This is a genomic window from Gottfriedia acidiceleris, assembly GCF_004138285.1.
Taxonomy (GTDB): Bacteria; Bacillota; Bacilli; order Bacillales; family Bacillaceae_G; genus Gottfriedia; species Gottfriedia acidiceleris_A.
On sequence record NZ_SCFN01000018.1, the window covers coordinates 57,672 to 101,937 of the forward strand.

Here is a 44,266-nt window from a genome sequence, read left to right on the forward strand (position 1 = left end):
GTAATCGTACCACTTAATTTTCCCCCACCAGTTTGATTCTTTTTATTCATATTTTTTTGTGTGTTACAACCTACTAAAATGACTGCTACTAAAAAAAATGCAAATATCAGTTTAATATTACGTTTCATCATATACCTCCAAAGTAAAATTAATTAGCCTTCAAACTATTGCAATTTAAAATTACAAAAATAGTTTCTGCCAAATAAAAACTGCTATACAATGTAGATTCATTCTCTCTATATTCACTTTTATTTTTCATAATTTTTATAGTCTCATTTTTATTGGTTTAAGAAATAATGTTTACCTTTTACAAGATAATAAATATTCTCAGCAATATTTGTTGCATAGTCTGCAATTCTTTCTAGATATCTGCAAATAAAAGCCATCTGCATTAAATTTGTAACGTGATCAGGTGAATCGGCAATGCTATTCATTAAAAATTGAACTGTTGCTCCATATAAATCATCTACTTGATCATCTATTTCGCCAATTTCTTTAGCCGCATATAAATCCTCCGTGCGATACGCATCCACTGCTTTAGAAAGCATATCAATTCCTAATTCATGCATTTTTTCAATATTTTCTAATGGTAAATTTTCCTGTCGATCAAGTATCCTAATTGTCGATTTTGCAATATTTACAGCGTAATCGGCAACTCGTTCAAGGTCATGTGAAATTTTTATAGCTGTTAAATTTCTTCTTAAGTCTACAGCTACAGGTTGCTGTCTAGTAATTATTACAACAATTAATTCATTTATCTCTTCTTCTAGTTTATTTATACGATCATCTTCATCAATTACTTCTAAAGCTTTTTCAATATCTTCAGCTCGAAATGCATCCATACTTTTAATTACAGCTTTTTTTGTTTTCTCAGCTAATTCGATGATTAATTCTTGTAAGGTTCTTAAATCTTCTTCAAATTTATGTCTCATCAATGATCACCTCTTGAGCCTTCCATTAACCGAAACGTCCAGTGATATAATCCTCTGTACGTTTATCTTTTGGTGTAGAAAATAATTTATTCGTATCAGAGTATTCAACTACTTCACCACTAAGGAAAAACGCAGTTCGATCAGATACACGAGCAGCTTGTTGCATATTGTGAGTAACGATTATAATACTGAATTCTTTTTTCAAATTATGAATAAGCTCTTCTACTTTTAAGGTAGATATAGGATCTAAAGCAGATGTGGGCTCATCCATTAAAATAACGTCTGGTTCAATTGCTAAACATCGTGCTATACATAGTCGTTGTTGTTGACCTCCTGAAAGACCGAAAGCATTTTCATGTATACGATCCTTCACCTCTTCCCAAATCGCAGCGCCTTTTAAACTTTTCTCAACTATTTGATTTAGCTCTTTTTTATCTTTAATACCTTGAATTTTTGGTCCATAAGCTACATTTTCCCAAATCGATTTAGGAAAGACGTTTGGTTTTTGAAATACCATACCAACAGAGGTTCGTAATTCTTCAACGGGATAATTTTTATCAAAAATATTTTTATCACGATATAAAATACTACCCTCAGTTCTAACAGTTGGTACTAATTCAACCATTCTATTTAAAGTTTTTAAATAGGTGGATTTACCACAACCACTAGGTCCGATGATTGCTGTCACTTCATTTTCATAAATACTTAAATTGATATCTTTTAACGCTTTATCTTGACCATACCAAAGAGATAAATTCTGTGTATCATAAACAATTAATTTTTTTAAATCAGGCTGTTCTTCAATCGTATATTTTATATCGTGTTTTTCTTTAATCATTGTATTAGTCATTTATTTCGATACCCTTCCATTTTGAGTTTAATTACTATTCTTAATCCAACAATTAATTTTCAAATCGCCTCCAGTCATTAAATCCACCTTATTTTTATGTTTATTAACTTCATATTTAGTTCTTACTTAAAGCGTCAATTCTACATACCTTTAAATCTTAGTTAGATTCCCCTATTAACGAAGTATCATACTAGTCAGAATTGTAAAGAAAAACTCACTCTACTAGTTGTTACAGGCAGCACAAAAAGGCAGCTCTATATTCGATCAAGCTGCCAATTTCATTATAAAAAAACAAAAATAGCAATGCTCGTTCTATTCAAGAATTGCATTGCTATTTTATATATTTTTATAACTTATGGTCCACCCAAAGGTTTGCCAGTACATAATGTTCAAATACGAGGTATCTGCATCGTGATCAAGGACGAATCTCTTTCAGCTTTAATCCTCTTCGGGAACTAGTAGGGTAATTATTTCTACTTCCTTCGCGTCAAACGGATGAATCATTCTAGAATTATGATGTTAACAAAAAGAGGGATTAATTTCCCTCCCTTTAGTACATTTCAATTTATTACGTTTATTCATACTTTTTCAACACATTCAGTGAATTATGGCCTAAAAAGCCAAAGGAATTGGATATTACAACAGTTTGTAATCGGCAAAAGTATACATTAATATTTAATTGAATTAAGGTTTGTATTTTCAGAAAAAATTTGAACAGCTGAGCTAGTACCAATTCTTGTTGCCCCTGCTTCAACCATAGCTTTTATATCCTTAATGCTGCGAACACCACCAGACGCTTTTACTCCTACAGATTCTCCAACAGTTTCTCTCATTAGGGCAACATCTTTAAGTGTTGCTCCATGTAAAGAGAAGCCAGTCGATGTCTTTACATAGTCAGCCCCTGCTTTTACTGATAATTCACATGCTAATTGAATCTCTTGCTCTGTTAAAAGACATGCCTCAATTATCACTTTAACTAATGCTGTTCCATTCGCAGCTTCTACTACTGCGTTAATATCTTTTTCGACTAAATCATAATTTTCACTTTTTAAAGCACCTATATTTATGACCATATCTACTTCTGTAGCCCCATTTTCAATTGCATTTTTAGTTTCAAATACTTTTGTTTCGATTGTATTAGCACCTAATGGAAATCCGATAACAGTACATACATTAACATCAGATTGTCTCACAAGTTTTGAGGCTAATTTTACCCAAGTAGGATTTACAACTACTGAAGCAAATCCGAATTCCATCGCTTCATTACATAACTTAATAATGGCTACATCATCAGTCTCTGGCGATAATAATGTGTGATCAATAATATTTGTATATTCCATGTTTTACTCCACCTTATCAATTATTTTTTGTTTAACTCTGTGCTGATTCCACTGAATCTGCCATACTTTTGAAAATTTATATCTACTTAGTTTATTTAGCAAGTGTAAAAGTGAAAGATAATTGTGAATCATTTCACTCGATAAACTATCATGTAACGTTATGATTTCATGGATTGTTTCCACAGTTTCATTATAAAAAATCTATAAAAATTTAAACCATCCAATGTAACACTTTTTACCCCATCCACTCACAAAATAATGAATAAAAAAAGGAATCATGATGATTACATGATTCCTAGTTCAAATAGATTTTAGTGCTTTAGAAAATCTTTTTATCCCTTCATCTATTGATTTTTCATCTTCTCTTGCAAATGTAAAACGGACAAACCCTTTTTCGGATCCCATTGTTGAACCCGGTGCAAAGATTACCCCTTTTTTGATTGATTCTTCTAGTAATTGTACTTCATTAACTTCTTTTTTTAATTTACACCAAATATGGATACCTCCCTGAGGCTGAGTATATTCTACCTGATCCTTTAAATAAAATTGAAGGCTTTTAACAATTTGATTTCTTCTTTTTTCTAGCTGCTTCACTAAATTTTTAATATGCAAATGAAAATTTTCAGCTTCTAAAAAGTCATTTGCAATCCATTGTGTAAATCCAGAATGACCAAAATCTATTTGTTGTTTAGCATCTGATAATCTTTCAATTACAGCCTTTGGACCTATAATCCAGCCAATTCTTAAACCGGATGCTACAATTTTCGACAACGAACTTATATATAATACATTTCCATTATCATCCATTGATTTTAAAGTAGAGACGGTTTCTCCATTAAAAGACGTTAAACTATATGGATCGTCTTCAATGACAGGAATACCAAGTTCTGAAGATATATCTAATATTGACTTACGACGTTCATGGCTAAGATAAGTTCCGGTTGGATTTTGATAGGTTGGATTTAAGAATAGCATTCTGATTCTATGTTTTTTATGTAATTCGATTATATCTGTTGGGTTTACTCCATTATGATCTACAGGTAGTAAATAGGTTTTAATCCCCGCTGATTTAAAAATCGGTAGATTATACGCATATGAAGGATCTTCAATAGCTACTGAATCCCCCGGGTTTAGCAAACATTGAACAACTAAATATAATGCTTGTTGAGCACCTGATGTGATTAAAATTGATGAAGAATTCGTTTCAATTTTTCGATACTGTTTAACATGCTTTGCTATTGTCTCTCTTAATATTTTGTAACCCTGTGGATGATCGTATCCAAGACTCCCAATAAATGATCTAGTGGAAATAATTTCTCTTAATGATTTCATCGGAAAAAGATCTTCTGACAACTCTCCACTTGCTAAATTAATTAGCTTATCTTCTGCTGTCTTTTGACGAATTTTTTGAGTTACAGGCAAATTTGGTAGAAATGAGCCAGCTTCAACATATCTGTTCCAACTTGGTATTCGTTTCTTAGTTATCCCCCAAATATCTTTACTTATTGTAGTTCCGCTTCCTCTATTTCTTTCTATAAGCCCATTTGATTCCAATTCATCATAAGCAGCAACTACTGTGCTTCGATTAATGTTAAATTCTTTCGCTAAATGCCTTTCGGAAGGAAGAGGTTTATCTAGTGGAAAAGTACCGTTAACTATTCCTTCTTCGATGTACTCGGCAAGTTGTTTATAGATCGCTTTTTTCGCTTCACGATCGGGTTTCCACTCCATTGACAATATTCCTCGCAATTCATTATTCTTTCTCACATAAATGTATATTTAAATCGTATTTTCAATCTACAATGAAATCTATTTTAACTACTTAATATTAATAAAATAATTCATCTATTATAATTTAATTTCCTTGACTCCTACTCATCCAATTATCCAATAGTTTTACCATCCACTTTACAAAAAAACAAAATTCCCATCAAAAATTATTAATTAGACGTTCTGCAGAAAACCAGAAGTATCAACTGATGATACCTGATTTTGAATTCAAAAATCACTTCAAATACTTGTAAATCAACTTTTTTTTTATTGTGAACATTTATTGACAGAAATTCTGATTTCGTTGACTTTCAATATTTATGGCTCTATATTTTAACCAATTGTGAATCAAATTAACTCAATAATTACGTTATGGAATGAAAAAAAATCGAAAAGGAGTTTGTTCATGAAGAATAAATGGACTTTGCAAACTTTTTTTATTTCTATTCTCATTTTTTTATCAGGGTGCGAACCACTAAAGGTGTTGGATCCTAAAGGACCTCAAGCTCAGACCCAAGCTAAAGATATTATGTTATCCATTTGGATTATGTCTTTTATAGTCTTAATCGTTTTCCTTATTTTAGGCTATATGCTAATTAAATATCGTTCATCGAATCAAAGTAGTACTTATGAACCTCCTAAAATTAAAGGGAGTGTATTGGTTGAAATGATTTGTGTCGGAATACCAGTATTGATCATCATTTTTCTTTCAATCGTTTCGGTACAAAGCAACAATAAGGTCGAGTCTGCCCCAACTGGATATACAAATAAGAAACCATTAATAATTTACGCTACATCATCTAATTGGAAATGGCATTTCAGCTACCCAGAACAAAATATTGAGACGGTAAACTATTTATATATCCCTACAAATAGAGCATTAGAATTTAAATTATATTCAGAAGGACCAATCACAAGTTTTTGGATTCCACAATTAGGAGGACAAAAATACGCGATGTCAGACATGGTCACTACATTATACTTAGCAGCTGATGTTCCAGGTGAGTATATGGGACGTAATGCAAATTTCAGTGGTAAAGGATTTGCTGAAAATACTTTTAATGTTGTAGCAGTCCCTGTAAACAAATTTAATGAATGGGTTAAAGATGTTAAGAAAACCGCTCCACTTCTAACAAAAGAAAAGTTCACACAGTTGTTAAAACCAGGGCACCTTGGAGAATTAACGTTTACTGGAACTCACTTGGAGTATTTACCTCCAAATGAAGAAGGCCATAATCATCACTCTAGTGAAAATGAAATGGACTCTAAAATGGAACAGCATTCAAAACACTCTAGTCATTAATCTTTCGTAATTTTCAAATTTAAATGTAGTTAAAGGAGTTAATGTTTTATGGAATTTTTTGATCGATTTGCGATTCCACATCCAAACCCTGCTATATATGCATCGATGGTTGCGATTGGGATAACTGTAATTGCAATTGTAGCGGGTTTAACCTATTTAAAAAAATGGGGTTATTTATGGAGAGAATGGTTAACAACTGTTGATCATAAACGAATTGGAATTATGTATTTACTTTCTGCATTACTAATGCTTTTCCGAGGTGGAGTAGATGCCATTTTGATGCGGGCTCAGACGGCCGTTCCCGAAAATACTTTATTAGATGCACAGCATTATAACGAAATATTTACGACTCATGGGCTTGTCATGATTATTTTTATGGCTATGCCATTTATCTATGCTCTCATGAACTTTGTTGTACCTCTTCAAATTGGTGCACGGGATGTAGCATTCCCGCGTTTAAATGCACTAAGCTTTTGGTTGTTTTTTATGGGGGCGATGTTATTAAATATCTCATTTGTAATTGGTGGCTCTCCAGATGCAGGATGGACATCATATTTCCCACTAGCTGGTAATGAACTGAGTAAGTCAGTTGGCACAAACTATTATATGATTGCACTCCAAATTGCTGGACTTGGTACTTTACTTTCTGGAATTAATTTTGTCACAACTATTTTAAAAATGAGAGCACCGGGTATTACACTATTTAAAATGCCGATTTTCACTTGGTCTGCTCTAACGGCAAATGTAATTGTAGTATTTGCATTTCCTGTTTTAACAGTGGCTCTTTTGATGGGTACGATGGACAGACTATTCAGTACAAATTTCTTTACAACTTCAAACGGTGGGATGGATATGCTTTGGGCAAATCTCTTTTGGGTATGGGGACATCCAGAAGTATACATCCTAGTTTTACCCGCTTTTGGTGTTTATAGTGAAATCATCTCCACATTTGCACGTCGAAACTTATACGGATACAAATCAATGGTATATTCAATGTTAATTATCTCGTTTCTATCATTCTTAGTTTGGACTCATCACTTCTTTACAATGGGTCAAGGTGCATTAACGAATAGTATATTCTCGATTACAACAATGGCAATTGCCATTCCAACTGGAATAAAAATCTTTAATTGGTTGTTTACCCTTGGGAGAGGTAAAATCGTTTTTACTGTACCAATGTTATATTCTGTAGGTTTCATTCCCATCTTCACGATTGGTGGAGTTACTGGTGTGATGCTAGGAATGTCTGCAGCAGATTACCAATACCATAATACGATGTTTTTAGTAGCCCATTTCCATTACACGATCATTCCTGGTGTCGTTTTTGCCATGATTGCTGGACTTACCTACTGGTGGCCTAAAATGTTTGGTTTTATGTTAAATGAAAGAATTGGAAAATGGGCATTCTGGTTTATCGCAATTAGCTTTAACGTAACATTTTTCCCAATGTTCTTTACTGGATTAAATGGGCAAGCTCGTCGTATGTATACTTATTCAGAGTCTACAGGATTTGGTCCATTGAATTTATTATCCTTTATTGGAGCAATCGGTTTGGCAATCGGTTTTATTTTACTAGTGTTTAACATTTATTATAGTATTCGTTACTCATCTAGAAATATTAGCTCAGACCCATGGGATGCTCGTACTTTAGAATGGGCTACTCATAGTCCAGTTCCTTCTTATAACTTCGCGACTATCCCTGAAGTACATTCAATTGAAGCATTTTGGGATGCGAAGAAATTAGGAATACCGATCTTTAAAGGTCATTATGATAAAATTCATATGCCAAATAATAGTGGCGCACCTTTTATCATGAGCTGTATCATATTTGTTTTTGGATTCTCATTTGTCTTTTCATTGTGGATTCCAGTAATTGTTTCTGCAATAGGAATATTTGTTTTAATGGGGCAACGTTCTTTTGAAATTGATAAAGGCCACTATATTCCTGTAGAAAAAATTAGAGAAAATGAAAAAGAATTTAGAGGTGCCTAATCGATGAAATTAAAAAACTCACTCCCATTAGAATATAGTACAGAACAAAATCAAATAAACATATTAGGATTTTGGATCTTTTTAGGTGCAGAAATCATGCTTTTCGGAACTCTTTTTGCCTCTTATTTTACATTAGTCAATCGTACTGGCAATGGTCCTACTGGCGCAGAAATATTCGAGATTACACCTGTCTTAATTGAAACATTTGTTCTTTTAGCAAGTAGCTTTGTTATAGGACTTGCTATACATGCGATGCGTATTGGTCGAAAAACAGCTGTAATCACATTTCTTACGATTACGCTGCTTCTTGGTTTAGTATTTTTATGTTTTGAGATTTCAGAATTCGTACATTATGTGCATATTGGTGCTGGATTACAAACAAGCGCATTTTCTGCAATTCTATTAACAACTTTAGGTACACATGGGGCTCATGTGACACTTGGATTTTTTTGGGGATTATTTATCATGTTACAAATTCGAAAAAGAGGAATTACTCCAGAAATTGCTAATAAAACATTTATCTTTTCACTCTACTGGCATTTCTTAGACGTAATATGGATCTTCATTTTTAGCTTTGTTTATCTGAAAGGATTGATGTAATATGAAAGAATTATTTCCTCTTAAGCAAGTTAAAGGCTTTGCTTTTTCAATGATTCTAACTGGAATTGCGCTAGTAGTCTACTTCTTTAACTTGTCATTTACAGTTGGAATGACAATATTGCTTGTAACAGCATTTTTACAAGCGGGTCTTCAATTAGTAGTGTTTATGCATGCAGGTGAAACAAGAGATAAAGGATCTATTTATACAAATATCTTTTACGCATTATCAATCGCACTAGTTACCGTATTCGGTACTTTACTCTGTATGATTTGGGGATATGTTTAATACATTAGTAAATGATTAATTATCTGAAGCTCTAAAATAATTTTTGAGGTGATTTTATGTCAATGACAGCTGTATATGTTATAGGTGGAATCATAATTTTTGTTGTATTCGGTGCTTTTGTTGTAACAGTAAATAAAGGTTATGGAGTAAAACATAAAGTTGATAAAATTGATGAAATTAAAAACGTTTATGATGATAAAAATAATAAATAATTGTAACGAAGAAATGAGAGAATTTGTATTCTGTGATGTTTTCTATTCAACAGTATTGTCGTAACTAGAATATAATTGAATAAATGCTTTTATAAAAGGAAAAGGTTTGATCTGACTAAGATTTTTTCAAGCCTTTTTCCTTTTTTTATTTTTATCTATTTGTATCATAAAAGGAAAAACATGATTTGGGAGGAAATCGTTGCTTGGATTCGGTTATTTATGACACATAATGAAAAGTTTTACCAGTTGTAGCATCCATTCGCGGGCTGGAGAGGCATTTGTGCACGAGCTGTTCCTAAAGCGCCTGGAGAAACTTCTGCAATCATAACAGGTTTTTTCACGATTACCTGATCAACTCTTGAAAACCAGTCTTTAGCTTTTTTTTATACCCCTGAAATAGAATGATTGTATTCATTCAGGGGTTACAATAATAATTCAATTACTTTCTTATATCTCCATATCTCTTCCTTTATTTTTTTACAAATGAAAGGAGGATTTTGCTCATCGTCCTGATTACATATAGGAAGTTTTTCAATTGGGGAGATAACAATTTCAGTTTGATCTTGATAACGTGATTGAATATGTAATGCAAGTTTTTTATTTAAACTACTGTATATATGAAGGTATAACAGTTGTATTGGTATCACAAAGATATTTATTAACACTGTCTTTTATATTTCATGAACAATTAATTAAAATACAATCCTTTTCCAACAGGTTGCACAGTTTCTAATACAGTGTTTACCATATCTTCACTTACTAAGGTTCTAATAATCCAAGCTGAAAGATCCTGGGCAGCGAAGCAACCAGCAGCGGTTGAAACATTTCCATTATTAACAAAACTTTGTTCAATAACTTCTACATCAAATTTTTTAAGTTGTTCAACTACCGTTGGATAAGTAGTTGCCTTTAGACCTTTTAACAACCCTTTAGCTCCTAAAATTAAAGATCCAGAACACATGGATCCAATCAATTGACTTTTTGGGTCGAAGTTTATTTTGTTTAAATACTGTTGATTTTCAAATAAATCCTGAACCCCGATACCACTTGCAAATATTACAGCATCAGCTGATGGAATCTCAGATATATCCCCTGTCATTGGAATTCTTAATCCAGCCATAGAAATATGTGTTTTAGCAGTTCCTAGAAGTTGGACATTCCAATCACTAATACCACCAACCAAACGTACACGATTTAACAAATCCCAAGGTAAAAATACATCAATATCTGTAAAATTATCAAAACAGATGATAGCAATGTTCAAATTTAACCCCTCCATTTAACCAAATTAACTATTCAAATTTATTCCATAATACGTTAATTGCATAGGAAAGAATTACGATTAACGTTTTTCTGTTATTTTTTCCTTATAGTATTCACTCAAAAAAAAGCTTAACCGATATTTAGGATAGGTAGTCTACTTTAGGGGGGCTCCTAAATCTATAAATCCGACATTTCCAATTGATCCTCCACCCCTAAAAATATACAACCCCACTTTATTTTGTATTTCAATTATTTATAGTCTATTTGTTTATTTTTGTAAATTTGTTTATTATTATTTTGTTTGTCTAAAATAAAAAAACAAAAAATGGCTAAAGCATTAATTACAATTGCAACAATTAAAAAGGTAGTATAAATCATAAAATTCTCCAATAGTTTTAAATCCGGAATAACAAATTATTTCCATAACTTAGTCTTTGTTGCTGTTTGTTTCTATTTTTCAGTATAATCTAATGTTTTCTTATGCATCACCTCTAAAATAAATTGCATTTAGATAGTGGAATTAAACCATTAAAAAACAGGAAAATTTAAACTATTCAAAATGTTAAGGTTATTATATGGTGTTATATTTTTTTAGTAAATGACATTCTCGTTATCATAATGATTCATTTCAGTTATTAATAAAGAAAAATGAGGCAAGAGCATAGGAGGAAAATTAATATAAGTCTGTGTTTTTAAGTTTCTTTGATGACAAACCAATTAACTATCATGGAAACCATAAATCGTTAGCTTTTGTTTGAAATACTTTTAATATCAATTTAAAGTTAATGAAAAAATGCCAGCTCGTAGAATAAGAGACTGGCATTTTTTCATTCTTTTATTGTACTACATTAACAGTTTGTGGGGTTGTAGTTACTTTAAAACCTTGTTTATTTACAACTTCTGCTGATACAAAATACGTACCATTTGGAACATCTGACTCAGGCGTCCAGTTCAAATGGATTTCGTTTTCATTTTCAACTATTAAAGAATCAATTACTTTTCCATTTATGTCTTTTATATTGATTGTCCAATTTACATTGTTATTAGCAAATGCATTGATTCCAGCAGGTATACTTGCACTAATATTTTCATTTGGCCATACACTAAAGTAGCTAACTAGCATTTCCTCATTAATATATGAAGGGTCTCCCCACACTGAATATCCATGATTATAAGCATAATCAGACCCCAATACTACAACGCTTTTTGGTTCTTCATTCACAAGGACTGATGTCTGTCCAATCTGTAATGGCTTATATTTACCGTTATACCAAATAATTCCAACTTTAAATCCACTACCATTTTCATTGTCTACTGCTTTGAAAGAGATTTCATATTGTCCATCTTTCGGTTGTACTTTAATATCCGAAACGACTGGAGCAACAGAATCTACTTGAATAGGCAGTTTTACAACTTGTGGTTTAGCATTCTTATAATCTAGAGTTGTTTTTATTACATAGTTATAATAACCATCTTTGACTACCTGGTCATTTTGGTCTTTTACATCCCACAAATAACCACCATTTAAATAGTTATCATAAGACATAATATTTTTACGGAATTTCCATGGCTTTCCAGTATATTCACTAAAGTCACCAAGATATTGAATCATATCACCATTTTCATTCTCAACATACATTTCAGTCTTTTGTAAGTTTCTTAGTGTCGTAAAAGTTGAGAAAACATTTTTAAAGACTGCATTCGGAGAAATAACCATTCGACTTTTGTTAAATGTTCCTGTTTTCGGATCATAACCTAGTGGGAATGTACCTTCTGAACCTGGTTCATCATTCCAAAGAGCTGTGTAACCCAAGTAAGCATCTTTATCCCATGCCACAGGGTCAATATTATGTGGTTGATCCCATTTTCCGTAATAGCCCATATATGGTACAGAAATTGGAACAGCTAAATCTGCGTTTTGACCTGTTGGAACTAGTCGTACATATCCCTCAACAAAAATCCCTTTCTTTAATTTAGAAGGTAATTCAATTTGAATATCGAGATTCTTGTTTTGTCCTGTCTTAATTTTTAATATCTTTCCTTGTGAATTAGATACTTTTTCTCCATTCACAGAAGCTATGGCCCCTTGTATTCGCTCATTTTTTAATGTTAAATACTCTTTTGAATCCAATGTACCATCATTGTCTAAGTCAAATTCTTTCGTTTCTTTGCCGTCTGTTAGGACATCTACATAAACTCTGTATTCAAATTCTTCTTTATCTTTATTGTTTTGAAGTGCATCTAAATTCAATTTAAATTGGACATTATTGCTATTAATCTCTTTTAATGCAACTGATCCTGCTTGTTCTAGAGGAGTTTTTTCTCTTGTCACCAGTACAGGTGTTTTAATTGCATTTTGTATTTGCATCAAACCAGACCCTTGAATTCGTGGTGAGTAAGGAACTTCAGAATTTGTCCGTGGATCTTGTACAATTTTAGATGTGTTCATTAAAGCAATTTTAGCTTTTAAAGCTGTTTCCTTTGAATGAGCTAAACCTTTTTCATATAAGGATTGTAATAAAAGTGCAGATCCACCTGCTACATGTGGAGTTGCCATTGATGTTCCACTCATAACCTCATACTCATTGCCTGGAACAGTTGAATAAATATTTCCGCCTGGTGCTGATAACTCAGGTTTAAAGTCTAATGTATGTGGAGTTCCGTAAGATGAGAAATATGACATTGTATCTTTACTTGGATTATCAATATAAATTCCTTTTGATAATTTCATTTTAACGATATAACCGCTTGTTAACTTAGAAATTAACGTATTACCGATTGCTTTGCCTGTTGTTGCCGCTGGTGTATAATATGGACTAAAGTAGACAAATGGATAGTCAACATCTGTATTCGATGGTACTAAAATAACTGCTTTAGCACCCTTTCTACTTGCTTCGTATTGAATATGACTGTATGAGCCATATATTTGGTCTGGTTTTGCAATTACAATTTTATTTGTAACATCTTTATTTTTAAAATCTTCAGTTCTACCTTCACCTACAAAAATCATCTCGTAACTTTCAAATGGAGATAAAACTTTAGAAAACTTAAAGTTAAACTGGGTTTGATCTTGATATGGAAGCTGAATTCCATTTTCTTCTTCAAGGGTGTTCATATGTATTTTCGAATTTTCATATGAAGCAACTGAAATTGCATATGGACTTACACCTGGTTCACTCACTGTACCAATATCTGGATTTTCGGCATAGGGTTGTAAAGAAGATTGTATTAGATCATTTTTAGTGCTGTAAGCAGAGTTCCCACCAGCAACTACTACAAGTGTGCCATGCTCTGTTGCTACGTGAATTGCCTTCTGAATCGGATCGTTGTCCTCACCAACAAATCCAGCATCAGTTCCTAAACTCATGTTAATAACATCTGCTCCCATTGTTACTGCGTGCTCAATACCAGCGATAATGTCGTCCTCATAAGCTCCTTCGCCATTATCAGAAAACACTTTTTCAGCTAAAAGTTGCACTCCCGGCGCAATTCCTTGTACGCCATCATTTGATTCGTCACCATTTGCTCCTACTGTACCTGCTACATGTGTACCGTGAGGGCTTCCATATTGACCATGAGGTATTACATCAGTATCATCATCCGCCCAATCATAACCAGTAGGTACTTTGTCACTGTACCATTTCTCATTTACTTCAGTTTCAGCGAACTTATTTTGGATATTTGATTCTGTCCATTTTTCCTTTTTTTTACCTTTTTCAGTAAGTGTCATATCTTTATGAGTATAATCAATTCCGGAATCTATAACCGCAACTAGTAACCCGTCACCTTTATAACCATATTGCTGCCATACATTTTGAGCTTGTACCAATTCTTTGCTTGCCCCCATTGATGGGTCAAAAGTTCTTGCAATATGTACATTATCAACCCCAGGTGTGTTTTGTATTTCTTTAACATTACGAAATTCTGTTTCAACACTAAACCCATTAAAGCCTTCAAAGAAACGATTTTTTACCTTGGAAACAGATCTTTGCTTTGAAATTTTTGCTATAACGTCATCTTGCTTTTGCTTTTGTTGCTTCTTTTTTTCTTTAAGAGAAATATCAATAGATTCTGGTTGTTCTACTTCAACTATTACTCGTACTTGTTCATTTGGGTTATAAGCTTTAACAATTCCATTTTCATTTAAATCCTTATAACCTAGTACATCTACTTGATCTTCATTTAAATGCTTCTCTTCTTCTAAGAAAATTTTTTGACCTTTTTTTACAATGTCCTCAATACTTGGAGCTGGAACCGTGCTACTTTCTGTTTCTTTTGCAAAACCTGTTGACGTTAACAATATTGCTGCTAAAGTTGCTGTAGTAATTACTTTGTAAGGAAAACCTTTTTTCTTCCTCATTATCCACTTTCCTCCTACTTAACTCATCTTGATATTTGACCTAAAACAAGTGCGTCTTTAGTAATATTTATTCAACGTTTAAAACACAGTTCTAAAATTGAATTGTACATGTGTAGACCCTGCTTACACTGCAGTAAACACTCACAGCAACTGTTACAACTTTCTCTTCTATTGAAGTCCATTTTTCCTTCTGCAGTAACATCAGCTTTGGAACTATCTTTATCCTGTGTTTCACCTTATAAATTGTAGTAACTTTTGAGAATAGGAGAGCGAGACTGGTGATACACTTGGGCGGGTACTTAGTTGCATTTAGTGACTTTTTAATTGAGGCAAAAACCAAACTACTAAATAGAAGAAATGAATAATGAAGTAATTCGTTTTGTCATCTTTGTTCTCATTTGTTAACCTCCATATTTTTTTATTGATCAACCTGTAAATTCTGGCTGATAATATCAACAGAACGAATCATTAACTTAGTATTTGATGCTGTTTGTTTCTATTTTTCAGATAATTTAATGTTTTCTTATGCATCACATCTAACATAAATCGCATTTTAGGATAGTGGAATTAAACCATTAATTAAAACGGAAAAATTTAGACTATTCAAAATGTTAAGGTTATTATATGGTGATATTTTTTTTTAGTAAATGACATTCTCGTTATCATAATGATTCATTTAAGTTATCAAAAAAGAAGAATGAGGCAAGATTATAGGAGGAAAATCAATATAAGTCTGTGTTTTTAAGTTTCTTTGATGACAAAACAATTTAATTTTTACAATGGTATAGTAACTTAAATACTTAGCTACATTTAAAAAAATAGATACATTGTCACATTTTAAAAACCTATCCTAATAGTATCTCTTTCAATTTAGATGGGTGGAATTTTATAAATATTGCTATATCTAATTGGATATGTGATTATTTCATCTATAAAAATTTGATTTAAATTCTTACTGCTTCAATTTAATTCTAATAAAAAAACCACCTTTCTCAGGTGGTTTTAAATATAGATTAGATTTATTTCAACCAACGTCAGTCCAAACGTCCATAACGGCATTACGATTTTGTCTTTCATGTTGTTAGTTTCTCTTCCTATCAAGGCAATAGGTCATCCATTGTTAGAGTTATGGTCTAACCCCATTAATTTTACAGTTCTCTCCTGCAGAGTCTTGCCAATATTTATTTTTATTTAAACAATTGTGGGTATATCGTTTTTACACCACCAGATAAATTTTGCTGTACCATTCGGCTCAAATTGTCTGCTACAATTTCATAGCTTTCGGCTTCTATACCGTCGATCGCAATCTTAGCAATATCCGCAGGGTTAGTTTTCGGAGCCTTAATTTTAGCTGTCATGTCCGTGTCCATATATGCAACATGTAAGCCAGAAACAAGAATATTTTTAGGTGCCAAAACTAATCGGAAAGTATTCGTCAAACTCCATTCCGCTGATTTTGCTGCTTGATATGCTCCTCCTCCGTTCAAGCTTAACCATGAGAGAACTGAAAGAATATTAAGGATTGTCCCTCCCCCATTTTTTTCAAGTATCGGAGCAAAGGTGCGAATCATAGAGAGAGTGCCAAAAAAATGTGTGTCCATCTCTAAACGAATTTTTTCCATATCACCGTCTAGTAGTGCGGCTTCTGTATTGGATCCAGCATTATTGATTAATAAAGTTACATCTTTCGCAATTTCCGCTGCTGCAGCAATTGACTTTTCATCTGTAATATTAAGCTTTATTGGAATAACTCCAGGAAGATCAATCATTTCCAGGTTTCTAACCCCTGCATAAACCTTGGCTCCTCTAGCAAGAAGTTCTTGTGCTAGATGACGACCGAGTCCACGATTAGCTCCTGTAATTAGCGCTGTTTGTTTTGAAATTTCCATATACGTATTCACCTCATATTTACTTTTTGACTTAATAATTAATTGTTTTATCCATTTGAGAATAATCATTCTTAAATGATCGAAAAAATGAGTTAGCGTTAGGGTATTTCTCCTTTATAATTGTTAATTCATAACATATAAATATTTAGGCTCCATGATTTTGAACTATAGGTTTAGAAATGTCACGTTTAAATTTAATTGAATACAACAAGATATAGATAACAAGAATCGTTGCAAACAAATTTAAAAATACAAGTGCTAAGTTTAAATTGAAAAATTTTGTAAGTACTCCAACTCCTATAACCGGAACGATAAATCCAATATAAGCAACAAAATAAAAAGCTGAAATTACACGAGGTCTAGCTTCAGGTTCTGGCAGTTTTCCTGCAAAAAATAACGCATTCTGAAAAGTCCATCCGCCACCAAGAGCTTGTAAGAATACACCTATCCATAACAATGGTAAACTTGATGTTAAACCTGATATGACAATAAGCCACGTAGCAATAACTAGAAAAAATATTCCTAATTGCATACGAGTAACTGGTTGAGTTGGTCTAGGTAGGAACTGGGCTGCTGCTGAACCACTTAAAAGTACGAAAATTATCAAACCTGAAATAAAGTAATTAGACGTTTGGATTACATTTTTGACAAATGTAGGAATTAGAGATAATGCAATACCTTGTAACGTGAAAACTGTGAAAATAGGAAGTGCTGACATAGCCCAAAAATGTGAGCGGATCTTTTTCGGAACACCTAGTGATATTTTGTTATTTGCACGCTTTTGCTCAGGTGTTACATTATCTTTTGAGATCGTTTTAAGTAAGATAATTGAAATAATTAATATAAAGAGCAGTATCCATAATGGTAATCTAAGAGGTTGAACAGGGATATACTGCAACATGAAAGCAGCAATTAATGGTCCCACCCCAAAACCAACGAGTACTGTAACTCCTGATAGTTTAAGTGCGGTACTCGTTTCTTTTGGAGAAGTTTGTCTTAATAATAAAGCAACTGCAGTACCTGTAAAGGCACCGTATGCAATTCCTTCTAAAATTCTTCCAGCAAATAGCATCCACACTCCAGTGTTGCCAAGCAAGAATAAGGTAGAAGCAATGGAAATCAAGATACTAATACGGACTACTCTTTTTAACCCCCATCCGTTACCTTTTGCTCCTACAATAAGTAAAGTTGGCAAAAGAAAAACAGCATAGATTGCAAATAAAATTGTAAGTTGCAAACTACTTAATTGATAATATTCGCTATACACAGGAAACATTGGAGTAACAAAAGTTGCACCACAAGACATCAATAATATAATTAATAACATTCTTTTCATTTACATATTCCTCTCTAATTCTTTACTGTTTGTTCTCAAAAAATCATAATGATCTTTTTCTTATACTTTAATTCTTATAATAAATTTCCCTACTCTAAATACCTTTTGTACAATTTTGAAAATGTTCATTCACACTATGCTAAAAAAATATATTACTTCCACACCACCTCATGTATTTATTTATAACATATTGAGAATGAACGGTAAATAATTATTTTTTACCATTCGTTCTCAAATACCCATTCAAAATTTAATTCAAAAAAGAATTAACTCATATTAGTTAACTCTTTTCATTCACAATAAAAATATATTATCAATCTAATATAGACAATGTCATATCAACAATATTTATCAACTTATTTTTATCGTTAGTTGTTTTTGTTAATACTCGTAAACCTACAAAAGAATTATGAATAAACTGTGATAATTTATCTAAATCATGGTGGTTCGGAATTTCCCCTGTATTTTGACCACGCATTAGTAATTCATGAATAATTTCTTCTGTCTTAGCAAAATTTTGTTCAATTTTTTCTGCGACTTCTTGATCATGTAAAGCCAACTCAATGGCAGTATTCACTGTCAAACATCCGATTGATTTTTCGTTATCTTGAGTAATTACCGATTCTAAAATACTTCTAATAGCATCTTTTGCAGATAATGAATTTTTAACTTGTAAATTCATTTTTTTCTTCATATTGTTATCATAAAGTTCTAATGCTTTAATAAACAAAGTATGTTTGTCACCAAATGTATCATATAAACTTCTTCTATGAATCCCCATATGAGAAACAAGATCTTGCAATGAGGTTTTTTCGTAACCTTGATACCTAAATAACTCCATTGCTTTTTGTAATACTTCTTTTTCATCATATTCTTTATGTCTTGCCACGTTCGTACCTCCTTTTGAAAGATTATAGCATATTTATAAATAAACATTGAGTATACATTAAGACACTATTTTTAAATACTAACTCTAATCTTACGAATTAACCATAATTTTAAATAATTACAAGGACAAATTCCAATACTAAATCTAGCGAGGTGATATTAATGAGTAAATGGAATGAACAAGCCGCAGCGAATAATAATTTGCCATCTAGCACAATCCGTTCATCTGAGCTTTTGTTAGGTAAGAAAGCAGACCATGAATTTTCCGAAGACCTTTCAGATGGCGGAGAAAGAAATCAAAATATTGAGTTGCTAAATAAAAAACCTAAATTGAAATAATTGATACTAAGTCGGCGACAGAAAAATTACACAATTTTCTGTTCGAGTTGAATTTCAATCCTGTTTGTTGGTTTTTCACAAAAAACAGCCAGCTTTCTAATAATTTTTGATTTTAAGCAAATAAAAATATAAGACCACGATATCCACGATATTGTGGTCTTATAATGTTTAAATTGAAAATGACACTTCAATAGTATTTAGTTTTCATATTATTTGGACAGATTCCAAATAGACAGTTATTTACTAAAACTGTTTTTTCAAAGATAATTACCATTGTTTCTTAATTTGTTCTATTGCTAGGCATAATATTTGTGTTTTATATTTAAGGTCTACTGACATCTCTCGCATATTGTTCACACCTAAAACTAAGTTTATAATTATTTGTATAGTAGGTTGATACAGTAGATAACTTTTGATTTAAGTTAAAAGCTTTTAGATCATTTTTTATACGAAAAGTTCTTCCCTTAAATATTTACTATCAATTTAATAAAAATTTTATTGAACCCAAAATTCATTTAATAATATTTTTTCTGTTTGTGGCATCGTTATCCCTATATGCCAGCATCCTAATCCAGCTATATTTAATTCTTTTACTAGATGAAACTTTGCAAGTAAACTTCGAGGGTCTTCAAACCATACCTCATGTTGTGTTCCTTTAATATCTATATAACGAAACGCTGGTGCCGATGCATCGCGATCATAGTAGACTTGGCTTTCATATTTCTGATACATATTTATCGCGTTTTGTGTGGAATAAGCGCTGCCTTTTCGAATGTCACCTGTTATTGGCCAATCGTACGCATATTGAGGAATTCCAAGTAATAATTTTGACCTTGGAACAACACTTACAGCATATTTTAAAGATTTTCTCACATATTGTATGGGGGCTATAGGTCCAGATATACTGCCCGACCAATGCCAGTTATACGCCATTATAAACATCTTATCAACAAATTTTCCAATTGTTTTATAATCGTACGCATTATTGTAACTTGGATTATTATCAGCTTCTTTTGGTGGCATAGCTATTAGTAGTTCCATTTTGGAACGATGCAGCTTAACAGATAATTCTTTGATAAATTGATTAAGGTATACTCGGTCATCTGGTTTAACCATTTCTAAATCCAAATTGATTCCTTTTAAGTCATTTCGATCTAATAATGTATAGATGTTTGAAATTAGTTTTTTACGTAAGGTTTTATTACTTATAAGATTATGTAATAAATTTGGATCAAAACCTTTATCGCTAATATTAGTAAAGGTCGCATAAGGTGTTATACCTTTTATCCAAGCTTGTTTAATCGCACCATTTTCTTTTACTTTTATTAAATTTCCTTGTTTAGTTGAATGATATTCAAAAATAAAAATACTTGTTAACGTTTTTTTATAATGGTCTAACATCCAATTATTCGTTTTTTTATTTTTAGGTATAAAATAAGTCCCTGTCCATATTTTCTTTTTTGAAATTGACGGTATAAGCAATTTTTGCCCAGGAATTATATTGTCATTTGTTAGCTTATTTTTGGATTTCAATAGCTCAACACTAATCGAATGTCTGTAAGCAATATCCCATAACGTTTCATATCCTCTAACATAATATGTTGACCCTGGGATAATCATTGCTTGGCCGATAACTAATTTATCATATTTTTCTAGTCCATTTAAATGAGCAAATGATTTTACATTTAGTTTATACTGTGCGGAAATTTTATTTAAACTATCTCCGGGTTTAACCTCATGTATTACTATTGCAAAAGATTTAATGGATGGGGGTAAGAATAAAAATAAAAAAGTAAATAATATGATTATAAATCTTTTATGCATGTATACCACCTTATGTCTTTAGAGTATAGGATAAAATTAATTTCCATTTTTATCATTTGCTTTATTTGAAAATTTTACTTATTGCATTATAAATTATAAAAGAATTCAATCTTATCTTGAGAATAGTTGAATTCCATTTACTTTCCCCCCAATAAAATTTTTTTAATAAGAAAAATAAAAGAGCTAATCGAACTTATCGAATAGCTCTTTCCTATTTATTGATTTGCTTTTTAACCCAAAATTAATTACTCATATTATTATTAACATTATTAGGATTGTAAATGGAATAGTGATCCAATACTATATTTTGCTTCTTTAAAGGAAAAACAAATTTAAGCTTATTAGATCCAATTGAATAAGTTATTATTTTTTCGTTATTTGAGGTAGTAACTTCTGAACTAGGTGAACCAAAATAATTTTTTATGTTATTAATAGTTAAAGATTTTATCTGAGGATCAAAAGAGCGTAATTCAAATATTAAATGGCTTTTTTGATACCCAACTACTACATTTCTTTTTGAGTATGTGTTATATGTTCCTTTAGCAGCGGCCACATATACACTACTGTCTTCTTTTCCCCATTTTTGCCTTATAGAGTCAATATTCGAATTCATTACGTTAAATTCTGCATTGATTATTTTTCCTTCATTTGCCTTTGTTGAGATATTTTTTAAAAGTGAGTACTGTATATTACTAGTTTCATTGCTATAAGTAACGGCTTTCTTAATTTTCTTATTTAAATCTGTAACATTTACAGATTGAACTTTATTATTGTTAAGTTTATATTTTTGTTTTAAAGATAGAATCTTATAGACACTTTTATTTATTGTGTCTTCTGATATTTTGTGATTTTTAACTGCTGTATATATGTTATTGTAAATGGTTTTAACATTTTCATTTCCATGTCCTATCAAAATAATATTACTTCCGGCATTAATAGATGTTACTGCTGCATTACTTAAGTTATAGTGTTTAGCTATAGCTCCCATTGACATATCATCAGTTATTATAACTCCATTGTAACCATATTGTTTTCGTAAAAGATCAGTTATTACAGTTTTTGACATAGAAGCTGGATACTTAGAGTCTACTTTCTTTACTAATATATGAGCTACCATCACCATATCCGCATGATTTTTGATTGCATGATTGAATGGAACTAACTCAAATTTTTTTAAACTTGATAAGTCTTTATTTACTATTGGAAGTTCTAAATGAGAATCTACTGAAGTATCCCCATGCCCAGGAAAATGCTTAATAACCGGAATAATGTTTCCTTTATGAATTCCATCCATCATTCCCTCACCAATATTTGAAACGATGGTTGGATTTGTACCAAAAGAACGATCTCCAATTACTGTATTTTTAGGATTACTTTGTATATCAAATACTGGTGAAAAATCAGTATTGAAGCCAAAGGATGATAGCTCTTTTGAAATCATATTACCTATATTATTCGCGTATTGCATATTATTTTTATTTCCAATTGTTCTGGCAGAAGGTGTATTTAAAACCGCTGAGGACATTCGATTTACTCTACCACCTTCTTGATCGACAGAGATAAACAAAGGTACCTTGTTATTTTTATTGTATGTTTTTATGTCATTTGTTAAATTTACTAATTGACTTGGACTTTTTATATTTGTTCCAAAGAGTATTACGCCTCCCAATTTATAATTTTTCAAAAGAGTATCTGCATTACTTGATGTTGTTCCATCAAACCCAGCGATAATCATTTGTCCAATTTTTTCTTTGAGAGTTAGTTTATTTAGTTCATCAAGTATCGGGTCAGTTTTTGAAACAATTACGTTTTTCTTTACCTCAGATACTGTATTATTATGACTTTCAATCTCAGTACTTTCATTTTTTTTAGCTTTAACCTCTATACAACCAGATAATAATATAAAACTACTAATCGCAATCATTGATAATTTTTTAATATTGTTTTTCATAATTTCACCTCTAAATTCAATATGATGAAAATGTCAATATTGTCTTCGAAAAAATCATAGCAAATAAATGTTTCAAAATTATAAACTTTTTGTATCAAATCTATCATTTAATACAAAACTTTGATCCAGAAACTGTGTAATAAAAGTTGCACCACATCATCTCAATTACTGTGGCTATTTGAGAATATTCGTTCTTAATTAGAAACACTCCATTAACCCTCTACAAAAGAAAGGATTATCTCTATTTTTCTATATTCTAGAAATAGCTGCAATTATTCCCCCCTCATGAATATATTTATAACATTTTGAGAAAGAACGCAATTAAAAATTTTCTCATTCGTTCTTAATTAATAAATAATAAATAATAAGCATTTTTTAATCTATCTATAATTCGGTTTAATAATTGTTCAATAAATATTTTTTATTTATTATCTACAAATAGTTTTTTAGTTTAGTTCACCAATATTAGAACGATTTATTTTAACATTTTCAATTAATAAATCAATAAATCCTCTTGCTGCTTTCCTAAAAAGTTTTTGCTTATGATAGACAATGAATTTTTTAAAAATAGAGGGATTTTTAATTCTTCTTGCTTTTATTCAAGATAAAAATCCCCCGTAATGTTAGATTGAAACTAACTTACGGGGGAGACCTTAAAAACATAACTATTCTGTATCTGACACGATTATCTAAATATCAATTATTCAAAGTAATCTTTATGGTTTTACGATAACAGGTATAATTATTTTAAATCCATCATATTCCGCAATGATTACAGCGGCTCCTTCTGACTTTGTTAGGATCTTATGATCAGTGGTCATTTCCGCTACTTCCGAATTGGAACTAAACCATTTGACATCAGCTGTAACGTCTTTTATCGTTCCATCACTTGACATAGCATTAATGACTATATCATTTGTTGAACCTGCTGAATTTACGATATAACCAGGCGAGGAACTAATACCCCTAGTAAATGTAGGATACTTTGCTACAACTTCTACATCAATTGTCTTTGACATTCCAAAAACAGTAGCAGTTATTGTCGTTTTTCCAACAGAGTGAGCGATGATATGTCCATCAGCAGAAATTGTTGCAACCGATTCGTCCGCCACCGTAAATTTTGCTTTGCTATTAAGATTATAACAATCACAATTTCCATCTCTGCCATGATGACCAAAGAAGCCATTAATTGAGATGTCAGTGGACTTATTAGGTTCTAACATTACATTGCTAGTTGTCCATTTATTGTTTTTAGCCCAATATAAATCTACAGGTTTAGTGTTTCTTACCCAAATAGCATCTCTCAAACCATAATAATTGAACCAGATGTATGCTTCACCAACGCCGACCCATGTAATGACTCCGTTCTGGTCAACAGTTGCTACACTTTCGTCGGAAGATTCCCATTTCCCTTCTGTATCAACCTGAACTATATTATCATCTGTATATTCAGCAAACGCGTTCGCATCAATAGTTCCTTCTTCAGGGTGTAATATCATCCCATTGCTACTATTAGTTATCGCTTCTACTATATTTCCTGCTTCAGGCTGTATTATCATCCCCGCGCTAACAATTCCTACTAAATTTACGGGACCAGCTTGATCTTGTACTTTTACTGGAATTTTAATAGAAGAGAAACCTGCAATTGTTGCACTAACCGTCGTTTTTCCAGTATTCATTCCAATAAATTTCCCGTCGTTAACACTTACAACTGTAGGATCCTTTGTTGTCCATTGAATTGACTTCGTTATTTCTCTTTGAGTTCCATCATTGTATTGAGCAAAAACATGTACTGGATATAGCTTATCTTTTTGAACAACAATATCCAATGAGGAAGCAAGCAAGGACTCAATTTTTAAATCTTTTATTGACGCATCATTCCCAGAAAGAATTGAAACATTCAAGATTTTTGTGCTTGTTCCGTAATCGATAAGTACCTGCGTTGTTCCTGCTGCTACTGCTGTAAGGACCCCATTCTTAACTGTAACTTTGTCCGGGTCTAATGTTGTGAATCTTGAGTCTGATGTAACGTCAGAAGTTGAACCATCCTTATATTTTGCTTTTACAGAGAACGAATGCGTGTGCTCAGATAAACTAAAGGTAATATCATTTTCACTAGGAATCAGATCAACAATTTTATTTGCAAAATCTTTAGAAGGTTCATTTGAAACGACAATTGAAACCTGCTTTGAGTATCCAGAGCTATCTACGGTAATAATTGTTGTACCAGTGCCTACAGCTGTAAGCAGGCCATCCTTATTTACTTTAACAACATCAGGATTAGATGATTTATATACCGCATATGAAGTCGAATTTGATCTGTCTGAATAGGTCGTTTTCACCTCTAATTGCTGCTGTTGATTTACTACCATATTTTTCATATCTGGTGTAACAGAAATTGATTCAGGGTTTGGAGCCTGCTTCTGACCGTCTTTATCCGTGACTGCCACCGGGATATCTACAAAGTAACGAAAATCATTATAGAAAGCATGCAAGACAGTTGTGCCACTTAATTGACCAATAACTTTTGATTCACCACCATAATTTCGGGAAACTGAAGCTACGTGGAAATTGTCGGAGTAAAATTCAACGGAACCTGTTACATCCTCAGTACTCCCATCACTATAAATCGCATTTATTTTAATAGGCGTTTCTTCACCTATTCCTAAAGAGAGGTTTGGTTGAGAAGCTGTCAAACCAATAACTCTAGGAGTTGTAAGCTTATTGGTGACAGTAACCTCAATTTTAACTGGAGGAAGAACATCTGAACGATAGGAAGCTGTCACAAACGTTTTACCTGTTTTACCTCCAATGATATATCCTGAATCAGTAACCGTTGCAATGCTGTTATCTTCGACTGTCCATTTGACATCATTAGGATTTACATTTTCAACTAAAGTCATACCACCTTCTGATATTCCATTAGTGAATACTTCGGTTAAATTAATAGGCCAATTTTGTCCTGGCATTAGTTCAACTGTAGGTTCATCAGCTATAAGCTTTGTAGGCTTAACAACATTAACAAGTACAGCACCAACCAACTTATCATATTTAAAATAAATATAAGCTTGTCCGATTCCAACTGGGGTTATTTGACCATCTTTACTTACCGTAGCTACATTTCGATCTGTCGTTGTCCAACTTCCTAAAGAAGTAACCTCTTTATTCCCCTCCCAGGGGTTCTTTGTACTGGCACCTACTTGAACCGACTTATCAGAGGTTTCTAACCTCAACATGTCAGCCGACATGTACAGCGCCGTTACATTTTCAGGAATATCTCTTATCGAAGCAAAGAAATTTATTTGCGGAAAATTTGCATAAGTTACTTTCATTGAAACATTACCTGGTGAAATTCCTTTTAATACACCTTTTTCAACCAATGCAATTGAAGTATCTCTTGATTCCCATTTAGCTAATTTCGTTACGTCTTCCATCGAGCCATCACTATAAAGCGCTTTCAAAGAAATAGGACGCTCTTTCCCCTCATCAATGTATGTAACTTGATTCGCCTCTAAAACAAGCGATACAATTTTTTTACTTTCTGAAGGATTTGTCAATTGACTTAAAACTTGTGCACTTTTTGTAACATTTACTTCTACATTTAAAACTGCATTACCAAGACTGAATTGTACATTTGTAGACCCAACATTTACTGCTGTTAGTCTTCCAGTTTCAACAGTTACAACTTTTTCATCCAGTGATGTCCATTTTCCTTCCGCTGTAACATCTGCTTTACTACCATCCTTATACTCTGCTTCAATCTTTAAATCGTGGTGACCTTGAGAAAGAGAGAGCGAGACTGTTGATTCACTTGGAATGAGTTTTACAATCTCCTTCGTTGGTGGGCTATTAGTTGCTCCAACTGCCTTTTCAGTTGAGGCAAAAACCAAACTACTGAATAGAGACATAAATAGGGTTAGTACGAGTGTTAAAGATGTAATACGTTTTGTCATTTTTGTTCTCATTTGTTAACCTCCATATTTTGCTACTGTTTGTTTCTATTTTTCAGATAATCTAATGTTTTCTTATGCATCACCTCTAACATAAATTGCATTTTAGGATAGTGGAATTAAACCATTAATTTAAAACGGTGAAATTTAGACTATTCAAAATGTTAAGGTTATTATATGGTGATATTTTTTTTTTGGAAATGACATTCTCGTTATCATAATGATTCATTTTGGTTATCAATAAAGAAGAAAGGCAAGATTATAGGAAGAAACTTAAAATAAGTCTGTGTTTTTAAGTTTCTTTGATGACAAAACAATTTAATTTGTACAATGGTATATTCACCCATTCATGATTTGCTTTTTAGGGTGTTATTTTGAGAATAGTTAGAGTATGAAATATCAATACTATCGATATGAAAAAGGTACTAACAATTTTTAGGTGAGGTGATTATGAATGGTCGTATTATTTACGTCGAAAGCTACTGCTTCTGGTGGTCGTGAAGGAAATGTTAAATCAGATGATGGTTTAATAGATTTACTTTTAACAACGCCCTCTGCAAATACTAACAAAGTTGGATCTAATCCTGAACAATTATTTGCAGCTGGATATTCAGCATGTTTTGATGGTGCATTAAACTTTATCGCAAATAAAAATAAGCAGAAAATTGAATCATCAATTACAGCGGAAGTTAGTTTATTAAAAGATGATACAGAAAACCCTTTTTCTCTAGCAGTTACGTTAAATGCACAAATTAAAGGTGTTCCACAAGATGTTGCTGTAGAGCTTGTGAAAGAAGCGCATGGTTTTTGTCCTTATTCAAAAGCTTTAAAAGGTAATGTTGATGTAAAGTTGAAAGTTAAAGTTATTGAGTAGTTTTCAATAGTAACTAGATCTTTTCCAAAAACTTGTTACATACAACAATATGAAATTGACTAAAAAATTTAAAGACATTGCCATCGTAAAAATTCCTTATAATTTTTTACAGGTAAATAAAAGAGCTAATCAACACCTGTCGATTAGCTCTTTTCCATTTATTGATTTGCTTTTTTAACCCATTCTGCCACTGTAACGGTACGTTTTGCCTGATGTTTTACGGCTGCTTGAACAGCAGAAAAGTCTTCAACCATTTTACCACTCTGATCAACAGTTACACTTGTTCCATATGGGTTTCCACCCGCTCCAAAAATAACTGGATCAGTATAGCCAGGAGTTACAACAATAGCTCCCCAATGATGCATTGTCGTATATAACGATAATATGGTTGCCTCTTGACCACCGTGAGGGTTTTGAGCAGAAGTCATTGCACTTACAACTTTATTCATTAGTTTTCCGTTAAACCATAATCCGCCTGTTGTATCTAAGAACTGCTTCATTTGAGATGGCATGTTTCCGAATCTAGTTGGGACACTGAAAATTATTGCGTCTGCCCATTCTAAATCGTTTAGGGAAACAGTTGGAAAACATACTGCGACTTCTTCAGTAAAGTGCTTCCAAGCAGGATTAGAATCAATTACTGATTGAGGAGCTAATTCTTGAACTTTTAAGATCTTCACCTCTGCACCAGCTTCTTTTGCTCCGTCAGAAGCCCATTGTGATAACTGATAATTTGTTCCTGTCGAACTATAACAGATAATTGCAAGATTTACATTTGACATCGTTTTTCTCCTTTAAAAAAAACAATATATTTTTATGCAAAAATTTCCTAATGATTATTTTGTCCGTGTAATTATTACTAATACATATAAATTAAACATGTTTTTACAAAAAAACAATCAAAGTATCTGTTTTTTTATATACGTTTGTACATTGTCTTCCTTATTTATTCATTCAATCTTGTATCTTGTAAGCTATAATTCTATTATTTAAAATTCTAATAGTGATTTCTGATTTTCTGTACCCACATTTTCAATATTAAAAAGTTTTTTGAATAAATCGATATCCATATTAGAGTCCTTAGAATTAGCCAAATCTTTCAAAACCCTAATAGGATCTTTTAAGAATTGATTTATTATACTACTCAAATGTTTATTTATTACTTTCAAGTCATGCTCCGATAAATTTGGAAGTTTATTTTTAATGCTTTCTTGAGTTTCCAGTTGAATCGACGATGCCTTTTTTTTCAGTGCTGTAATTATAGGAACAATATCTAATAAATTGACCCATTTCTTGTACTCATCAAGTTCTCCTTCAATCATATTCATAATTTTTTGGGAGGCTTTTTTTCGTTCCATTATATTAGAATTTACAATATCTTGGAGTTCATCAATGTTATATAAAAAAGTGTTTGCGAATTCACATATATTAGGGTCGATATTTCGCGGTACTGAGATGTCAATAAAATATAAAGGCTTTACTTTTCGAAACTTGCTTACCTTCATAACCATCTCTCGTGTAATCAAATATTCCTTTGCCGAAGTTGTGCTAATTATTAAGTCAGATTCCATCATTGAATTCAGCAGTTCATGAAACGGCTTAATTTCAACAGAATAACGATTTGCTAGTAATCTAGCATTTTCATATGAACGATTAATAACTGTTACTCTGTTTGCACCATTTCCTTGTAGATTTTTACAGGCTAACTCTGCCATTTGTCCTGCTCCAAGAATTAATATCGATGTATTATTTAGAGTCTTAAAAATCTTCTTTGCTAATTCAATTGCAGCATAACTAACCGATACTGCTTTAGAACCAATTTCAGTTTCAGTATGGGCTCTTTTTCCAAGTGTAACTGCTTTTTTAAATGAATGATTAAATACTGTACCAGTTGTATTTTCTCTTTGAGCTAACAAAAAACTAGTACGAACTTGTCCTAAAATCTGTGTTTCACCTAAGATTAATGAGTCTAAACCACATGTAACTTTAAATAGATGTTCAATCGCTAAATCTTGTTCATAAAAGAACAAATAAGAAAAGAGTTCATTTTTTTCAATGTTAAACCATTCTGCTATAAATTCTGTCAGCTCATTTTTCCCTTTATTAGATTCATTAACTACCGCGTATATTTCAGTACGGTTACAAGTTGATAAAATGACATTTTCAATGATACTTGATTTTTTTTGTAATGCTTTCATTGCAATAGCGTATTCAGAAGGATTAAACGTAAGTTTTTCCCTAATTTCAACAGGAGCAGTTCTATGGTTTAAGCCAACAACTAAAATATGCATTTTTATCACCTTTTTTATGCCTTCTATAATTGCTTTTGGTTATCAATTGAATAATAAAATAATTAAAGAAGAGGGACCATATCTGCACTACCATGATCCGCTCTTCCTTCTATATTATTGATTTGCTTTTTTAACCCATTCAGCTACAGTAACTGTACGTTTTGCCTGATGTTTTACAGCAGCTTCTACATCCTCAATCATTTTTCCATCTTGACCGACAGTAACACTAGTTCCATATGGATTACCACCTGCTCCAAAAGTAACAGGATCTGTATATCCTGGAGCAGCGACAATTGCACCCCAATGATACATTGATGTATAAAGAGATAATATTGTAGCTTCTTGACCTCCATGTGGGTTTTGAGCTGAAGTCATGGCACTAACAACTTTATTAACAAGTTTTCCGTTGAACCATAGCCCACCAGTTGTATCTAAAAACTGTTTCATTTGAGCTGGCATATTACCAAATCTAGTAGGTACACTAAAAATTATGGCATCAGCCCATTCTAAGTCATCTAACTTTACTTCTTGTACATCTTTAGTAGCCTCAACATGAGCTTTCCACGCTGGATTGCCTTCTATTACAGATTGTGGAGCAAGTTCTGGGACTTTTAATACTCTTACTTCAGCCCCAGCTTCTTTCGCTCCTTCTTCAGCCCATTTTGAAAGCTGATAATTAGTTCCACCCATACTGTAATAAATCACTGCCAATTTTACATTAGTCATTTTTTTATTCTCCTTATCAGATGCATTTCCAAATAATTTGGATAAGAAACCCATATATACACCACCTATTATGTCATTCTTTTATTTTCTACATTCATTTATTCGAAATTATCTTCTGATACCAGTTTGCCGCGAACTCGACTTCTTGCATGGTTAATTGATGACCTCTATTCTCCCAATGAAGTTCTACATCCGCATTAGCCTTTTCTAATAAAGATTTTAATTCGGCCGATTCCATGGGAGAACAAATTGGATCATTCGTACCAGAAGCAATAAATACTGTTTTACCTGATAAGTCTGGAAGTTCAATTCCTTTTCTCGGTACCATAGGATGATGAAGAATAGCACCTTTTAATGCATTTTGATAGTGAAATAATAAACTTGCAGCTATATTGGCCCCATTTGAGTATCCTAATGCAATAATATTATTTCGGTCGAAACCATACTTTTCTGCTGCATCATCAAGAAATTCATTTAATTCTTTTGTTCGGAAAATAAGGTCTTCTTCATCAAAAACCCCTTCAGCTAATCTTTTGAAAAATCTTGGCATTCCATTTTCCAATATATTTCCACGAACGCTTAATACAGAAGCTTCATCGTCAATTATTCCAGCAAGAGGTAATAAGTCTAATTCATTACCGCCAGTACCATGAAGTAATAAAAATGTTGGTTTTGTTGGATCTTGACCTTTATTGAATATATGCTTCATCGTTTATTTGCCTCCTTTAGGTTTTTCGATTTATCACCAATTGATACGTAGTTATTTCAGAAATTTATGATTGCCTCTTTTAAAGGCAATGTATCTGGATCTTTGAAAGCAAAATAATCAATCCAGTTCCATGTAATCAGTCAAGTTCTCTTACTTGTATCGGTAGCAAAATTTGCTCAATTTTTGCTCTATGAGGTTCATACTGTGATGGCAACATTAATTTTTCACCCATTGTTTCTTGAGATTCATCATGAGCAAACCCTGGAGGATCTGTCGCAATTTCGAATAGAATTTCACCATGTTCTCTAAAGTAAATGGCATTAAAATAATTTCTGTCTTGAACAGGAGTGACACCATATCCATTAGATGAAATGTAGTTTTTCCATTCCAATTGATCCTTGTCATCACTAGCTCGCCATGCAATGTGGTGTACTGTTCCAACACCCATTTGTCCACGTCCACTACGAGTTAATTTTACGTCGATAATATTTCCAATATCCGCAGTAGAACGATATCGAGCAAAGTCACCTTCTCTACCAACTAATTCAAGTCCCATTACTTTTTCTAACAATTCAGCTGTTTTGTTAGGCTGGGTTGAATATAAAGTTGCTCCACCAAAACCTTTGATAGCAACTTCAGGTGTTACTTCACCGAATGTCCAAGTATTGATATCTCCTTCTTCTCTTTCAACAATTTCTAAGTGAAGACCATGTGGATCATCGAATAGCAAATATTGTTCTCCAAAGCGATTCATGATTGTAAAAGGAATATTGAATTTTTCTAGTCTTTTTTTCCAAAATTCCATAGCCCCTTTGGGAACAACATATGAAGTAACTCCTACTTGACCGTCTCCAATGGTTCCTTGATGAGCTCTTGCCCAAGGGAAAAACGTAATAATTGTTCCTGGTTTTCCACCTTCATTACCAAAATAAAGGTGATAAGTACCTGGATCATCAAAATTGACGGTTTGCTTAACCATACGCAACCCTAATATTCCTGCATAAAAATCTAGATTTTCCTGTGGATCCCCTACAATTGCTGTGATATGGTGAATACCCATTGTTTTCTTACTCATTTGTCAACTCTCCTTTTAAATTAAAGATTAGCTGTATTAAGAAACTTAGTAAGCATAGTCAATTAATAAAAAAAATAATAATATTATTTTTAGTTTAAGAATTATTAATTCAAGATATTTTAGAATAAAAATGTATCTAAAGCATATTTACCAGGACCGGTTAAAACTACACTAATAGCCACTGCTAGCAAAGTTAAGTTATATTCATATCCATTTGATGTCGCCCATATTCCGTTTGGCGCATGAACTTTAATAATTGCCATTGCCATAGTCCCAGCAATCAAAATTCCTGCTACAGGGGTTAATAATCCAAAAGCAAACAATATTCCGCCAATAAATTCTGCTAGGCCCGCAATTAGCGCGATTGTTACTCTTGGTTTCATGCCAATAGAATCAAACCATCCACCAGTACCTTTCAATCCGTATCCACCGAACCAACCAAATAATTTTTGAGCACCGTGCCCGATGAACAATATACCAACTACCAATCGAATCAATAATAAACCTATATTTATCATATTAACTCCTCCTAAAATATATATATATCTTTAAATCGAGATAAAATAGTAAAAAAAATTTTAAGAATAAACTTTATTTCTTACTTTATTCAAAAGCTTAGCAAAAGTATCAGTCTCATCAAAATCTAATGAATCAAACATATTACTAATGAAATCATTGTATTTCGGCATAATTTCGTTCATCAATTCATTACCTTCATCAGTTAATATCACATGTATTACTCGGCGATCATCTGGACATGGAATTCTGCATAATAAATCTCTTTGTTCTAGCTTATCTATAACATATGTCATCGAACCACTTGAGACCAATATTGAATTTCCAATTTGTTGTATTGTTTGTTTCTCTTTTTGATATAGTACTTCTAAAACAGAAAACTCAGTTATGCTTAAATTGTATTTTGCCATTTCGTCCTTTATTCGGTCATGAATTGCTTTAGATGTTTGCATTAATAGTAGAAAAGGTAGATTTTTGCATTTCTTTTCCATTAATTTCACCCCCTAAAAATTATTTCAAATTAAAATATCTTGAATACAAGATAATATTAATACTTATTATTTTTTTTGTCAATAAGCTTTTATATTTTTGGATTCAGCCAAATACCTATGTTTATGGTAATTACATAAAAGAAATATGCGATATTCACAAGAAAATTCTATAGTATCTCAATGAATGCAATATAAGAGAGTTGAGAAAAATTACCATGTTCCCTAATAGAAACCCTGAGTTGTTATTTCTGTCTTCAATAGTTTATTATGGGAATGAGCGGTTTTTTATTCGGTTTTTCTCTTAATTAAAAGTAATAAGCTATTTTGGGATGTTTTGATAACATCTACTTTAAGTAAAAATAAATTAGTGCATTAAATAATATCATCTAGAATAGAGAGAAGTGAAATTATGGAATTAAGAGAATTAGAATTCTTTATAGCCATTTGCGAGGAATTACATTTTACAAGGGCAGCAGAAAAATTAGGAATATCACAACCTGCTTTAAGCCGTCAAATAATAGCTCTTGAAGATAAGTTAGGAGTACGTTTATTTGATCGCTTAGGTAAAAAAATCGCCATAACAGAAGCTGGTAAAATTCTACAAGAAGAATCCGAAAAAATATTCACTAATATAAAATATATCTATGAACAAATTGGAGAGCTTCAAAAAGTAAAAAGGGGTAATCTGATCATTGGTGCAATGTCGGAAGAGTTAAGTCAGCTTGCGTCTGTAATTTTCCTAGAGCTTCACCGAATGTATCCCTATTTACAAATGAAGATCATTATGTCTGATAATATTGAGGATAGAGTTATTCAAAATGAAATCGACATAGCATTGACACACATGCCTTTAGAGAATGAACAGTTAACAAATACCCCTTTATATAATGAAGAATTTTATTTAGTTGTTCCTTTTGACCATCATTTAGCTGAAAGAGAAAAAGTTGATTTTGAAGAGATTAAGGACATACAACTTGTCCTAAGTCCCAAAAACCACAATTGCCGAAAATTAATTGATGATGCCGCTACATCTATGGGATTTGTCTTCAAGCCTATCATAGAATTAACTGATGTTAATTCCATTTTGAGTATAGTAAAAGCAGGTATTGGAGCTACCATACTTCCCAATACTCTTCTCACTTCGCAGAATTCTGAAACCCTTAAAGTAATTAAAATAGTGAATCCTGTAATTACTAAGGAAATTGCCATTGTACATCATAAAGAGAAGTATATTGGATCTGCTGCTAGAAATTTTATTGACTTGTTGGTTGCATATGTGAATTTGACAAGTCTTTATGAAAAGGATAATGAAATTGCTTTGATTCATTCTTAACAGTTCTCATAAAAAATTCCCCATTCCATAAAACGGAATGGGGAAAAGTTAAGAGTAAATATCTCTTAAAGTTATTATTTTAACGTTGTTTTTTAGGCAATTTTATTCGGTGAACACTGCCACCTTGAGTTCCGACAAACAAATATTCTTCGTCAGGCGATAGTACAAGTGCAGTCGTATTTTTGTTATCGAGGCCTTCGGATATATTAGTCCATGTTACTCCCCCATCCACACTCATTAACACACCACGACCTCCTTTAAGAAGTCCCCTTTGTTTAAAGGAACCAGTAGCAGCATAGATAACATTTGGATTACTAGGGGAAACGATGATATCATTTACATACATGTCGAGCTCAGACTCAGCATACTTTGCTTTTTCTAGGGTTTTCCCTCCGTCAGTGCTGACATACAAATGGGTTCCTCCAACCACTAAATGGTTTGAATTGTTTGAATCAATCGCTAAACTGCTTACAGGAACGTTTTGAATTTTTTGGAATGATTGGCCCATGTCTTTGGACAAAAATAGACCGTCATTTCCGCCTGCCCAAATTCGGTTAGGATCTTTTGGATCACCGGCAATAGCTGTAAACTTGTGTTCTTGCTTTATATCTTTCCAATTTTCCCCACCATCCTGGCTAATCCACAGACCAGTCATACTAGACCCAGGGATAGTATATGGGATCACGATTTCATTCGGGTTGGCTGGGTGAACCAGCATGTTAAGAGGTACTGAGTCATCTTCAAATTTTAAATCCCAGTTTTGTCCTCCGTCCTTGCTTCGGTAAACATTCATTGTCCCTACCCCACTAAAGCGTATTTTATAAACGACATTTGGTTCTGTTGGAGACGAAGCAATTTGAAACACTTGTTCTCCAAATCTTCCTTCACCTTCAGCCGCTCCCCATTCGAGTGTTGTGGAATCAACTTTTTTTAGGACTGGTAATGCTGTCCGGTACGTGTTGGAATCCGTTCCGGCAAGTAACTGGTATCCTTTGGAGTTCTTGGATATAGCCAAGTCATAAACCGTTGCTCCAGGAATACCGACTCGATTATATGTTTGCCCTTTATTCTGTGTTTCATAGATTCCTGCTTGTTCAGAAGAAACATAAAATGGGCGATTACCAAATCGAGAAGATTTTGTACCTAAGGCAAAATCGATTTCATAGGAGTTATAACCTGGGAGCGGTTTTTTCCAGGATTCCCATGATTTTCCGTAATTACGGCTTACCCATATTCCATCATACGCTGTTCCTACATAAATACCACCATCCAAAATTTTTACAGCAGATACATTACTAAATGGTACTTGATCGTGCGTAATTTCTTTCCAATCTTTACCTTTGTTAAAGGAAGCGTACAAACCGGTACCCCATGTACTAGCAATTAGAATATCTTGATTACCTAGTATTTCCTTTGTATTTGAATAAAGCGGTTGAATCAATTGCTCGGATGTAGCCTTACCAGAGAATACGTCTTTTAGAACGTAAACGCCGTCTGATGAAAGGTACAGGTTATTATTCACAAGCTCTGCGTCATTTAGATATGGCCACCATCCAGATAATTTCTCCCAGTTCATACCTCTATCCAAGCTGACATAGACTTCGTTTTTCGTAATTGCAACTAGTTTCTGTCCACTTTCATCAATTACTAAGTCAGATATATCTATATCTGGAAAAGGTAAAGTTCTCCATGTTTTTCCGCCGTCTTTGCTGGCTAATATTTTACCCATATAAGTTGGATCAACCAATCTATCTGCTGAATTAATTGGCACATAAATATTTTGTTCATTTGTGGGATCAACCACCATTGTCCTTGGCAATCCTCCTAAGACAGGAAAATTTCGATACTCATGCCAAGTATCTGTCCCATCCTCCTTAAGGAAAAGAGAAGGATTCTCTCTGGATAACACTGTCATGCTATTAGGATTTTTTGGATCAAAATTCATCAGGCCAGTATTAGAGTAAGGTCCAACTGAGTCCCAGGATGAAGCGTGTTCCTTATCAGCTGGTAATTTTTCCAGATAACCAGAACCTATTATGCTTGATTCGTCAGTCGAGGAATTATTGACTGTCGAAATTGCATCAATACGATAGATTCCCACTTCGCTTGTCTGAACTGGCACACGCCACCAATGACTACGATCTAATACAGAAGTCACTTGATTTGTCTTTCCGCTTGGAGTTCGTATAGTCACTTTTGGTGCTTGTGACAAATCAACCGGACTGTATATAAAGGCTTCCGTTTCATTCACTGATGATGCTACTGGATCAGGTGTTGCAGTAATTTGAAGATGCCTTACAGTAAATTGGTATGGCTCACGCAAATGTTGAGATTCTGTTGCTGATTGTATATTTCCTTCTATCCATCCCGAAATAACCGCATCCTGATCCGGTCTATCCATATTGATGCTCACTTCAACATTGACCTGTTGACCTGGTTCTATATGAATATGAGATGGATTCACAGTTACCGCTGCCTCGGATTTTGAATCGTCTTTAACCGTGAAATCCATATCAACCGGTTTTTCACCGTGATTGTTCAAAGTTAATGAAGCGCTTTTATGAATCTTCGAATCTTTTAAATCGGCAATTCCTAAATTTAATGCATTAGGTGAGGCGACGACATTCGTTTCCGCCGCAGCCTTAATATCCAATCTTCCTGCCCCTTGTGTAAGCACATCATATGATGCCAATGGTTTCGCGGTTTCTTTTAAAGCACTGGAAATCTCTCTGGCATTCCAATCCGGCTTGAGTTGTTTCAGAAGCGCAGCTGCACCCGCCACATGTGGGGCTGCCATACTTGTCCCACTCATTCTTGTGTAACCGGACTCATCATTCTGTTTCTTAATATAAGTCGAATTGATTTCAACACCTGGAGCGACTAAATCAGGCTTTGCTCGAAGGTCGGAATTACCACGAGAACTAAAGGAAGCCATTCTATCCGTTGCGTCTTTTCCAGAAACCGTTATTTTGACAGGTCCCTTGGCCAAGTAGGACTTTAATTCCTCAGCTTTTGTTTCATCAATTTTCATTGCGACCAGCGTTTCCAATCGGCTATCCACTGATGAATCTGCTAGGAATTGATCTTGTTCTTGCATCTCTCCACTTAAGTTAGATGAATATTGAGATGGAATCGATTCTCCTAATTTAAAAACAGATGCAAGTTGAGGACCAAGTTGCATAGGCTGGAAAAAGAGCGCAGCCTCGGCCCCTTTTTCTTGAGCTGTTCTCCCTGCTGTATAGAAATATTGCTGTGGATCAGCACCTTGAGGCAATTGAATGAGAACAATCTTTCCTTTTACATCTAATCCATTATAGTTTTCAGGTCCTCCTTCTCCAACATCTACCAGCTCGCGAGTGGTTTCTGCTTCAGGAGGATTAGCTGTAAACCCAAGGCGGGTAATAGATAAGTTCTCTTCAAGAGGTGAAACCATCTTCGCTGCTGGTACTTTAATACCGCTTGCACTTGCTCCAACAGCAAGTACCCCCTCAGCCATAGCTGGAGCACCAATGGTACCATAATCAGGTCCCGCATTCCCTGCTGCCGCGACAACAACTACACCGGCATCAACAGCATTGTGAGCAGCTTGAGAGATAGGATCATTACCATCACCAGGACCACCTATACTCATATTAATTACATCTGCTGGGAATGGATTGTCTGGCGAAATAGAAGCTTCTATTCCGTCAATGATATCAGATGTATATCCTATTCCATCTTGGTTTAGGACTTTATAGGCTGTGATGGAAGCATCAGGAGCCACGCCGGTCACATTTCCATGCGCAGCAATGATTCCGGCAACATGGGTTCCATGGCCGTAGTCGTCCATCGGATCATTATCATGATTGACAAAATCATATCCCCCGACAACTTTATGCCCTTGCCCGAATCCCCCTCCAAGGTCAGGGTGATTATAATCCACACCTGTGTCAATTACAGCGACTGTCACTCCCTTCCCTGTAATTCCTTGATTGTTTTGGTCGTGCTTAGACCAAACGTCAGGAGCACCAATCAAAGGGACGCTGTCTGCTAAGTCTGCATGATATTCTTGATCCGGATATACCGCTTTTACTCCAGGAAGTGAACGCAGTTCATCAATTTTGTTTTTGGGTACTTGTAATGCAACTCCGTTAAATGTGAACGTATATTCGTTAGATTTGTTGAATGGAATCTTCTTTTCTTTTATTTCTTGTATTACTTTCCCGTGAGATTTTTTCAAATTATCAATTTGATCTTTTATCTTTCTTTCTGTAGTTTTGGAAACGGCTCCAATTTGTTCTAAATGAGGTGTGGTTTGAATGGCAGGAGCACCTTCCATTTCGACCACAACACGTGTCATCGCATCATCGGGACTTGATCCTTGCGCCTTACTTATTGGAGCATCAAAAATAAATTTAGCATTAGAGAATACTAGGGCTGAAGCAACCATACCAGTCGCAGCTCTTCCCTTATACCACTTAGTTCGTTTTTTCATCTTTGCATCACCTTTATCACAAATTACATTTCAGGACAGCTGAATTACCCCAACAAAAACGGAAAAATTATACTATTCTAAATGTTAAGGCTATTATATGGTGATATATTTTTCTGGTAAATGACATTCTTGTTATCATAATGATTCATTTTAGTTATTAATAAAAAAGAATGAAACACAAAACTATATCAGGAAAATAAATATAACTCTATTCTTTTAAGCTTCTTTAGTGAAAAATAAATTTATTTTTTAAAATTGGATAGTTCTTTATTTAAGGAAGAATAGGATAAAATGTCAAATTGTAATTACTCATCTTTTAAAGGATTGACCTTCTTTGTTTCTGATAAAACTTTATCAAACCATTCTATTAAAATACTAAAAATCACGGTTATTAATATGAGAGTTAGATCCTTATGATAAACAAATTCAAAGAAAATCAAAAAAACTGCTCCAATTTGAGAACAGCTTTTTTCTTAGGATAACTCAGCGTTTTAATTACTCATATTATTAGAAAAAATAATAGGAAATAGATGTTTCAATAATATAACATTTTGTATTTTTTAATTAACATTTTTTTATGGTCAATTACAAGATTTAATGTTGAAAATAATCACTTCAATCCAAGTAAAATCTTTAAACGCAGTTATGAAGCTTTGGTTAGATCAGATGAAATTACTGATTTTTTGAATACTTTTTTATGGCGATAATATTCAAAAGTTGCAAGTATAATATTGATTATCGCAATGATAAAATCTCACCAGAATACGGCAGTCATATCGATATTTTTTGCTAATTGACCTGTAAAATAAGAGATTACTATGAATGCAGAACTTGATCCGGTGCTTACATAAACCGATATTGTTGCTTTATTTTTAGGGAATAATTCTATAATTACTGTAATACATAATTGAAATAAACCTGCAGTTTTAAAACCGATAAGAAAAGAACAAACTATTATCAATATAGGTTGGTTGCAAAAATAATAATATCAATAAAGATAAAGAAGTTAAGAAAGGATACAAAATTAAAATTACGATGAGACTAATAAACCGATTGATAACTAATGCAATTATTAATACGGACCGACTCGAAACATACATACAATAGCTTCTTTTGAAACACTGCCTTAAGCATCTGTAACTGTTTGGTAATAAAAGCAATGTGAAACTTTGTTTCCATAGTATTGCTCGTAGTTAGTGGGTTTACTACATATGCACTAGTAACTGCGTTATGGTTGTTTAAATTAATACAATTTTAAATTTTTTCAAAGTGATAGTTTCTTGGCTATCTCTTTTTCTTTCTCTCAATCTTTATTATTCGTGGTTTCAAGTTTATTTAGGTAATCTCTTAAAAAGCCAATGGATCGGTTTATATAAATGGTGTCATAATATAGCTTTGTCATCATTAGAGATCCTTCAATAGTGGATATAAATATAGTTGTAAAAGTTTCAGAATCTATCGTAGGAATGATTTCTCCGTTTTTTATCCCATTTCGAACTATTCGAAGAATCATTGAATATAAATCATTCATGGCCCTTACTGTCGCCTCCCTTAAATCGGGATGTGCATCATCTGACTCTATCGCTGCATTTAAGATCGGACAACCTCCAGGAATGGGCTTCCCTTCTACTAAAAACAAAAAAACATCAAGTATAGCATTCAGCTTTTCAATAGTAGTATTTTTGTTTTCAATTTCTTTTTGAAAAGTCATGGACATGGGATTAATTGAGTAAGAAAATGCATCCAATGAAAGTTCTGCTTTACTCTTAAAGTGATTATATATTCCACCTTTTTTCATCCCAGTTATTTCCATGATAGTAGTAATAGGAGTACTCATATAACCTTGTGTATTTAATAGTCCAGAGGCTTTTTCAATAATCATCTGCTTAGTTCGTTCGCCTTTACGCATATTTTTGTCCTCTTTTCTGAATGATTTTTCATACTGATTGGTCTGTTATATTTAGTATAACTCTATAAGTCTTCAAATTCACATTATTTTTATCTGAATCTTTTAATTATATTGACAAATCACGTCTTTTAAAATATATAATAAAAACAGACCGCTTTGTATATTTTTAATGAAAGGGTGTTAATATGAGTAAAAAAGTTTTTGACATGAAAAAAATTATGAATGGTGAGGTCCCACCACCGCCCATTGCAAGGTTAATTGGTGCGGAACTTGTAAATGTCGAAGAAGGAAAAGCAGTTTTTGAATTACAATGTGATACAGAAAAACATGCGAATCCTATGGGTACAATCCATGGTGGGATTTTATGCGATATTGCAGATATGGCGATGGGTGTAGCCTTTGCGAGTACATTAGAAACTAATGAAACATTTACAACCGTTGAACTTAAAATTAACTATTTAAAACCCGTCTGGAACGAAAAAATTATAGCAAAAGGAGAGGTAATGAAAAGAGGAAATACTATAGGGTTGATTAAGTGTGATGTTTTTGATGAAGGAGGTTCCTTAGTCGCCCATGCTTTAAGCACATGTATGATTCTTCGAGGAGAAAAATCAACAGGAAGATAGGTGTACAATTTTAGCTTATAAATTTATAACGTAAAAACATATAAATCATTTGGTATTTAGTAATTTAAGATTCTTACCTTAATAAAAAGAGGGAATTTAATTCCCTCTTTTTTTGACATCTTAATTCGATATTTATTTATACTATTTCAACACAATAGCTGAATAGTGGTCCCCAAAACCAAATTATCTGTCTATTATTCGGGTTCATAATCGTACAATGAATATTTTAAATTAATCATCTAGAGTTTTTGTGATAGCTAAATTAAAAAAAGGAGCGTTTCTCGATGTCTCATTTCATTCTCCTCGTTCCAATTTTTTAATTTGTTCCTGCTGCTCCTTAACCAATTTTTCCATCCCGTTGTATATTGTTCTTTCTATTTTTAATGAATTCTTTAGTTTTCGAATGGCTTCTTTTTGCTGTTCAACTGTCTCGGCTTGCTTTATTAACCAAAGTAAATCTTTTAGATTAACATTGTCTAAATAGTCATAATGATTACAGTAGTCTTTTATTCTTTTTATATTTTGTCCATCTGTCATAACCCTTCATCCTCTCTATTAATCAATAAAAAAGGAGAAGAGCAGTATGCCCTCCTCCCATATCTCATGCAAAATGTTGTTATACTATTTTATCCCTATTCCTTTACCTTATTCAGAACACTGTTCTTTCTTCAATATATAAAGTAGATAATTATCCCTATAAAAATCCAGATACAGAAAACAACATGTAAGAAAAACTAATTGTAAAACTAGTATCCCAGGGAAGTTTAGTTTGAAAGTAAATAATCACTTGTAAGTGAGGTTTTTCCTCTTTTCATCTGATATGTTTCATACGAGACTTCTTAGACTAATCTGCGAACACTGCCATGTTGATTGATACTAATAGGTGAAAGTTAAATCACCTGTTAATCAATATAAAACCACTAGGTGCAAATGGTGATTTTACTCTTTTCAGACGAGGACTACGAACTAGGTTTTTTAAGCTAAGCAATTTTTTATGAGTAATGAAATTATTTTTTTAAGTGTGTAAAATGTTCATTCTTTTAATAAAGTTGTTGTCTACATGTAACTTTTCAATAAACTTTAGTTACATAAAAAAAACTGCCCCCAAAAAGAATCGAGAACAGGATTGATCGTTACTAAATATTATCCAATGTATTATTATTAAATATTTAAACTTGTACTTCTTGATCAAATCCAAGAATGTTTTCAATCATTAATGAAAGTTTGTTTAGTATTTCTTCGTCACCACAACTCCAAACTTCCATTTCATCTACATAAAATGTGAAAATTTTGTTATTAAGGATTTTTCCTTTTTTTGTTTTTTCGTTTTCTACTAGTTCAAAATATACTTCACCTTCTGTAGCAATAATACCAATGATTCTTGATATTCTTGTAGAATTTAATAATCCTACTTCTTCATTTAATGCATATTTATTACCTACGATTTTTATAAAACTACGTGTAGCCGAAGGAGATTCTCTTTTAAATTGCTTAAGGAAAAACTTCATTTTATCTTTATTATTGTCTTTGCTGCTGTATTCTTCAAGGATTTCAAAGACTGTTTTTGTTACTTCTTTATTTTTAATACGATATGAAAACGTTTCTTGTAACGAAATACCTTTGTTTCTTAGAACGTTTAGCAATGATGTTTGGATCATATTTTTACCTCATTTCCTATTATTTACTAAACAACTTGGTATCGAAACCATTTTGAGAAAGAATAATGTTATTAAAATATCGCATGCGTTTGTTGTAGTAAAAGATCGGCTTTTTCGTCGAATTTTTTATTAATTATCTGGCATTAAAATATGCAGCCTAAGTCCAGAGTGATTGGAGCAAAAGCTGCATATTTTATTCTTTTATTTAATAGGTTATTACTTTATCAGTAAACCTTTTTTATCTATTTATTTACCTTCATGAGCTCCAAACATATCTTGAGCATATTGAACACCTAATCCATAAGCTCCACCATGTTCTTTCGCAATATCTAAAACTTGGTTATAAGTTGCACCGTTAGCCCAGTCACGTTGTAACTCAAGCATATATTGCATCCAAGTAATTGGGTGTGCTCCAGCTTGAATCATACGTTCAATAGCCATATTATGAGCTTCAGTAGATACACCACCAGAAGCATCAGTTACAACATACACATCATAA

General features: G+C 32.9%; 33 protein-coding genes and 1 pseudogene (1 of these 34 running past the window's edge). 9 read left to right on the plus strand and 25 right to left on the minus strand.

What is annotated here, in order from left to right; all coding sequences use genetic code 11:
- The 5 genes from EP747_RS19485 to EP747_RS19505 form a co-directional block, all read right to left on the minus strand.
- Positions 1–131, minus strand: the start of a protein-coding gene (locus EP747_RS19485) for a phosphate ABC transporter substrate-binding protein PstS family protein (RefSeq protein ID WP_129691736.1). 760 nt of this gene lie to the left of the window's left edge; only the first 131 of its 891 coding nucleotides appear in the window; its start codon is at positions 129–131; its stop codon lies off the left edge, out of view.
- A gap of 147 nt (positions 132–278) precedes the next feature.
- Positions 279–935 carry a phosphate signaling complex protein PhoU gene (gene phoU, locus EP747_RS19490; protein WP_129691737.1) on the minus strand — a complete coding sequence of 219 codons (657 nt, stop codon included), beginning with the start codon at positions 933–935 and terminating at the stop codon, positions 279–281.
- Between the two features lie 22 nt (positions 936–957).
- Positions 958–1,770, minus strand: coding sequence for a phosphate ABC transporter ATP-binding protein PstB (gene pstB, locus EP747_RS19495; protein WP_205753852.1), 813 nt, complete (start codon positions 1,768–1,770; stop codon positions 958–960).
- 680 nt (positions 1,771–2,450) lie between these two features.
- Entirely contained in the window at positions 2,451–3,122 is a 672-nt protein-coding gene (gene deoC / locus EP747_RS19500) for a deoxyribose-phosphate aldolase (RefSeq protein ID WP_129691739.1), read from the minus strand.
- Positions 3,123–3,422: 300 nt separating this feature from the next.
- On the minus strand, positions 3,423–4,853 hold the full coding sequence (locus EP747_RS19505) for a PLP-dependent aminotransferase family protein (RefSeq protein WP_129691740.1): 1,431 nt from the start codon (positions 4,851–4,853) through the stop codon (positions 3,423–3,425).
- 445 nt (positions 4,854–5,298) lie between these two features.
- On the opposite strand from EP747_RS19505, the gene qoxA reads away from it, so the two are divergent.
- From qoxA to ytzI, 5 genes are read left to right on the plus strand one after another with little or no spacing between them, the layout of a single operon-like run.
- Positions 5,299–6,195 carry a cytochrome aa3 quinol oxidase subunit II gene (gene qoxA / locus EP747_RS19510; RefSeq protein WP_129691741.1) on the plus strand — a complete coding sequence of 299 codons (897 nt, stop codon included), beginning with the start codon at positions 5,299–5,301 and terminating at the stop codon, positions 6,193–6,195.
- A 48-nt stretch (positions 6,196–6,243) separates the two neighbouring features.
- The gene (gene qoxB, locus EP747_RS19515; RefSeq protein WP_129691742.1) at positions 6,244–8,187 is read left to right on the plus strand and encodes a cytochrome aa3 quinol oxidase subunit I; all 1,944 of its coding nucleotides are present in this window, start codon (positions 6,244–6,246) and stop codon (positions 8,185–8,187) included.
- A 3-nt stretch (positions 8,188–8,190) separates the two neighbouring features.
- Positions 8,191–8,787, plus strand: a complete 597-nt coding sequence (locus EP747_RS19520) for a cytochrome (ubi)quinol oxidase subunit III (RefSeq protein ID WP_129691743.1) — start codon at positions 8,191–8,193, stop codon at positions 8,785–8,787.
- A gap of 1 nt (position 8,788) precedes the next feature.
- Positions 8,789–9,073 (plus strand): cytochrome aa3 quinol oxidase subunit IV, encoded by a 285-nt coding sequence (gene qoxD / locus EP747_RS19525; protein WP_129691744.1) that lies wholly within the window; start codon positions 8,789–8,791, stop codon positions 9,071–9,073.
- Between the two features lie 56 nt (positions 9,074–9,129).
- A complete protein-coding gene (ytzI, locus tag EP747_RS19530) occupies positions 9,130–9,285 on the plus strand; it encodes a YtzI protein (RefSeq protein ID WP_129691745.1) in 156 nt (51 codons plus the stop codon).
- 688 nt (positions 9,286–9,973) lie between these two features.
- Here the strand turns inward: ytzI and EP747_RS19535 are convergent.
- From EP747_RS19535 to EP747_RS19555, 5 genes are all read right to left on the minus strand, one after another.
- Positions 9,974–10,549 carry a DJ-1/PfpI family protein gene (locus EP747_RS19535; protein WP_129691746.1) on the minus strand — a complete coding sequence of 192 codons (576 nt, stop codon included), beginning with the start codon at positions 10,547–10,549 and terminating at the stop codon, positions 9,974–9,976.
- Positions 10,550–11,383: 834 nt separating this feature from the next.
- Positions 11,384–14,908 carry a S8 family serine peptidase gene (locus EP747_RS19540; protein WP_129691747.1) on the minus strand — a complete coding sequence of 1,175 codons (3,525 nt, stop codon included), beginning with the start codon at positions 14,906–14,908 and terminating at the stop codon, positions 11,384–11,386.
- A 1,187-nt stretch (positions 14,909–16,095) separates the two neighbouring features.
- Positions 16,096–16,866, minus strand: a complete 771-nt coding sequence (locus tag EP747_RS19545) for an SDR family oxidoreductase (protein ID WP_235832947.1) — start codon at positions 16,864–16,866, stop codon at positions 16,096–16,098.
- 76 nt (positions 16,867–16,942) lie between these two features.
- A complete protein-coding gene (locus tag EP747_RS19550) occupies positions 16,943–18,133 on the minus strand; it encodes an MFS transporter (protein ID WP_129691748.1) in 1,191 nt (396 codons plus the stop codon).
- 313 nt (positions 18,134–18,446) lie between these two features.
- Positions 18,447–19,022, minus strand: coding sequence for a TetR/AcrR family transcriptional regulator (locus EP747_RS19555; RefSeq protein ID WP_129691749.1), 576 nt, complete (start codon positions 19,020–19,022; stop codon positions 18,447–18,449).
- Between the two features lie 161 nt (positions 19,023–19,183).
- Between EP747_RS19555 and EP747_RS24375 the strand changes: the two genes are divergently transcribed.
- A complete protein-coding gene (locus EP747_RS24375; protein ID WP_165347165.1) occupies positions 19,184–19,360 on the plus strand; it encodes a hypothetical protein in 177 nt (58 codons plus the stop codon).
- 495 nt (positions 19,361–19,855) lie between these two features.
- On the opposite strand, the gene EP747_RS19560 is transcribed toward EP747_RS24375, so the two are convergent.
- The 3 genes from EP747_RS19560 to EP747_RS19570 form a co-directional block, all read right to left on the minus strand.
- Positions 19,856–21,184 (minus strand): glycosyl hydrolase family 18 protein, encoded by a 1,329-nt coding sequence (locus EP747_RS19560; RefSeq protein WP_129691750.1) that lies wholly within the window; start codon positions 21,182–21,184, stop codon positions 19,856–19,858.
- A 241-nt stretch (positions 21,185–21,425) separates the two neighbouring features.
- Positions 21,426–23,135: a beta-N-acetylhexosaminidase gene (gene nagZ / locus EP747_RS19565; protein WP_129691751.1), complete on the minus strand. Its 1,710-nt coding sequence runs from the start codon at positions 23,133–23,135 to the stop codon at positions 21,426–21,428.
- Positions 23,136–23,851: 716 nt separating this feature from the next.
- Complete coding sequence (locus EP747_RS19570) at positions 23,852–27,100, minus strand: Ig-like domain-containing protein (RefSeq protein ID WP_129691752.1); 3,249 nt, start codon at positions 27,098–27,100, stop codon at positions 23,852–23,854.
- Between the two features lie 439 nt (positions 27,101–27,539).
- On the opposite strand from EP747_RS19570, the gene EP747_RS19575 reads away from it, so the two are divergent.
- Entirely contained in the window at positions 27,540–27,959 is a 420-nt protein-coding gene (locus EP747_RS19575) for an organic hydroperoxide resistance protein (protein ID WP_098426374.1), read from the plus strand.
- A 158-nt stretch (positions 27,960–28,117) separates the two neighbouring features.
- Here EP747_RS19575 and wrbA (EP747_RS19580) read toward each other — a convergent pair whose 3' ends face one another.
- The 7 genes from wrbA (EP747_RS19580) to EP747_RS19610 all read right to left on the minus strand — a co-directional run bounded on the left by wrbA (EP747_RS19580) (position 28,118) and on the right by EP747_RS19610 (position 33,767).
- Positions 28,118–28,741, minus strand: a complete 624-nt coding sequence (wrbA, locus tag EP747_RS19580) for an NAD(P)H:quinone oxidoreductase (protein WP_129691753.1) — start codon at positions 28,739–28,741, stop codon at positions 28,118–28,120.
- Between the two features lie 207 nt (positions 28,742–28,948).
- On the minus strand, positions 28,949–30,250 hold the full coding sequence (gene hemA, locus EP747_RS19585; RefSeq protein ID WP_129691754.1) for a glutamyl-tRNA reductase: 1,302 nt from the start codon (positions 30,248–30,250) through the stop codon (positions 28,949–28,951).
- 114 nt (positions 30,251–30,364) lie between these two features.
- Positions 30,365–31,030, minus strand: coding sequence for an NAD(P)H:quinone oxidoreductase (gene wrbA, locus EP747_RS19590; protein WP_129691755.1), 666 nt, complete (start codon positions 31,028–31,030; stop codon positions 30,365–30,367).
- 40 nt (positions 31,031–31,070) lie between these two features.
- A complete protein-coding gene (locus EP747_RS19595) occupies positions 31,071–31,685 on the minus strand; it encodes an alpha/beta hydrolase (RefSeq protein WP_129691756.1) in 615 nt (204 codons plus the stop codon).
- 136 nt (positions 31,686–31,821) lie between these two features.
- On the minus strand, positions 31,822–32,760 hold the full coding sequence (locus EP747_RS19600) for a ring-cleaving dioxygenase (RefSeq protein WP_129691757.1): 939 nt from the start codon (positions 32,758–32,760) through the stop codon (positions 31,822–31,824).
- Positions 32,761–32,879: 119 nt separating this feature from the next.
- Positions 32,880–33,278 carry a DoxX family protein gene (locus EP747_RS19605; protein WP_129691758.1) on the minus strand — a complete coding sequence of 133 codons (399 nt, stop codon included), beginning with the start codon at positions 33,276–33,278 and terminating at the stop codon, positions 32,880–32,882.
- Between the two features lie 60 nt (positions 33,279–33,338).
- The gene (locus tag EP747_RS19610; RefSeq protein ID WP_114343794.1) at positions 33,339–33,767 is read right to left on the minus strand and encodes a MarR family winged helix-turn-helix transcriptional regulator; all 429 of its coding nucleotides are present in this window, start codon (positions 33,765–33,767) and stop codon (positions 33,339–33,341) included.
- Positions 33,768–34,176: 409 nt separating this feature from the next.
- Here EP747_RS19610 and EP747_RS19615 point away from each other — a divergent pair, with 409 nt between their 5' ends.
- Complete coding sequence (locus tag EP747_RS19615; protein ID WP_129691759.1) at positions 34,177–35,100, plus strand: LysR family transcriptional regulator; 924 nt, start codon at positions 34,177–34,179, stop codon at positions 35,098–35,100.
- A gap of 79 nt (positions 35,101–35,179) precedes the next feature.
- Here EP747_RS19615 and EP747_RS19620 read toward each other — a convergent pair whose 3' ends face one another.
- Positions 35,180–39,574, minus strand: coding sequence for a S8 family serine peptidase (locus tag EP747_RS19620; RefSeq protein WP_129691760.1), 4,395 nt, complete (start codon positions 39,572–39,574; stop codon positions 35,180–35,182).
- Positions 39,575–40,877: 1,303 nt separating this feature from the next.
- The gene (locus EP747_RS19625; protein WP_129691761.1) at positions 40,878–41,483 is read right to left on the minus strand and encodes a TetR/AcrR family transcriptional regulator; all 606 of its coding nucleotides are present in this window, start codon (positions 41,481–41,483) and stop codon (positions 40,878–40,880) included.
- A 185-nt stretch (positions 41,484–41,668) separates the two neighbouring features.
- Here EP747_RS19625 and EP747_RS19630 point away from each other — a divergent pair, with 185 nt between their 5' ends.
- Positions 41,669–42,109, plus strand: coding sequence for a PaaI family thioesterase (locus EP747_RS19630; protein ID WP_129691762.1), 441 nt, complete (start codon positions 41,669–41,671; stop codon positions 42,107–42,109).
- Between the two features lie 294 nt (positions 42,110–42,403).
- Here the strand turns inward: EP747_RS19630 and EP747_RS19635 are convergent, their stop codons facing one another.
- The 3 genes and pseudogenes from EP747_RS19635 to EP747_RS19645 form a co-directional block, all read right to left on the minus strand.
- Positions 42,404–42,646 carry a hypothetical protein gene (locus EP747_RS19635; RefSeq protein WP_129691763.1) on the minus strand — a complete coding sequence of 81 codons (243 nt, stop codon included), beginning with the start codon at positions 42,644–42,646 and terminating at the stop codon, positions 42,404–42,406.
- 632 nt (positions 42,647–43,278) lie between these two features.
- Positions 43,279–43,767, minus strand: coding sequence for a hypothetical protein (locus EP747_RS19640; protein ID WP_129691764.1), 489 nt, complete (start codon positions 43,765–43,767; stop codon positions 43,279–43,281).
- A gap of 246 nt (positions 43,768–44,013) precedes the next feature.
- A pseudogene (locus EP747_RS19645) lies at positions 44,014–44,266 on the minus strand (isochorismatase family protein); the annotation flags it as partial.

Coding starts and splice junctions, on each gene's coding strand:
- EP747_RS19605 (WP_129691758.1), bottom strand. CDS start 33,278: ATGATAAATATAGGTTTATTATTGATTCGATTGGTAGTTGGTATATTG.
- EP747_RS19600 (WP_129691757.1), bottom strand. CDS start 32,760: ATGAGTAAGAAAACAATGGGTATTCACCATATCACAGCAATTGTAGGG.
- EP747_RS24375 (WP_165347165.1), top strand. CDS start 19,184: ATGAGTAAATGGAATGAACAAGCCGCAGCGAATAATAATTTGCCATCT.
- EP747_RS19505 (WP_129691740.1), bottom strand. CDS start 4,853: ATGGAGTGGAAACCCGATCGTGAAGCGAAAAAAGCGATCTATAAACAA.
- EP747_RS19640 (WP_129691764.1), bottom strand. CDS start 43,767: ATGATCCAAACATCATTGCTAAACGTTCTAAGAAACAAAGGTATTTCG.
- EP747_RS19625 (WP_129691761.1), bottom strand. CDS start 41,483: ATGCGTAAAGGCGAACGAACTAAGCAGATGATTATTGAAAAAGCCTCT.
- qoxB (WP_129691742.1), top strand. CDS start 6,244: ATGGAATTTTTTGATCGATTTGCGATTCCACATCCAAACCCTGCTATA.
- EP747_RS19545 (WP_235832947.1), bottom strand. CDS start 16,866: ATGATTATTCTCAAATGGATAAAACAATTAATTATTAAGTCAAAAAGT.
- EP747_RS19570 (WP_129691752.1), bottom strand. CDS start 27,100: ATGAGAACAAAAATGACAAAACGTATTACATCTTTAACACTCGTACTA.
- deoC (WP_129691739.1), bottom strand. CDS start 3,122: ATGGAATATACAAATATTATTGATCACACATTATTATCGCCAGAGACT.
- EP747_RS19575 (WP_098426374.1), top strand. CDS start 27,540: ATGGTCGTATTATTTACGTCGAAAGCTACTGCTTCTGGTGGTCGTGAA.
- qoxA (WP_129691741.1), top strand. CDS start 5,299: ATGAAGAATAAATGGACTTTGCAAACTTTTTTTATTTCTATTCTCATT.
- EP747_RS19630 (WP_129691762.1), top strand. CDS start 41,669: ATGAGTAAAAAAGTTTTTGACATGAAAAAAATTATGAATGGTGAGGTC.
- EP747_RS19540 (WP_129691747.1), bottom strand. CDS start 14,908: ATGAGGAAGAAAAAAGGTTTTCCTTACAAAGTAATTACTACAGCAACT.
- EP747_RS19560 (WP_129691750.1), bottom strand. CDS start 21,184: ATGCATAAAAGATTTATAATCATATTATTTACTTTTTTATTTTTATTC.
- EP747_RS19595 (WP_129691756.1), bottom strand. CDS start 31,685: ATGAAGCATATATTCAATAAAGGTCAAGATCCAACAAAACCAACATTT.
- pstB (WP_205753852.1), bottom strand. CDS start 1,770: ATGATTAAAGAAAAACACGATATAAAATATACGATTGAAGAACAGCCT.
- nagZ (WP_129691751.1), bottom strand. CDS start 23,135: ATGAAAAACAATATTAAAAAATTATCAATGATTGCGATTAGTAGTTTT.
- EP747_RS19635 (WP_129691763.1), bottom strand. CDS start 42,646: ATGACAGATGGACAAAATATAAAAAGAATAAAAGACTACTGTAATCAT.
- EP747_RS19610 (WP_114343794.1), bottom strand. CDS start 33,767: ATGGAAAAGAAATGCAAAAATCTACCTTTTCTACTATTAATGCAAACA.
- EP747_RS19550 (WP_129691748.1), bottom strand. CDS start 18,133: ATGAAAAGAATGTTATTAATTATATTATTGATGTCTTGTGGTGCAACT.
- wrbA (WP_129691753.1), bottom strand. CDS start 28,741: ATGTCAAATGTAAATCTTGCAATTATCTGTTATAGTTCGACAGGAACA.
- EP747_RS19615 (WP_129691759.1), top strand. CDS start 34,177: ATGGAATTAAGAGAATTAGAATTCTTTATAGCCATTTGCGAGGAATTA.
- wrbA (WP_129691755.1), bottom strand. CDS start 31,030: ATGGGTTTCTTATCCAAATTATTTGGAAATGCATCTGATAAGGAGAAT.
- EP747_RS19520 (WP_129691743.1), top strand. CDS start 8,191: ATGAAATTAAAAAACTCACTCCCATTAGAATATAGTACAGAACAAAAT.
- hemA (WP_129691754.1), bottom strand. CDS start 30,250: ATGCATATTTTAGTTGTTGGCTTAAACCATAGAACTGCTCCTGTTGAA.
- qoxD (WP_129691744.1), top strand. CDS start 8,789: ATGAAAGAATTATTTCCTCTTAAGCAAGTTAAAGGCTTTGCTTTTTCA.
- EP747_RS19620 (WP_129691760.1), bottom strand. CDS start 39,574: ATGAAAAAACGAACTAAGTGGTATAAGGGAAGAGCTGCGACTGGTATG.
- ytzI (WP_129691745.1), top strand. CDS start 9,130: ATGTCAATGACAGCTGTATATGTTATAGGTGGAATCATAATTTTTGTT.